At 66.1% G+C, this 56,066-nt stretch carries 56 protein-coding genes and 2 tRNA genes (2 of these 58 cut by a window edge); 23 read left to right on the top strand and 35 right to left on the bottom strand.

Annotated features, from left to right (window positions below; translation table 11 throughout):
• The 5 genes from FFS08_RS06400 to FFS08_RS06380 form a co-directional block, all read left to right on the top strand.
• A protein-coding gene (locus tag FFS08_RS06400; RefSeq protein WP_137864766.1) for an ArsR/SmtB family transcription factor crosses the window boundary here: on the top strand, positions 1-217 show its 3' portion. The gene continues 119 nt to the left of window position 1, outside the view; only the last 217 of its 336 coding nucleotides appear in the window; the start codon falls outside the window, past its left edge; its stop codon occupies positions 215-217.
• Entirely contained in the window at positions 210-665 is a 456-nt protein-coding gene (locus tag FFS08_RS06395; RefSeq protein WP_137864767.1) for an SRPBCC family protein, read from the top strand. The genes FFS08_RS06400 and FFS08_RS06395 overlap by 8 nt, the downstream gene beginning before the upstream one ends.
• A 105-nt stretch (positions 666-770) precedes the next feature.
• Positions 771-1,727 (top strand): hypothetical protein, encoded by a 957-nt coding sequence (locus FFS08_RS06390; RefSeq protein ID WP_137864768.1) that lies wholly within the window; start codon positions 771-773, stop codon positions 1,725-1,727.
• Between the two features lie 288 nt (positions 1,728-2,015).
• Positions 2,016-3,389 (top strand): class II 3-deoxy-7-phosphoheptulonate synthase, encoded by a 1,374-nt coding sequence (locus FFS08_RS06385; protein ID WP_137864796.1) that lies wholly within the window; start codon positions 2,016-2,018, stop codon positions 3,387-3,389.
• Between the two features lie 126 nt (positions 3,390-3,515).
• Complete coding sequence (locus FFS08_RS06380) at positions 3,516-6,260, top strand: PAS domain S-box protein (RefSeq protein ID WP_171015343.1); 2,745 nt, start codon at positions 3,516-3,518, stop codon at positions 6,258-6,260.
• 142 nt (positions 6,261-6,402) lie between these two features.
• Here the strand turns inward: FFS08_RS06380 and FFS08_RS06375 are convergent, their stop codons facing one another.
• From FFS08_RS06375 to FFS08_RS06365, 3 genes are read right to left on the bottom strand one after another with little or no spacing between them, the layout of a single operon-like run.
• On the bottom strand, positions 6,403-6,792 hold the full coding sequence (locus FFS08_RS06375; protein ID WP_137864770.1) for a VOC family protein: 390 nt from the start codon (positions 6,790-6,792) through the stop codon (positions 6,403-6,405).
• Positions 6,793-6,806: 14 nt separating this feature from the next.
• Positions 6,807-7,238: a DUF488 domain-containing protein gene (locus tag FFS08_RS06370; protein ID WP_137864771.1), complete on the bottom strand. Its 432-nt coding sequence runs from the start codon at positions 7,236-7,238 to the stop codon at positions 6,807-6,809.
• Positions 7,235-7,879 carry a lysoplasmalogenase family protein gene (locus tag FFS08_RS06365; RefSeq protein WP_171012497.1) on the bottom strand — a complete coding sequence of 215 codons (645 nt, stop codon included), beginning with the start codon at positions 7,877-7,879 and terminating at the stop codon, positions 7,235-7,237. Before FFS08_RS06365 ends, FFS08_RS06370 begins: the two co-directional genes overlap by 4 nt.
• Before the next feature lie 56 nt (positions 7,880-7,935).
• On the opposite strand from FFS08_RS06365, the gene trmFO reads away from it, so the two are divergent.
• On the top strand, positions 7,936-9,279 hold the full coding sequence (gene trmFO, locus FFS08_RS06360) for a methylenetetrahydrofolate--tRNA-(uracil(54)-C(5))-methyltransferase (FADH(2)-oxidizing) TrmFO (RefSeq protein WP_137864773.1): 1,344 nt from the start codon (positions 7,936-7,938) through the stop codon (positions 9,277-9,279).
• Here trmFO and FFS08_RS06355 read toward each other — a convergent pair.
• Both FFS08_RS06355 and FFS08_RS06350 read right to left on the bottom strand, forming a co-directional pair.
• On the bottom strand, positions 9,252-9,746 hold the full coding sequence (locus tag FFS08_RS06355) for an EF-hand domain-containing protein (protein ID WP_137864774.1): 495 nt from the start codon (positions 9,744-9,746) through the stop codon (positions 9,252-9,254). The genes trmFO and FFS08_RS06355 overlap by 28 nt on opposite strands.
• A gap of 45 nt (positions 9,747-9,791) precedes the next feature.
• The gene (locus tag FFS08_RS06350; RefSeq protein ID WP_137864775.1) at positions 9,792-10,454 is read right to left on the bottom strand and encodes a squalene/phytoene synthase family protein; all 663 of its coding nucleotides are present in this window, start codon (positions 10,452-10,454) and stop codon (positions 9,792-9,794) included.
• A 172-nt stretch (positions 10,455-10,626) separates the two neighbouring features.
• Between FFS08_RS06350 and FFS08_RS06345 the strand changes: the two genes are divergently transcribed.
• Genes FFS08_RS06345 through FFS08_RS06335 form a run of 3 tightly spaced genes read left to right on the top strand, consistent with a single transcriptional unit; the run spans position 10,627 to position 13,741 of the window.
• Positions 10,627-12,426, top strand: a complete 1,800-nt coding sequence (locus tag FFS08_RS06345; RefSeq protein ID WP_249341263.1) for a TadE/TadG family type IV pilus assembly protein — start codon at positions 10,627-10,629, stop codon at positions 12,424-12,426.
• A complete protein-coding gene (locus FFS08_RS06340; RefSeq protein ID WP_137864777.1) occupies positions 12,423-13,016 on the top strand; it encodes a TadE/TadG family type IV pilus assembly protein in 594 nt (197 codons plus the stop codon). Before FFS08_RS06345 ends, FFS08_RS06340 begins: the two co-directional genes overlap by 4 nt.
• Positions 13,007-13,741 carry a histidine kinase gene (locus tag FFS08_RS06335; protein WP_137864778.1) on the top strand — a complete coding sequence of 245 codons (735 nt, stop codon included), beginning with the start codon at positions 13,007-13,009 and terminating at the stop codon, positions 13,739-13,741. Before FFS08_RS06340 ends, FFS08_RS06335 begins: the two co-directional genes overlap by 10 nt.
• Positions 13,742-13,795: 54 nt before the next feature.
• Here the strand turns inward: FFS08_RS06335 and FFS08_RS06330 are convergent, their stop codons facing one another.
• The 5 genes from FFS08_RS06330 to FFS08_RS06310 all read right to left on the bottom strand — a co-directional run bounded on the left by FFS08_RS06330 (position 13,796) and on the right by FFS08_RS06310 (position 18,043).
• Positions 13,796-15,196: a pyruvate dehydrogenase complex E1 component subunit beta gene (locus tag FFS08_RS06330; RefSeq protein WP_137864779.1), complete on the bottom strand. Its 1,401-nt coding sequence runs from the start codon at positions 15,194-15,196 to the stop codon at positions 13,796-13,798.
• A gap of 1 nt (position 15,197) precedes the next feature.
• Positions 15,198-16,244, bottom strand: coding sequence for a pyruvate dehydrogenase (acetyl-transferring) E1 component subunit alpha (gene pdhA / locus FFS08_RS06325; RefSeq protein ID WP_137864780.1), 1,047 nt, complete (start codon positions 16,242-16,244; stop codon positions 15,198-15,200).
• A 166-nt stretch (positions 16,245-16,410) separates the two neighbouring features.
• On the bottom strand, positions 16,411-16,758 hold the full coding sequence (locus FFS08_RS06320; RefSeq protein WP_249341265.1) for an FtsB family cell division protein: 348 nt from the start codon (positions 16,756-16,758) through the stop codon (positions 16,411-16,413).
• Positions 16,759-16,862: 104 nt separating this feature from the next.
• A complete protein-coding gene (locus tag FFS08_RS06315; protein ID WP_137864781.1) occupies positions 16,863-17,603 on the bottom strand; it encodes a TorF family putative porin in 741 nt (246 codons plus the stop codon).
• A complete protein-coding gene (locus tag FFS08_RS06310) occupies positions 17,600-18,043 on the bottom strand; it encodes a hypothetical protein (protein ID WP_137864782.1) in 444 nt (147 codons plus the stop codon). Before FFS08_RS06310 ends, FFS08_RS06315 begins: the two co-directional genes overlap by 4 nt.
• Positions 18,044-18,262: 219 nt before the next feature.
• Here FFS08_RS06310 and greB point away from each other — a divergent pair, with 219 nt between their 5' ends.
• From greB to FFS08_RS06295, 3 genes are all read left to right on the top strand, one after another.
• Positions 18,263-18,739, top strand: a complete 477-nt coding sequence (gene greB, locus FFS08_RS06305) for a transcription elongation factor GreB (RefSeq protein ID WP_137864783.1) — start codon at positions 18,263-18,265, stop codon at positions 18,737-18,739.
• 107 nt (positions 18,740-18,846) lie between these two features.
• Positions 18,847-19,125, top strand: coding sequence for an acylphosphatase (locus FFS08_RS06300; RefSeq protein ID WP_137864784.1), 279 nt, complete (start codon positions 18,847-18,849; stop codon positions 19,123-19,125).
• A gap of 145 nt (positions 19,126-19,270) precedes the next feature.
• Positions 19,271-19,651 carry a DoxX family protein gene (locus FFS08_RS06295; protein ID WP_137864785.1) on the top strand — a complete coding sequence of 127 codons (381 nt, stop codon included), beginning with the start codon at positions 19,271-19,273 and terminating at the stop codon, positions 19,649-19,651.
• Between the two features lie 34 nt (positions 19,652-19,685).
• On the opposite strand, the gene FFS08_RS06290 is transcribed toward FFS08_RS06295, so the two are convergent.
• Together FFS08_RS06290 and FFS08_RS24205 are read right to left on the bottom strand one after the other, a co-directional pair.
• Positions 19,686-20,603 (bottom strand): DUF2268 domain-containing putative Zn-dependent protease, encoded by a 918-nt coding sequence (locus FFS08_RS06290; protein WP_137864786.1) that lies wholly within the window; start codon positions 20,601-20,603, stop codon positions 19,686-19,688.
• Between the two features lie 64 nt (positions 20,604-20,667).
• On the bottom strand, positions 20,668-21,672 hold the full coding sequence (locus tag FFS08_RS24205) for a M28 family peptidase (protein WP_212741965.1): 1,005 nt from the start codon (positions 21,670-21,672) through the stop codon (positions 20,668-20,670).
• 62 nt (positions 21,673-21,734) lie between these two features.
• Between FFS08_RS24205 and FFS08_RS06280 the strand changes: the two genes are divergently transcribed.
• Positions 21,735-22,535, top strand: a complete 801-nt coding sequence (locus FFS08_RS06280; protein WP_137864787.1) for a transporter — start codon at positions 21,735-21,737, stop codon at positions 22,533-22,535.
• A gap of 6 nt (positions 22,536-22,541) precedes the next feature.
• On the opposite strand, the gene FFS08_RS06275 is transcribed toward FFS08_RS06280, so the two are convergent.
• Positions 22,542-22,973 carry a ribose-phosphate pyrophosphokinase gene (locus FFS08_RS06275; RefSeq protein ID WP_137864788.1) on the bottom strand — a complete coding sequence of 144 codons (432 nt, stop codon included), beginning with the start codon at positions 22,971-22,973 and terminating at the stop codon, positions 22,542-22,544.
• Between the two features lie 201 nt (positions 22,974-23,174).
• A complete protein-coding gene (gene ettA, locus FFS08_RS06270; protein ID WP_137864789.1) occupies positions 23,175-24,854 on the bottom strand; it encodes an energy-dependent translational throttle protein EttA in 1,680 nt (559 codons plus the stop codon).
• A gap of 322 nt (positions 24,855-25,176) precedes the next feature.
• On the opposite strand from ettA, the gene FFS08_RS06265 reads away from it, so the two are divergent.
• From FFS08_RS06265 to FFS08_RS06255, 3 genes are all read left to right on the top strand, one after another.
• On the top strand, positions 25,177-26,559 hold the full coding sequence (locus FFS08_RS06265; RefSeq protein ID WP_137864790.1) for a M20/M25/M40 family metallo-hydrolase: 1,383 nt from the start codon (positions 25,177-25,179) through the stop codon (positions 26,557-26,559).
• 183 nt (positions 26,560-26,742) lie between these two features.
• Complete coding sequence (locus tag FFS08_RS06260) at positions 26,743-26,976, top strand: hypothetical protein (protein WP_137864791.1); 234 nt, start codon at positions 26,743-26,745, stop codon at positions 26,974-26,976.
• Positions 26,977-27,104: 128 nt separating this feature from the next.
• On the top strand, positions 27,105-28,439 hold the full coding sequence (locus FFS08_RS06255; protein WP_137864792.1) for a dicarboxylate/amino acid:cation symporter: 1,335 nt from the start codon (positions 27,105-27,107) through the stop codon (positions 28,437-28,439).
• 11 nt (positions 28,440-28,450) lie between these two features.
• Here FFS08_RS06255 and FFS08_RS06250 read toward each other — a convergent pair.
• From FFS08_RS06250 to FFS08_RS06235, 4 genes are all read right to left on the bottom strand, one after another.
• Positions 28,451-28,527: transfer RNA gene (locus FFS08_RS06250), tRNA-Pro, on the bottom strand.
• 50 nt (positions 28,528-28,577) lie between these two features.
• Positions 28,578-28,654 (bottom strand) — tRNA-Ile (locus FFS08_RS06245).
• 25 nt (positions 28,655-28,679) lie between these two features.
• Positions 28,680-29,696, bottom strand: a complete 1,017-nt coding sequence (locus FFS08_RS06240; RefSeq protein WP_331484167.1) for a polysaccharide deacetylase family protein — start codon at positions 29,694-29,696, stop codon at positions 28,680-28,682.
• A gap of 1 nt (position 29,697) precedes the next feature.
• Complete coding sequence (locus tag FFS08_RS06235) at positions 29,698-31,971, bottom strand: histidine kinase dimerization/phospho-acceptor domain-containing protein (protein WP_249341266.1); 2,274 nt, start codon at positions 31,969-31,971, stop codon at positions 29,698-29,700.
• A gap of 180 nt (positions 31,972-32,151) precedes the next feature.
• Here FFS08_RS06235 and FFS08_RS06230 point away from each other — a divergent pair, with 180 nt between their 5' ends.
• Positions 32,152-32,613, top strand: coding sequence for an Lrp/AsnC family transcriptional regulator (locus tag FFS08_RS06230; RefSeq protein ID WP_137864793.1), 462 nt, complete (start codon positions 32,152-32,154; stop codon positions 32,611-32,613).
• A gap of 55 nt (positions 32,614-32,668) precedes the next feature.
• Here FFS08_RS06230 and FFS08_RS06225 read toward each other — a convergent pair whose 3' ends face one another.
• Complete coding sequence (locus tag FFS08_RS06225) at positions 32,669-33,925, bottom strand: hypothetical protein (RefSeq protein WP_137864794.1); 1,257 nt, start codon at positions 33,923-33,925, stop codon at positions 32,669-32,671.
• A 294-nt stretch (positions 33,926-34,219) separates the two neighbouring features.
• On the opposite strand from FFS08_RS06225, the gene FFS08_RS06220 reads away from it, so the two are divergent.
• A complete protein-coding gene (locus FFS08_RS06220; RefSeq protein ID WP_137864795.1) occupies positions 34,220-34,729 on the top strand; it encodes a hypothetical protein in 510 nt (169 codons plus the stop codon).
• 74 nt (positions 34,730-34,803) lie between these two features.
• Here the strand turns inward: FFS08_RS06220 and FFS08_RS06215 are convergent, their stop codons facing one another.
• The 8 genes from FFS08_RS06215 to FFS08_RS06180 form a co-directional block, all read right to left on the bottom strand.
• Positions 34,804-35,091: a hypothetical protein gene (locus tag FFS08_RS06215; protein WP_137871822.1), complete on the bottom strand. Its 288-nt coding sequence runs from the start codon at positions 35,089-35,091 to the stop codon at positions 34,804-34,806.
• Positions 35,092-35,152: 61 nt separating this feature from the next.
• Positions 35,153-35,632, bottom strand: a complete 480-nt coding sequence (locus tag FFS08_RS06210; RefSeq protein ID WP_137863902.1) for a glutathione peroxidase — start codon at positions 35,630-35,632, stop codon at positions 35,153-35,155.
• Positions 35,629-36,225: a GNAT family N-acetyltransferase gene (locus FFS08_RS06205; protein WP_137863903.1), complete on the bottom strand. Its 597-nt coding sequence runs from the start codon at positions 36,223-36,225 to the stop codon at positions 35,629-35,631. The genes FFS08_RS06210 and FFS08_RS06205 overlap by 4 nt, the downstream gene beginning before the upstream one ends.
• Complete coding sequence (locus FFS08_RS06200) at positions 36,222-36,911, bottom strand: ABC transporter ATP-binding protein (RefSeq protein WP_137863904.1); 690 nt, start codon at positions 36,909-36,911, stop codon at positions 36,222-36,224. Before FFS08_RS06200 ends, FFS08_RS06205 begins: the two co-directional genes overlap by 4 nt.
• Positions 36,904-38,154, bottom strand: a complete 1,251-nt coding sequence (locus FFS08_RS06195) for a lipoprotein-releasing ABC transporter permease subunit (RefSeq protein ID WP_137863963.1) — start codon at positions 38,152-38,154, stop codon at positions 36,904-36,906. Before FFS08_RS06195 ends, FFS08_RS06200 begins: the two co-directional genes overlap by 8 nt.
• A 352-nt stretch (positions 38,155-38,506) precedes the next feature.
• Positions 38,507-38,833 (bottom strand): PilZ domain-containing protein, encoded by a 327-nt coding sequence (locus tag FFS08_RS06190; RefSeq protein WP_171012496.1) that lies wholly within the window; start codon positions 38,831-38,833, stop codon positions 38,507-38,509.
• Between the two features lie 62 nt (positions 38,834-38,895).
• Positions 38,896-40,542 (bottom strand): pilus assembly protein TadG-related protein, encoded by a 1,647-nt coding sequence (locus FFS08_RS06185; protein ID WP_171012495.1) that lies wholly within the window; start codon positions 40,540-40,542, stop codon positions 38,896-38,898.
• 8 nt (positions 40,543-40,550) lie between these two features.
• Complete coding sequence (locus tag FFS08_RS06180) at positions 40,551-40,994, bottom strand: TadE/TadG family type IV pilus assembly protein (RefSeq protein WP_249341196.1); 444 nt, start codon at positions 40,992-40,994, stop codon at positions 40,551-40,553.
• Positions 40,995-41,364: 370 nt separating this feature from the next.
• Here FFS08_RS06180 and FFS08_RS06175 point away from each other — a divergent pair, with 370 nt between their 5' ends.
• The gene (locus FFS08_RS06175; protein WP_249341197.1) at positions 41,365-42,189 is read left to right on the top strand and encodes a PAS domain-containing protein; all 825 of its coding nucleotides are present in this window, start codon (positions 41,365-41,367) and stop codon (positions 42,187-42,189) included.
• Here the strand turns inward: FFS08_RS06175 and FFS08_RS06170 are convergent.
• Positions 42,183-42,866, bottom strand: coding sequence for a hypothetical protein (locus FFS08_RS06170; protein ID WP_137863909.1), 684 nt, complete (start codon positions 42,864-42,866; stop codon positions 42,183-42,185). The two genes, FFS08_RS06175 and FFS08_RS06170, sit on opposite strands and share 7 nt — an antisense overlap.
• A 162-nt stretch (positions 42,867-43,028) precedes the next feature.
• Complete coding sequence (locus tag FFS08_RS06165) at positions 43,029-45,527, bottom strand: TonB-dependent receptor (protein WP_137863910.1); 2,499 nt, start codon at positions 45,525-45,527, stop codon at positions 43,029-43,031.
• Between the two features lie 250 nt (positions 45,528-45,777).
• On the opposite strand from FFS08_RS06165, the gene FFS08_RS06160 reads away from it, so the two are divergent.
• Positions 45,778-46,248 (top strand): Hsp20 family protein, encoded by a 471-nt coding sequence (locus FFS08_RS06160; protein WP_137863911.1) that lies wholly within the window; start codon positions 45,778-45,780, stop codon positions 46,246-46,248.
• A 441-nt stretch (positions 46,249-46,689) separates the two neighbouring features.
• On the opposite strand, the gene FFS08_RS06155 is transcribed toward FFS08_RS06160, so the two are convergent.
• The 5 genes from FFS08_RS06155 to secG form a co-directional block, all read right to left on the bottom strand.
• Positions 46,690-48,552: a methyl-accepting chemotaxis protein gene (locus tag FFS08_RS06155; RefSeq protein ID WP_171012494.1), complete on the bottom strand. Its 1,863-nt coding sequence runs from the start codon at positions 48,550-48,552 to the stop codon at positions 46,690-46,692.
• A 200-nt stretch (positions 48,553-48,752) separates the two neighbouring features.
• Complete coding sequence (locus FFS08_RS06150; protein ID WP_137863913.1) at positions 48,753-49,388, bottom strand: peptidylprolyl isomerase; 636 nt, start codon at positions 49,386-49,388, stop codon at positions 48,753-48,755.
• Between the two features lie 152 nt (positions 49,389-49,540).
• Complete coding sequence (locus FFS08_RS06145; RefSeq protein WP_137863914.1) at positions 49,541-51,355, bottom strand: hypothetical protein; 1,815 nt, start codon at positions 51,353-51,355, stop codon at positions 49,541-49,543.
• Positions 51,356-51,584: 229 nt separating this feature from the next.
• Complete coding sequence (gene pyrG / locus FFS08_RS06140) at positions 51,585-53,219, bottom strand: CTP synthase (RefSeq protein WP_137863915.1); 1,635 nt, start codon at positions 53,217-53,219, stop codon at positions 51,585-51,587.
• Positions 53,220-53,325: 106 nt separating this feature from the next.
• The gene (gene secG, locus FFS08_RS06135) at positions 53,326-53,718 is read right to left on the bottom strand and encodes a preprotein translocase subunit SecG (protein ID WP_137863916.1); all 393 of its coding nucleotides are present in this window, start codon (positions 53,716-53,718) and stop codon (positions 53,326-53,328) included.
• A 205-nt stretch (positions 53,719-53,923) separates the two neighbouring features.
• Between secG and FFS08_RS06130 the strand changes: the two genes are divergently transcribed.
• From FFS08_RS06130 to argC, 3 genes are all read left to right on the top strand, one after another.
• A complete protein-coding gene (locus tag FFS08_RS06130; protein ID WP_137863917.1) occupies positions 53,924-54,274 on the top strand; it encodes a MarR family transcriptional regulator in 351 nt (116 codons plus the stop codon).
• A 118-nt stretch (positions 54,275-54,392) separates the two neighbouring features.
• Positions 54,393-54,587: a hypothetical protein gene (locus FFS08_RS23985; RefSeq protein WP_249341198.1), complete on the top strand. Its 195-nt coding sequence runs from the start codon at positions 54,393-54,395 to the stop codon at positions 54,585-54,587.
• The gene (argC, locus tag FFS08_RS06120; protein WP_137863918.1) at positions 54,584-55,525 is read left to right on the top strand and encodes an N-acetyl-gamma-glutamyl-phosphate reductase; all 942 of its coding nucleotides are present in this window, start codon (positions 54,584-54,586) and stop codon (positions 55,523-55,525) included. The genes FFS08_RS23985 and argC overlap by 4 nt, the downstream gene beginning before the upstream one ends.
• Positions 55,526-55,627: 102 nt before the next feature.
• Here argC and FFS08_RS06115 read toward each other — a convergent pair whose 3' ends face one another.
• Positions 55,628-56,066: the end of a DNA polymerase III delta subunit-related protein gene (locus FFS08_RS06115; protein WP_137863919.1), read on the bottom strand. The gene runs 539 nt beyond the window's last position; the window shows 439 of its 978 coding nt (coding positions 540-978); the start codon falls outside the window, past its right edge; it ends in the stop codon at positions 55,628-55,630.

The following is a 56,066-nucleotide window of genomic DNA, read 5'->3' as shown; positions in this document are numbered from 1 at the left end:
GGCGATGCCGAGCTTCCTCCAGCATATCCGCCTGCTCGAGGGCGCCGGTCTCGTCCACACCGAGAAGGCGGGCCGGGTGCGCACCTGCACGCTGGAGCCGCTCGCCCTGGCAGCAGTGGAGCAATGGATCATCGAGCGCCGCCGCGCGACCGAGGCGCGCTACGACCGCCTCGCCCATTTCCTCGACGCCCAGGACAAGGAGAACGACCATGGCTGAAGCCGTCCACGACAAGTTCGTCATCGAGCGCCGCTTCAAGCAGGGCCCGGCCAGGGTGTTCGCAGCCTTCGCCAACGAGGAGGGCAAGGCGCGCTGGTTCTCGGGGCCCAACGAGAGCTGGGAAATGGTCGATCGCCATTTCGACTTCCGGGTCGGCGGCACCGAGCATCTGGAAGGCAAGTGGCAGAGCGGCACGGTCACCCGCTTCGACTGTTCCTATCACGACATCGTGCCGGACAGGCGCATCGTCTATGCCTATCGCATGAAGCTGAACGGCAAGCCGATCTCGGTGAATCTCTGCTCGATCGAGCTGCTGCCCGATGGCGACGGCACTCGCCTGCTCCATACCGAGCACGGCATCTATCTGGACGGCTATGCGGACAATGGATCCCGCTTCCACGGGATCGGCCTCCAGTACGACAAGCTGGGAGAGACGCTGCCCGATTGACGGCTTCGTTGCGTCACGGCGGGCATTCGTCGCGGAACGCTATTCCCGCCCCATTTCACGCGCGAGCACGGCGCCCGTCCCTTCCCAGGGTTCAGGAGGACCGACATGCCCGTGACCGCTCGCCCTGCCGCCTTCGCGCCCGCTCTGCTGCTCGCCGCGACTGCCTGTTTCGCCAGCGCGCCGGACAAGGCCGCCGCCAATGCATCCGAAGCGGCCGCCGAGGGTGTGCAGCAGCGCATTGCCATCACGGGCGATGTCCAGGTGCCGGCGGGTGTGGGGATGGAAGGCGGCAAGGTCGTCGCCTGCTCCTCTCCCTATCAGAGCTGCAAGACCAAGATCGAGGCGCCGTTGCGCCACGCCGGCGGCACGAGTTGGACCTATGCGCTCGCGCTGCCCGATCGCGGGCCGTGGCAGCTCATCGCCTGGAAGGACGTAGACGGAGACGACGAGGCGTCGCCAGGCGATTATCTGGGCATCGCCCGCGACGGTGCGGAGATCGCGGCCCCGGCCAGCGCGGTGCGTATCGCAGTGAAGCGAGTCGAAGGGGACCAGACTTCGGCCAAGGCATCGAACGGCGATATTCCGGGGCTGGCGGGCAGCTGGTCGCAGGCCTCGACCGGGACCGAGCTGGTGATCGGTTCCAAGATCAAGTTCCAGCCGAGCATGGCGACCGGCTATGGCACCAATCTGGGCGGCACCTTCGGCCCCGGATCGGCGACCAACACGACGATCGTGACCGAGTCGATGCCGGTCACCGTGCGGCGCCAGATGAGCCTCGTCATCCGCCAGGACGGCACCTTCACCTGGCGGATCACCAAGACCCAGCCGGAAGGCAAAAGCTGCACCAAGACGATCACCCAGGAGAAGCTGGGCCGCATTCAGACAGCGGGCGGCAAGATGATCTTCGCGATCCAGGGCGGGCAGGAAAGCTGGAGCGGCTGCGGCAAGGGCGGCTCGGGCACGATCTCGCCGCGCAGCGAGACGTACAGCTACAGCAATGCCGGCGGCGCACTCAGGATCACCGGACCGGGGGGCGTGAACTGGGCGTTCCGCCGCGGCTGAGCAATTTACCCAGGCAGGGAAATTTTACGCTTGCGCAGTTTTACCCAGTAAGGGTAAGCGGTCTGCATCATGACGACTCTGGCAGGCACCAAGATCCGCCGCTTCCGCGAGGAACGCTCCCTCACCCGCGCTGCGTTCGGCGCGTGGTTCGACATTCCGGGCTCCACCGTGCAGGGCTGGGAGAAGGACGGCAAGCGCGCGAACGCCAAGGTCATGAACCTGATCGCCGCACATGGCATTGCGGGTGCCGCCGATTGGAACGTCACCGTGCGCGATGCGGAGAACGACATGCATGCGAGCTGGAGCCCGTCGAGCTGGAAGGCGGCCGAGGCGCGCCAGCTGCCCAATTACCCCGATCAGGGCGCGCTCGAAGCGGCGACCACGCAGCTCACTTCCTTCCCGCCCCTCGTATTCGCCGGCGAGGCGCGCGAGCTGACCAGCGAGCTGGCCAAGGTCTCGCGCGGCGAGGCGTTCCTGCTCCAGGGCGGCGATTGCGCCGAGAGCTTCGCCGAGTTCCATCCGAACAACATCCGCGACACGTTCCGCGTCATCCTCCAGATGGCGGTCGTGCTCACCTTCGCGTCGAAGCTGCCGACGGTGAAGCTCGGGCGCATGGCCGGCCAGTTCGCCAAGCCGCGCTCGGCCGATACCGAGACGATCAACGGCGTCGAGCTGCCGAGCTATCGCGGCGACAATGTCAACGACATCGCCTTCACTCCCGAGGCGCGCATCCCCGATCCGCAGCGCATGGTGCAGGGCTATTCGCAATCGGCCGCGACGCTCAACCTGCTGCGCGCCTTCGCGCAGGGCGGCTATGCCAATCTGCACCAGGTTCACAGATGGACCCACGATTTCATGGGCCGCAGCCCCTGGGCGAAGAAATATGCCGATCTGGCCGACCGGATCGGCGAGGCGCTCGACTTCATGGCCGCCTGCGGCATCGATGCGGACAGCGTGCCGCAGCTCAAGGCCACCAATTTCTACACCAGCCACGAGGCGCTGCTCCTTCCCTATGAAGAGGCGCTGACTCGCCAGGATTCGCTGACCGGCGACTGGTATGACACCAGCGCCCATTTCCTCTGGATCGGCGACCGCACGCGCTTCGAGGGTTCGGCGCATGTCGAGTTCCTGCGCGGCATCGGCAATCCGATCGGCATGAAGTGCGGCCCCAGCCTCGAGCCCGACGCATTGCTGCGCCTGCTCGACACACTCAACCCGAGCCGCACGCCCGGGCGGATGACGCTGATCACGCGCTATGGCCATGACAAGATCGAGGCCGGCCTGCCCAAGCTCGTCCGCGCGGTGAAGCGCGAGGGGCATCCGGTGGTGTGGAGCTGCGATCCGATGCACGGCAACGTGATCAAGGCGGCGAACGGCTATAAGACGCGGCCGTTCGAGCGGATCCTGGCCGAAGTGCGCGGCTTCTTCGCGGTTCATCGCGCGGAGGGCACGTTCGCCGGCGGGATCCATGCCGAGATGACGGGACAGAACGTCACCGAGTGCACGGGCGGCGCGATCGACATCACCGAACAGGGCCTGGCCGATCGCTACCATACCCATTGCGACCCACGTCTCAATGCGGGGCAAAGTCTGGAACTTGCCTTTCTGCTGGCCGAAATGCTCAATGAGGAAATGGCAGAGCGCCGTAAGGCCGCCGCTTGATAGATTATTGCGGAACAGATCCGTAATTTAGCGGATTTACATCGCTGCCGGCATCTTGGATGGACTGCGCTTTACGCGGAGTTTTAGTTGGCAACGGTGAGGGAGCGTCTGCCAGAGAACTGGGCTGTGCCGGTACGTCCGGCGCTAATGCTGTTTGCCGGTGCCTTGATCGGTTGCGTCAGCTGGGCCCTGTGGCATCGCTTCACCGGCCGAAACCCTCCGATCGGCATCGCCATCGGCGTATCGGTGAGCGGCCTGATATTGAGCAGCACGCGGCTCTGGCCGCTGCTCGCGATCGCCGTGCTCGCCACCTATGAGATATTCGAACCCCAATATCCGCTGGTGGCCAAGCTCGCCGCTGCGATGGGCCTGGCACTCGGCGCGCTGGTCACCGCGACGATCATCCGGCGGCGCGGCGTGCGGCCCACCGAATTGCTCGATCCGCGCTCGATCCTGTGGGTGTTCGTCGCGGCGCTGGCAGGATCGCTCCTGGCAGCGGGGATCGTCGCGCTCGGCACGATCGCGGCGGGACGGCCGACCAGCTTCGTCGAGAAGTTCGCGCAGCAGGGCCTGGGCATGATCCTGGCGGCCCCGCTCGTGCTCGTCTGGGCAAGGCCGCTGCACGAGCGCTGGTCGTTCTTCCGATGGACGGGCTTCGTCGCGACCATGCTGCTTTGCGCGGTCGTGACGACGATCGTCTTCCTGCTGCCGCGCGAAGATCCCGTCGCCTGGGCGATATTCCCGCCGCTCGTGCTCGCGGCATTGGGCTGGCACCTGCGCGGCGCTACCGTCGCCATGGCCATCTGCGCAGTGATCGTGCTGTGGAGCACCGAGATCGCCACCGGGCCCTTCGCGCTCGCCGCACCCGACAATCGCGTGCTGCTGGCCCAGATGTTCGTCGCGGTCACTTGCGCGACCATCGTTCTGCTCGCCGCCCATGCGGACGAGCGCCATGCCGAGGACAAGCTCCGCATCGCCGCCAAGCGGCTCGAGGTCTCGCGGCGCAACCTCACCAACATGGCGCGCGACGCCGCCACCGCAGTGGCGATCCTCGATCTGGACATGCGCTATGTCGCCGCCTCGCAACGCTATGTCGCCGATCATCGCCTGCCCGAGGACATGGCGCTCGAGGGGCACAGCCATTTCGAGGTCTTCCCCGATTGCCCCGCCGAGCGCCGGGCCATGTTCGCGCGCGTGCTGGACGGCGAGCAGCTCTCGGGCGACGGCGATCCGCTGCGGCATTCCGACGGCAGCGTCGACTATGTCCGCTGGAGCCACCGCCCCTGGTACGACGAGGACGATCGCATCGCGGGCATCGTGCTGGCCAGCGAGATCGTCACTGCCGAGATGGAGGCGCGCCGCAAGCTGGAAGAGGCCGAGCGCCGCTATCGCGCCGTGTTCGAGCAGGCCGGGGTCGGCGTGGGCCGGCTCTCGCTCGAAGGCGTGTTCCTGGAAGTCAACGATCGGATCTGCGAGCTCACCGGCCATCCCCGCGAAGCGCTGATCGGCGAGAGCTGCCGCAAGACCAGCACCGCCGAGGAATGGCCGGCCACTATCGAGGGAATCCAGGCGCTCGCGCGGGGCGAGGTCCCCTATTATTCGGACGACCGCATGGTGGTGACGCATGACGGCGAGCTGCGTCCCGTGCATTGCACCGCCAATCTCGTCCGCTCGGGCGACGCCACCGAGGACTATATCGCCGTGGTGCTCCAGGATATCACGCCGCGTATCGCCGCCCAGCGCGCGCTGGCGGAGAGCGAGAAGTTGCTCCGCCTTGCCCAGGAGGCCGCCGGCGTGGGCGTGTGGGAGATCGACCTGGTGCGCGGCGGATCGCGCCACTCCCCACAGAGCGCACGGCTGTTCGGCCTCGAATGGCACGAGAGCGAGTATCGCATGGCCGATGTCGCCGATCGGCTCGGCACGGAACAGGTCGCCGAGCTGCGCAAGGCGATCGTCAGCGCCAGGCGGATCAAGGGCCCGCTCGACATGACATTGCGGCTGACGATGCCCGATGGCGAGGCGCGCTGGGTGACGCTGCAGGGCCGCTACGACCCGCATGACGGGGAACCGCGATTGCTCGGCCTGGTGATCGACATCACGCACGACGTGGAAGCCGATGCCCAGCTGCGCGAAGTGCACGAGAAGCTGCTCCGCCTCGCCCGGTTGAACGCAATGGGGGCGATGGCCTCCACGCTGGCGCACGAGCTCAACCAGCCGCTCGCGGCGATCACCAACTATCTCGAAGCCTGCCGCTACCTCACGCGCTCACGCGGCGATCCGGACCACGACATCCTCGACGCGCTCGACCGCGCCCGGGCGCAGGCGCTCCGGGCCGGCGACATCATCCGCAAGATCCGCTCCTTTACGGTGAGCGGCGAGATCGTCCAGGCAAGCCTGGACCTGAACGCGGTGATCTATTCGGCCTGTGCCGCGGTGCGGCAGCTCAAGATTGCGCGAGACGCGAGGATCGACTGCGATCTCGATCCGGCACCCGCCAATCTGATCGGCGACGCACTCCAGATCGAGCAGGTGCTGAGCAATCTGATCCGCAATGGCGTGGAAGCGACGGCGGCCCGCGCCCGGCGCGAAATGAGTGTGACGACGCGCGTCGGGCGCGAGGAAGTGCTCGTCCAGATCGCCGATAGCGGACCGGGCCTCAGCGAAGCGATGCTCGACAATCTGTTCGAGCCGTTCCGCACCACCAAGGAAAGCGGCACCGGGCTGGGCCTGCCGATCTGCCGCACGATCGTGGAAGCGCATGGCGGCCGGCTCTGGGCCGAGAACGGCCCGGGCGGCGGCGCGATCTTCAGCTTCGCGCTGCCGATCGCGGAGGCAGACGAAACCATCCAGCCCCATGACGAAATATACTGAAACACCGCTGCAAGACCCAGGCTCCAGGAGCGATCTCAGCCGGCGCCTTGCCCCTCTGTGCCGCCGGCTTCCCCCAACCTACGGGGCGGCCGGACTGCAATTTCCGGCCGCCCTGGCCTTTCTCGGTCCAGCCAGGCCCTTCTCAGCCTGGAGCATGGCAGACCGCCTCGATGTTGAGCCCGTCGGGATCGAGCACGAAGGCGGCATAATAATTCGGGTGATAATGGGGTCTCAGCCCCGGCGCGCCATGGTCGCGCCCGCCCGCCGCCAGCGCCGCCGCGTGAAAGGCATCGACTTCGGCCCGTGTGCCGGCACGAAAGGCAATGTGCGTCCCCTCGCCCACGCGCTCATTGTCGCCGATCCAGAAGAAGGGATCATCGCCCATGCCGAAGCCATGGGCGTTGCCGCCCGAGCCATTCTCCCGGGCCGGCACGGTCATCAGCAGCGTGATGCCGAGCGGAGCCAGGGCAGCCGCATAGAAATGTCTCGAAGCCTCGGCGTCCGAGACCGCGAAGCCGACATGATCGAGCACCAGCCTTCTCCTTGTCAGGGATAGAGATCGACGACCTCCGCGCCCTCGCCTTCCGCGGCGAGCAGCAATGTGCGGTGGCAATGTTCGGGATTGCGCTCGAAACAGAGCAAGGCGCTCGGCCTTTCCGCCGCCAGCGCACGCATCATCGCCGCTTCCGCCTGCGCCTCGGGCAGATGGAGCTGCCCGGCATAGACCTGGCGCAGCGTCTTCACATCGCCCTTCTTCGCGGCATCGCGGCCGGGCTTGGGCGTACCCAGGTTCTTCAGCAGCACATAATCGATCCCCGCCGCCTTGAGGCTCGCCGCCAGGATGTTCTTCGAGAAGCCCGGCCGGCGCGAGAGCGGCACCGCGCGCACGTCGATCACGCGCTCAACCCCGGCTGCGCGCAACGCGGCGATGAACGCGTCCATCGTCGTCGCCTCATAGCCGATGGTGAAGACCCTCATGCGATCGCCTTCTCTCCCCGGAGCGCATGGACCGCACCCCAGGCGATCAACACCTGGCCGGCGAAATAGGTCGGCCAGACCAGCAGCTGCGGGATCGGCGAGCCGGAGAGCGGCCCCATGCGCAGGAAGATCAGCCAGTCGGAAGCGAAGAACAGGAGTGCGCCCATCGCCACCAGCGTGCCGAGCCGGCTGAGCATCGCCGACGCGGTCATCAGCGCGAGACCGAACACATAGACACCGAGCAGCTCCGGATTGGGCAGTGTCCCGAACAGATACCAGGCCAGCACCGCGACTGCAGCGGCAACCGGCGGAGCGATCCAGTTGGCGGCGGCGATGCGGCGGTGGCGGAGATAGAGATAGCTTGCCAGCAGATGGCCGGCCATGAACGCCACTCCGCCGATGGTGAAGCCGTGCAGCTCGAGCAGCACGTCGCCCAGCGCGCCGAGCGCCAGCACCGCACCGATCATCCGTCCGTCCTGGTTCACGGCCTTCCCGCGCGCCCAGAAGGCGAGCAGGCCGACACCGGCACCCTTCCAGACAATGGCGGCGATGCCGCCGGTCTCCAGCCAGTAATTGGCGTAATAGCTGACGCCGGCGACGATCGCGGCGGCGAAGAGCGGTTCGATGCGATTTCGGTCCATGCCCCCTTGATGCCGCGTGACTGGCGCTCTGCCAAGCATGGCTCTATCGGAGGCCGATGCACGACATCCACATCATCGGCGGCGGCCTTGCCGGCTCGGAAGCCGCCTGGCAGCTCGCAAGCAAGGGTTTCAAGGTCCGCCTCTCCGAAATGCGCGGCAGCGGCACCATGACGCCGGCGCACCAGACCCACGGGCTCGCCGAGCTGGTATGCTCCAACAGCTTCCGTTCGGACGATGCGCAGAACAACGCGGTCGGCCTGCTTCATCAGGAAATGCGCGATCTGGGCTCGCTGATCATGGCCGAGGGCGACAAGCACAAGGTGCCCGCCGGCTCGGCGCTGGCTGTGGATCGCGACGGCTTCTCCGCGGGCGTGACCGCGGCGCTCGCGGCCCATCCGAACATCGAGATCGTCCGCGAGCGGGTGGACAGGCTGCCCGAGACCGGGCCGACGATCGTCGCCACCGGCCCCCTCACCGCCCCGGGCCTGGCCGAGAGCATCGGCGCCGCCACCGGCAAGGACCAGCTCGCATTCTTCGATGCGATCGCGCCGATCGTGCACCGCGAGAGCATCGACACGGAGATCGCCTGGTTCCAGTCGCGCTGGGACAAGGTCGGCCCCGGGGGCACGGGCAAGGACTATATCAACTGCCCGATGACCAAGGACCAGTATCTTGCCTTCCATGCGGCATTGCTCGCCGGCGAGAAGACCGAGTTCCGCGAATGGGAGAACGTCCCCTATTTCGAAGGCTGCATGCCGATCGAAGTGATGGCCGAGCGCGGCGTCGAGACGCTGCGCTTCGGCCCGATGAAGGGCGTGGGGCTCGACGATCCCAGGACCGGGCGCTGGCCCTATGCGGTGGTTCAGCTGCGGCAGGACAATGCCTCGGGCACGCTGTGGAACATGGTCGGCTTCCAGACGAAGCTGAAATATGCAGAGCAGGTTGCGCTGTTCAGGACGATCCCCGGCCTCGAGAATGCGGAATTCGCGCGACTTGGCGGTCTCCACCGCAACACGTTCATCAAGTCACCCGAGTTGCTCGACGGCGAGCTGCGCCTGCGGAGTGCGCCGCATATCCGCTTCGCCGGGCAGATCACCGGCTGCGAGGGCTATGTCGAGAGCTCGGCGATCGGCCTGCTCGCCGGTCGCTTCGCGGCCGCCGAACTGGCGGGCGAGACGCTGAGCGCGCCGCCGCGCGAGATGGCGCTGGGCGCCCTGCTCTCGCACATCACCGGCGAGGCGGAGGCCGAGACCTATCAGCCGATGAACGTCAATTTCGGGCTTTTCCCGCCGATCCCGGGCAAGACCAGGAAAGCCGATCGCAAGCAGATGTACACCGGCCGGGCGCGCGAAGCGATGCAGGGCTGGATGGCTCAGCCTTCATTGTCGTCCGCTTCCTGACGCGGAGCCGCCGGCGTCTGCGCCTTGGCCGGAGCGCAGACGCAGCGCGGCTTGGCGGCGCGCTTGACCGCGGTGGTGGCGAACTCGGCGCGGGTGAGCGTGCCCGACTTGTCCTTGTCCGCGCCGGCGAAACGCTCAACGGCCTTTATCGACCATTCCTCGAAGCTCAGCTTGCCGTCGCGATCGGTATCGAGCTTGGCGAAGAGCTTGCGGCGCAGGGCGAAGAACTCGTCCCTGGCGATGCTGTCGTTCTTGTCCTTGTCGAGCCGGTCGAAGCGCTTCTGCTCGCGCGTCTTCGCGGCGGCGCTGGGCGGCTCGGCGGGAAGATCCTGCTCCGCTTCGGATGCAATTGCCCCCTTGGGTACCGGAGGAAGCCTGGCCTCGGTGCTCGCACTGCCCCGAAACAGGAACAAACCAGCAACGACCAGCAGCAGCGTACCGCCCGCACCCGCCAAATAGCGCCACATCGTCTCTCTCCCCCTAGAGAATTCGAAGCTAACCCGCCGGCAGGGTCAGCGTCCAGTGAGGCGATGCCAGAGCAGCCGCCCGACTCGCGAGGGCGCGCCGGCCGGTTTGGGCGCTTCGGCCAGGTCGAGCCTTGCCCGATGCGCGAGAGCGCCCAGCGCCCGCCCCGCTCGGCTCCAGCGGACACCGGTGGCGGCATCGAGCAACGGCCGGGCGAGATCCCGGGCCACGGCGCTTTCCCTGTCCGCCTGAAGATTGCCGGCCAGGTCGGCGAGCGCCCATCCCTGCCCCGCCGCGGCCAGCGGATCGCGCCTGCTGCCGAGCAGGTCCCCGGCCGCGATGAACAACTGCCCCCGTCCCTCGCCGAACCGGCGCATCGCATCGGCGTGGAGGGCCTCCTCCTCGATCAGCACTTCCCAGCCATGGACGATCGGCACCAGCGATACCCCGGTGACGCCGTGCGGCAGCACCTCGGTTTCCAGCGCCTTGAGCACGGGCTCGGCCGGGGCCGGCGCATGGTCCAGCTTCTCCAGCGCCTCGCGCCACCAGGCGAGCCGCATCTGGCCCAGCGCCGGCTCGCGGGTGGTGCGCAGCAGCCGCGCCAGCGCATCGTCGAGCGCAAGCAGCGCCTGCAATCCCGACTGGGCCGCGCGCGGGGCGTAGGTAAGGATCAGGTCACGTTCCGGATCGACGGCTTGGTTCGGTTCCACGAGCCTCCTCTAGGGCCTGCCACCCGCGCACGGAAGAGCGCGGCGCGGTTTAGAGATGCATTAACCGGCATCATGCGATCAGGCATCGAACTACAATTTCCGGGTCTAGGCTGGACATCAGAATATGCGGGAAACGGGGCGCCAAACCGCTGACATCGCACGTCGCCGAAGCTTGCTGGTTCGCCTGCGCAACGATCGCGCGGGGAACACGCTGGCCATGATGGCGATCGCGCTGATTCCTCTGCTGGGTTTCGTAGGCTCTGCCGTCGATACCGCCCGGCTATACCTGATCAAGGTGCGCATGCAGCAGGCATGCGACGCCGGCGCACTGGCGGGCCGCAAGTTCATGGCATCGAGCGCCAGCACCACGCTCGACCAGGCCGCCACCGATCAGGCAAACGCCTTTTTCCGCAACAATTTCAAGACCGGCACCTATGGGGTGAACGTCGTCAACTTCACTCCGACCAAGACCGCCGACAACCAGGTGTCGGGCAGCGCCACGGCCACCGTGCCGATGACGCTGACGTCGATGCTGGGCTTCAACAACACCCAGATCACGGTCACTTGCGAAGCGCGCTACGACGTCGCTGATCTCGATGTGATGTTCGTGCTCGATACCACCGGTTCGATGGCCTACACCGCCAGCGACACCAACATGTCCGGCCAGTCGATCAATTCCTATACGCGCAGCGACGGCACCACCGGCTATTACACCCAGGAAAAGAGCAACGCGCGCATCAAGGCGCTGCGCGCCGCCGTGCTCAACTTCTACGATACGCTGACATCCTCGGCCGATCCGACGACGAACATCCGCTACGGGTTCGTACCTTATTCCTCGACGGTGAATGTCGGGAAAATCATCCCGAGCAACTATCTCGTCAGCGGCACCTACACCTATTCCACTCGCGTGCCCTATGAGCAGAACAGCGGCTCTCCGAGCGCCACGACCTACAACAACACCAACCAGGCCACCTGCAACGGCTATGCCGGCAAGACCGGCTACAGCTCGTCCGGCCAGGCCACGGTGAAGACGGTCTCGTGGAGTTCGAGCAACAACAAATGCACCGTCACCAGCCAGACGGTGCAGCTCTATTACAAGTTCGGCTATCTGCCGGTCGATATATCGCAATATGTCCTGGGCGGCTGGGTGAACGATCCGACCAAGGTCAATGGCTCGCAGTCCAAGTGGCAGGGCTGCGTCGAGGAGCGCGACACCCAGGCGCTGACCGCTTTCACTCAGACCGCGCTGCCCTATGACCTGGACCCGGACCTGGCCGCGACCAGCGACAGCACGAAATGGCGGCCGATGTGGCCGGACGTGGTGTATGAGCGCTACAATTACTACGGCCCCACGAACACGACCAACGTGATCAGCTCCAGCGCCGACGGGAGCAGCCGCTATGAGAATTATGGTGACAGCGCGAAGCTCAGCAGCGGCTATGTGAGCTGCGGCAAGCAGGCGCAGCGCCTCGCGACGATGACGCGCCAGCAAGTGTCGGACTTCCTCAACGATCCGGATTTTCGCCCGTTGGGCGGCACCTATCACGATACCGGCATGATCTGGGGCACGCGCCTGATCAATCCGAACGGCCCGTTCAAGGCGGATACCGCCGCCTGGCCGGGTCGCAACCCGCCGATCCGCCACATCGTGTTCATGACCGACGGCCAGATGGCGCCCAACATCGACATCTACGGCATGTACGGCCTCGAGCATTACGACTGGCGGGTGACCGGGAACGACTATAATTCGATTACCGATCGCCATAATGCTCGCTTCCTGGCGGAGTGCGAGGCGGCGAAGCGGCGCGGCATCACCGTATGGGTGATCGCCTTTGGCGACGCGATGACCGCCGAGGAACAGCAATGTGCGTCGTCGTCGGGCAACGCCTTCTCGGCGAGCAGCGATACGCAGCTCAACAGCGCCTTTCAGACGATCGCCTCGCGCGTCGCCATGCTGCGGATCTCGAAATGACGGCGGGCGCCCGGGCGATGCTTCGGCGCCTGTGCCGGGACGACCGCGGCATCGCCGCGGTCGAGTTCGCCATCCTGGCGCCCGTTCTGCTCGTGCTGATCATGGGACTGATGGACATCGCCTACAATGCCTATGCGCAAGCGGCACTTGAGGGCGCGATGCAGAAGGCCGGCCGCGACAGCGGCATCGAGGCGGCAAACACCTCGACCATCGACGAAAACCTCAAGGCGAAGGTCAGGGTCGTCATCCCGAACGCAACCTTCCTGATCACGCGCAAGAGCTATTCGAGCTTCGGCACCGCCGCACCCGAGCGCTTCGATGACGCCAACAACAATGGTCAGTACGACTCGGGTGAATGCTTCTACGACGTCAACGGCAACAGGGTGTGGGACCGGGATCCAGGGATTACCGGCCAGGGCGGTGCGAGCGACGTGACACTCTACACCGTCACCGTCAGCTACAACCGGCTATTCCCACTCGCCAAGCTGCTCGGCTGGCCGCAGACCCAGACGACAACTGCCACGACGCTGCTCAAGAACCAGCCCTATCAGACCCAGGCTGTGCCGACGGTGACCAAGATATGCAGTTGAGAATCATCCTCAACCGACGCCGCCGTCGCGCGCTGCGCAGCCTGGCCGGCGACAGGTCCGGCACCTCGCTGATCGAGTTCGCGCTCGGGCTCCCGCTACTTCTGCTGGCGGGCCTGTGGGGCATCGAACTCACCCATTTCGCCATCATGAACCAGCGCGTGAGCCAGCTCACACTGGAGCTTGCCGACAATGCCTCACGTGTCGGCCTGTTCAGCGGGCAGACGACGATCCAGCTGCGCGAGGCGGACATCAACGACGTGCTCCAGCAAACGCGGCTTCATGGCAGCGCGATCGACCTCACCACCAAGGGCCGGGTGACGCTATCGAGCCTCGAGAACGTCAAGCAAAGCTACGACACCGCTGCAACGCAGCGCATCCACTGGCAGCGTTGCATCGGTACGTTGAGCGGCACCAGCTATGATTCCAGCTATGGCACCACCAGCGTCACTGCCGGCACTACCGCCACACAGGCCGATGCCGGCACCGCGGCCCCGAACGGCATGGGCGATGCAGGCTCGCAGGTCAGCGCTCCGCCCAATTCGGGAGTGATGTTCGTAGAGGTCAACTATCTCTACACACCGCTGGTCGGGGCGGGCTGGTTCACCAGCCAGCAGCGGCTGCACTATATCGCGTCGTTCATCGTTCGCGACAATCGCGACTTCTCCAAGCTCTACAATCCGGCACCCGCCGCGACCAAAGCGACCTGCGACCTGCATTCGAGCTGAGATGTGCGGGCGATCGCGGCGGCGAAGCCCGCAGGCCCCGCCACCGCGACCGGTTCAGCCCCTGTAGGTAACCTTCTTCACCGCCGCGACTACCTTGTCCGCAGTGATCAATGCCAGCTTCTCGAGATTCGCGGCATAGGGCAGCGGCACGTCCTCGTTGGTGACGCGCAGCACCGGCGCGTCGAGATCGTCGAAGCCCTGCTCCATCGCCACCGCGACGATCTCCGACGAGATCGAGCAGACCGGCCAGCCTTCCTCGACCACCACCATGCGGTTGGTCTTCTTCAGGCTTTCGAGCACCGTCGCGGTGTCGAGCGGGCGCAGCGTGCGCAGGTCGATCACTTCCGCATCCACGCCCTCGGCCGCCAGCTTCTCGGCAGCTTCCAGCGCCACGCCCACGCCGATCGAATAGCTCACGATCGTCACGTCCTTGCCGGTGCGGACGATGCGCGCCTTGCCGATCGGCAGCACGTAATCGTCGAGCTTCGGCACTTCGAAGGTGCGGCCGTACATCAGCTCGTTCTCGAGGAACACGACCGGGTCTTCCGACCGGATCGCCGCCTTGAGCAGGCCCTTGGCGTCCTGCGCGTCATAGGGGGCGATCACGATCAGGCCGGGGACGCTGGCGTACCACGGGCCATAGTTTTGCGAGTGCTGCGCCGCAACGCGCGAGGCGGCGCCGTTGGGCCCGCGGAACACGATCGGGCAACGCATCTGGCCGCCGGACATGTAGTTGGTCTTGGCCGCCGAGTTCACGATGTGGTCGATCGCCTGCATCGCGAAGTTGAAGGTCATGAACTCGACGATCGGCTTGAGGCCGCCCATCGCCGCCCCCGAACCCAGGCCGGCAAAGCCATATTCGGTGATCGGCGTGTCGATCACGCGCTTGGCACCGAACTCCTCGAGCAGGCCCTGCGTGACCTTGTAGGCGCCCTGATACTCGGCGACTTCCTCGCCCATCACGAAGACGCGCGGATCCTTGCGCATCTCCTCGGCCATCGCGTCGCGCAGCGCCTCGCGAACAGTCGTCTTGACCATCTCGGTGCCCTCGGGGATCGCCGGATCCTTGACGGTGGCGGCCTTCTCGCTGGCAAGCTGCTTGGTGCCGCTGTCGGCCTTTTTCGGGCCGCCGTCCTCGCCGGCGGCGGGCTCCTCGGCCTTGGGCGCCTCGGCGGCGGGGGCCGGCGCGGGCGCAGGTGCCGAAGCATCCTCGCCCTCACCCGCGATCGTCGCGATCACGGTGCCGACCTTCACATTGTCGGTGCCTTCGGCGACCAGGATCTTCGCGATCGTGCCCTCGTCGACGGCCTCGAACTCCATCGTCGCCTTGTCGGTCTCGATCTCGGCGAGGATGTCGCCCGACTTCACCGTGTCGCCTTCCTTGACGAGCCACTTGGCGAGCGTGCCTTCTTCCATGGTGGGCGACAGCGCCGGCATCTTCAGTTCGATCGCCATCTCAGTAGGACTCCACCAGCACGTCGGTATATAGTTCGGAAGGATCGGGCTCGGGCGTCTGCTCGGAGAAGTCCGCCGCCTCATTCACGATCTTGCGGATCTCCGCCTCGATCGCCTTCAGCTCCGCCTCGGTGACCTTAAGCTCCTCGAGCTCCTTCTTGACGTGCTCGATCGGATCCGACTTGTCGCGGACCGACTGGACTTCCTCGCGGCTGCGATACTTGGCCGGATCGGACATCGAGTGGCCGCGGTAGCGATAGGTCTTCATCTCGAGGATGATCGGGCCCTTGCCGGAGCGGACCCACTCCAGCGCTTCCTCGGCGGCACCGCGGCAGGCGAGCACGTCCATGCCGTCCACCTGGATGCCGGGAATGCGGAAGCTTTCGCCGCGCTTGTAGAGCTGGTCCTCGGCCGAGGACCGGTTGACCGAGGTGCCCATGGCGTACTGGTTGTTCTCGATCACATAGATGATCGGAAGCTTCCACAGCTCGGCCATGTTGAACGATTCATAGACCTGGCCCTGGTTGGCCGCGCCGTCGCCGAAATAGGCCATGGCGACGCCGCCATCCTCGTTATACTTATGCGCGAACGCCAGGCCGGTGCCGAGCGCGACCTGCGCGCCGACGATGCCGTGCCCGCCGTAGAATTTCTTCTCGGTCGAGAACATGTGCATCGAACCGCCCTTGCCCTTCGAGATGCCGGCGGCGCGGCCCGTGAGCTCGGCCATGATGACCTTGGGATCGATGCCATAGGCAAGCATGTGGCCGTGATCGCGATAGCCCGTGATCACCGAGTCCTTCTCGCCGTCGAGCGCCGACTGCAGGCCGACCGCAACCGCTTCCTGGCCGATATAGAGGTGGCAGAAACCGCCGATGAAACCGAGACCATAAAGCTGGCCGGCCTTCTCCTCGAAGCGGCGGATCAGCAGCATCTGCTTGTAGAATTCGAGCAGCTGCTCCTTGGAAGCTTCGAACCGCTTCGGCTCGTCGGGCCGTTCGCGGTTGGTCTTGGCTGGTTCAGTCGTTTTGCGTGCCGGTGCTTTGGCCACAGGAAATCCTCGTCCGGGGAGGGGGAAGGCGGGTGCCTATAAGCGCGTTTTCGCCCGCCGCGCAACTAATGCGGGAATGCGCGTGCCGTTCACTTGACGCCACGGCAATTGCAGTTTGCGCAACTATAGATGCAGATTGCGTATGTTGCAACGCAGCGTCGAGAGATCAGCGCCCTGCGGGGGCCGGCGCGTGCTTCTGGAGCGGGATCACCACCTCATCGGGGCGCACGACATTGAGCTGCTTGCGCGCCAGTTCATCGGCCAGATCGGGATCGACGCCGCGCCTCTGATCAAGCAGGTCGACGCGATTCTTGAGCGCGGCGCGCTGTTTCTCGAGCGCGGCATATTCGGCCTTCTTCTGCTCATACTCCGCCTTGGTCTGCTTGGTCTGCATGATACCGGTCGGCCCGAGCACGGCGTTGTAGCCGAAGAAGCCGATGGCGATCAGCGTCAGGGCGGGCAGGCCCGCGCGGCGAAGCAGAGTCTGGATCAAGGAGGGCTTGCGAGACCGCATATGGTGTTCTTCGCTTAACCACGCGCGGCGCGCAAGGCCCGTATTGGTGCGGAGGAACAGGCCCCTTCCCTTTCGCTGCGAGAGCGCCTGCGGCGGACGCACCCTCAGAATGCGAGGCGAACGCGCGCGACTACGCGGTCTCCGCTGTTGCCGGGATCGGCGAATGGCGAAATGCTCGCATGCCGGGCGAAGCGGGTGCCCACATAGTCGAGGCCGATCGTGAAGGGGAACTGGTTATACTCCATCCCCAGCCGCCAATCGGTATAGTCGCCCAGGGGCCGGAGCCGGGCGGCGCGCACCGGATCGTCGGTGCTTCCCGTGCTGTGCCCCAGCGTCGCGGATGCGGAGAGCGGCGTCGCGGGGATGCCGGCATTGGCGGAGGCGAACAGATAGAGATTGTCGCCGCCGATGGCGCTCTGGCTCGGCGCATAGACGGCCCCGGCGCCGAGCTGTAGCGGCCCCAGCGAATAGCTGCCCCGCGCGCCCAGTTCGACATAGTCCATCCGCTCGCGTGCGCCCGTGAAGAGATGGGCGGCCACATGTCCGCGCAGCCGGAACGGCCCCGCGTCCGTCGCAATCCCCAGTTCGAGATCGGCTACGGCATCGGCCCCGGCGTGCCTGGGCGAATTGCGCATGCTCACGATCCGGACGGATGCGTCGGCTGCCCCGATCGTCATGAGCCCATCGGCGGAGGCCACGGCCCGCCCGCCGCTCCAGCTCAGGCCACGGCGGCTCTCGTCGGTCGCCAGTTCCACGCCGCCGGAGATATTCTGCGCATGTGCCGCTCCGCCCAAGAGCATGGCGAACGTCGCTGCCGGCAGCATAATTGCGCGCGTGACCTTCATTTCCCCCGGCTCCTTCCCTTCGGTTCGATTTCCGCCTTCAACACCGCTTGATCCTCATTCGCGACGGCCAGCAGGTGCGAGTGGATCTCCGCGCCGCGCCGCGCGACTTCCTCCGCTACCGCATTCTCGCTCGCGCCGCACCAGCCGGGGCGGCTCCCCTCCAGGACCGCCTTTCGCTCGATGCTGCGGCTCGAGCGCAGCGCCCGACCGGATCGCGCCTCCCGCTCGATGTGCAGGTGCGCCCGCCAGCTACAACGCAGCGTGGACGGCACGCCCGGCTTGGCGACCGCGCCGACCTGTCGTCGAACCAGAACGACGCGCCCGCGGTAATGCGCGTCGATCCGCTCGCCCGCATGGTGGAGGCTGGTGCGGTGCTCCAGGGTGGAATGGACCGGTTCTGCGGCTGCAAGCGCCAGCCCGATCGCGAGAACAATGCTCATGGATCATCTCCGTGCGGTGCGCCTGCTCCTGTCGACCGGCGTCCCCCGGCGGATGGACAAGCGGATATGCCGCCGCAACAGCCGGGGCCTGACGGAAACAATTTTTCACAATGCGCGCAGGGGTTGGCCGGCGATAGCCGCATGGGCCACACCCCTCAAATCGTCATCCCCGCGATCCCCGCCTTCGCGGGGATGACGCTTTGGGCTACGAGATGCGGAATGGACCGCCCAAACTACATCACGCCCGCCGGCTATGCGGCGCTCCGGGCCGAATATGACGCGCTCTTCGCCACCGAGCGCCCCGCGCTGGTCGAGACCATCGCCTGGGCCGCCGGCAATGGCGATCGCTCGGAGAATGGCGACTATATCTATGGCCGCAAGCGCCTGCGCGAGATCGATCGGCGCCTGGGCTGGCTGTCGAAGCGGATGAAGGCGGCCAAGGTGGTCGACCCTGCCCAGCAGGCGGACCGGAGCCGCGCCTATTTCGGCGCCACCGTCACCATCGCGGACGAAGACGACAATCACCGTACCCTGACCCTGGTCGGCGACGACGAGGCCGACGCCGGCAAGGGCCTGGTCGGCTGGAACGCTCCCCTCGCGCGTGCATTGCGCGGCGCCGGGATCGGCGACCTCCGGCGCGTGACGCTGCCCGGCGGCGAGCGCGAATATGAAGTGATTGCGATCACTTACCCCTAGCGCGCGACGAGTCGCGCCCCACCCCGATTCCCTCGCATCTTCAAATTGATAGAGTCGCACCCGGGCCGAAGGGATGCGGCCGGGTAAAAAAGTGAGCGTGGGGACATATGACGGCACAGCGTATCTATGTGTCGGGGCGCGTGCAGCGCGTCGGCTATCGCGACTGGGCAGTGCGCCTTGCCAAGCAGCTCGGCGTCAGGGGCTGGGTTCGCAACCTGAACGACGGACGGGTGGAATTGCTCGCGGAAGGGGATGACGAGGCACTGACCTCGCTCACCGAGGCGCTGCGGGAAGGGCCGCCCATGGCGGTGGTCGACCATGTCGAGGCCTTCCAGACCGCGGGCGACAAGCACGCCAAGGGCTTCACCAAGCGCTTCACCGCTTGAGCGCCCGGTCGCGGCGGCGGCACGGACGGCGTTCCTGCGGAAACGATTGGTTTCCTGGGCGTCCGGTTGACCGGACGGGCATGAGGTGAAACATTTCAGCCTCGAAACGGCGCGCAGGCGCGTGTCCGGCGAGGAGAAAGAATCCATGCCCATTCCCGCAAGCTGGTCCGCCCGGCTGCTGAGCGTCCTGCGCATCGTCGCGGGTCTCGGCTTCCTGCAGCACGGCGTCTCCAAATTCTTCGGCCTGCCGCCCTTTCCCTATCCGCTCAACCCGATGCTCTATGCCGCGGGCACGATCGAGCTGGTCGGCGGCGCGCTGCTGGTGATCGGCCTGTTCACGCGTCCGGTGGCGTTCATCGCCTCGGGCATGTGTGCCGTCGGCTATTTCATCGCGCATTTCCCGAACGGCTTCTTCCCCGCCGCGAACGGCGGCGAGGCGATCATGCTCTACTGCTTCGTCTTCCTGCACCTCGCGGCCGCCGGCGGCGGCGCGTGGAGCGCCGACGCGGCAACGAAGAAGGCCTGAGACTGCATGCTGACCGTGCCGGCTCCCGGCACGGTCAGCAGCGATAGGCGGCGAGCGCGGCCTCCAGCTTCGCCTTCACCTGTTCGGGCGGCAGCTTGGCCAGCGCGTCGAGCGTCATCGCATCGCCGAGCTGCTTCGCCAGCACATAGCCCAGATAATAGCCGAAGCGCGGCGGCCAGCCGCCCTGCGCCTTCCCACCCCGGCCGAAGAAGAAGGTCGCATAATCCTCCTGATCCGTCGAACCGAGCCTGGCGCGCACGAAGCACATCGCGGCGGCAAGCTTCGGCTCCACCTCGGGCCGGATCGGGCGCGGGAAGGTGAGCAGCAACGTCCGGTCGTCCGCGCCCGGATTCATCCGCGCCGCGACATAAACGGCCAGCCCCTCCTGCCAGAGCGAGCACCATAGCGCCGGGCAATCCGGAAAGTATCGCGCGTGGTGGAAATGGAATAGCTCATGGTCGAGGAACGGCCCGATCGTGCCGCCGTCATGGATCTTCGCGATCATGTCCGCCCCGAAGATCGCCACCGTCCTACCCCGCAGCTCGCGGGTGCCGCCGTCCATCTCGCCCAGCGAATGGATCAGGTAGATCGGCATGGCCGGCGCATAGTCGGGAAAGACGCCGCGAAACACGGCATTGGCCGTCGCATAGGCCCCGGCGAAATCGCGCGCTGTGGCAAGGATCTTGCCGCGCGCCGCCGGATAGCCCTCCAGCGCCTTCTGGACGCGGGCGTCATATTGCGCCTCGGTGGCGCCGAAGCGCGGCTCGTAGAAACCCGGGAGCAGCGCATCGAACCTGGCGCGAAACGCCTGCACCCGTTCAGCGGCGGGCATGGCCGTGCTCGCCGTCGCGAAATCGTCGAATGCGTCGACCTGGGACTGAAAGGCCGGGGCCTGCGCCGCGGCCGGTGCTGCCGCGAACAGCGCGGCCGCCAGGAGGATCGATCTCGTCACGGGGCCCCGCTTCCCATCTGCATCACCGGCGCAATGCACCATGTCGCGTTCGGAGAAGCAAGCTTCAGCGCCAGCCGCGCAGCATCCGCGCCAACCCCGCGGTAACGCGGGCCAGCCGCTCGCAATCAATCTTGTCGGGCGTATCCTCGGGCGTGTGATAATACGGATAGCGGAACGGCGCGGTGTCGGTGATCATCAGGGCCGGCACGCCGATCTCCCCGAACGCCCAGTGATCCGACCAGTCGATGCCCTGCACGAAGCCCGGGGCAGTGCCCCCGACGCTCGGAAACTGCGCGACGGCCCGGAACGCCCCCGTCGCCCGCCGCACCAGCGGCCGCGCCGAGACCGTGCCGACAAAGGCGATGAAATCGCCCGTGTCCGGATAGAGTTGCGCGAGCGGGAACGGATAATGCTGGCTGCCATGCCCGTCGCGGTAGAAGCCCATCGTCTCCAGCGAGAACATCGCATCGGGCTTCTCGCCTCTCGCGGCCAGCGCGCGGGCATAGACGAGGCTGCCCATGCGGTCGGTCTTGAAGAAAGGCGGTTCCTCATTGGCGAAGAACACCAGCCGGATGCGGACATTCGCCCGGCCGCGAAGATCGGCCAGCAGCCGCCCCAGCTCGAGCAGCGCCGCGGTGCCGCTGCCATTGTCGTTGGCGCCGGGAGCCGTGAAGGCACTGTCGTAATGCGCGCCGACCACCAGCGTCGCCGCCGCGGCGGAAGCCGGTTCGATCACCGCTTCGAGATTGACCGCATGCCCGTCATCAAAGGGCTGGCGCAAAACGGCATGGCCCTGCCCCGCCAGCGTCCGCTCGATATAGGCGGCAGCTTCGGCATAGGCTTCGGGATGCCCGATATTGTGCGGCCTGCCGCCGATCGCGGCGACGTGTCGGCGCAGCCGGTCGGCAAGGTCGCGCTCTTCCGGACGCAATGGCGGCAGCCGGCCCTGCCACGAGGTGCCGGGCACCGCCGTCATCCACAACAATGCCGCAACCGGCGAGGCGAAGAGCATCCCCACGATCGCCAGCGCAACCAGTCGCCCGGCGTTCCTCCGGATCCACGCGCGCATCGCTTCCTCCCCATTCGCGGCGAACGCTACCGCCCTGTTCGGCGGCCGTCTATGTATGCGTCATGAGACGCTCGTTCCTTCTGGCCGCCGCGACGATCGCCGGGATCGGCAGTGCCCAGGCGCAGGACCTGCGCCCGCTCTGCCCCGATCGCCCCGGGCTCGACACTCCCGCCTGCACCGTGGACCAGGGGCATTTCATAGTCGAGAGCGGCCTGGTCGACTGGTCGCTCGACCGCAGCTCGGCCCAGCGCATCGACAGCTGGACCTTCGGCGACCTGCTCATCCGCTACGGCGCGACGCCGGACATGGAAGTGCAGCTCGGCTGGACAGCACTCGGCGCGGTGCGCACGCGCGACCGGGCAAGCGGCGCAATGACCCACGCCAGCGGCACCGGCGACCTCACCCTGGCAATGCGCCGCAACTTCTCCCACCCCGACGGTTCGGGCCTGGCGGTGGCGGTGATGCCCTATGCCACACTGCCGGTCGGCGGCGCGACGATCGGAGCCGGCGACTGGGGCGCCGGCCTGATCGTGCCGCTCAGCTACAGCCTCAGCGACAGACTCGGCCTGTCGCTGACTCCCGAAGTCGACGCGGCGGTGGACGGCGACCGGCGCGGACGCCACCTTGCCTATGGCAGCGCGGTGGGCCTGAGCGCGGCGCTGACTTCCGCGTTGAGCAGCGCGTTCGAGCTTCAGGCAGTGCGCGACCAGGATCCCGCCGGGCACGCCACCCAGGCGCTTGCCAGCCTGTCCTTCGCATGGCAGCCGCGGCGCAACCTCCAGCTCGACCTCGGCGCCGTCGCCGGGCTCAATTCCGATAGCCCGGATGTGGAACTCTATATGGGGATCGCGCAGCGTTTCTGAGCGCAATCAGCGCTTCGCCCAATATTCGAACGCCTCGTCCTGAAGCCGCGCGACCAGCCGCGCGGCCTCAGGCCCGGTCCAGTCGCCGCGACAGCCATGGGCATCGGCCGCGCCGGTCCACCAGCCCTGGCCGGGCAGCCGGTCGCTCTCGCGGACAACCAGCACGGCCAGCCCGGGTTCGCCCGCAACTGCCGCTTCGTCGATCCGGTCGAGCGTGCGGCAAAAGGCCCGCATCCTGGGTCGGCTGAAGCGCAGTCCGAGCCCGGCCAGTGCTTCCGAATAGCTGAGTGCGCGCCGCTCGCGGGCGGCGGCGATCAGCATCGCCCGCACCCGGCGGACATCCGCGAGCGCGTCGGCGCCGCCGTCCGCAGGCACCAGCCCTTCGGCAACCAACCATTGATCGAGCGTTTCCCCGAAACCGGGCGAGCGCCTGCTCATCGCCATGCTCCTCCGCCCTCGGCCGGACAGCAGCATGCTCCACACGGTTCCCGGCAAGTGAGTTCGGCGAGGAACGCGATGCGCAGCGGAGCACCCCGCCCGACCGATCCCGCGATAATGCCCCGCACCGGAGCAATCCCGGCCCCGACCATGATCGGCATGGCGATCAGGGTCGGGGCCGGGCCGTCCATCATATCCGGATCAGCGCGTCAGCTTCTTGTAGGCCAGCGCGGTCGGACGATCGGCCGCATCGCCCAGACGGCGGCGCTTGTCTTCCTCATAGGCTTCGAAATTGCCTTCGAACCATTCGACATGGCTGTTGCCTTCGAAGGCGAGGATGTGCGTGGCGAGACGATCGAGGAAGAAGCGATCGTGGCTGATCACCACGGCGCAGCCCGCGAAATTCTCGATCGCTTCCTCGAGCGCGCCCAGCGTCTCGACGTCGAGATCGTTGGTCGGCTCGTCGAGCAGCAGCACGTTGCCGCCGCGCTTCAGCATCTTGGCGATGTTCACACGGTTGCGCTCGCCGCCCGAGAGCTTGCCGACATTCTTCTGCTGGTCGGCGCCCTTGAAGTTGAAGGCGCCCACATAGGCGCGGGTCGACTGGTCGTGCCCGTTGATCTTCATGTAATCGAGCCCGTCCGAGATTTCCTCCCAGACATTCTTCTTGTCGTCCAGGTGATCGCGGCTCTGGTCGACATAGCCGAGGCGGACGGTGGTGCCCATCTCGATCGTGCCTTCGTCCGGAGTCTCCTGGCCGGTGATCAGCTTGAACAGAGTCGACTTGCCGGCGCCGTTCGGGCCGATCACGCCGACGATGCCGCCGGCCGGCAGCGTGAACGAGAGGTTCTCGAACAGCAGCTTGTCGCCGTAAGCCTTGGAGATGTTCTCCACTTCGATCACCTTGCCGCCCAGGCGCTCGGGCACCTGGATGACGATCTGGGCGCCGCTCGGCTTGCGGTTCTCCTGGCTCGCGACGAGCTGGTCGAACTTGGCGATACGCGCCTTCGACTTGGTCTGGCGGCCCTTCGGACCCTGGCGGATCCATTCGAGCTCGTCCTTGATCGCCTTCTGGCGGCCGGATTCCTCGCGGTCCTCCTGCTCCAGGCGCTTGGCCTTCTTCTCGAGATAGGTCGAGTAATTGCCCTCGTACGGGAAATACTTGCCGCGATCGATCTCGAGGATCCAGCCGACGACATTGTCGAGGAAATAGCGGTCGTGGGTGATCATCAGCACCGCGCCGGCATATTCCTTGAGGTGGTTCTCCAGCCACTCGACGCTCTCCGCGTCGAGGTGGTTGGTCGGTTCGTCGAGCAGCAGGATGTCGGGCTTCTGGATCAGCAGCCGGGTGAGCGCGATGCGGCGCTTCTCACCACCGGACAGATTGGCGACTTCCCAGTCCGACGGCGGGCAGCGCAGCGCTTCCATCGCGATCTCGAGCTGGTTGTCGAGCGTCCAGCCGTCGACCGCGTCGATCTTGGTCTGGAGATCGCCCATCTCCTCCATCAGCGCGTCGAAATCGGTGTCGTCCTTCGGATCGCCCATCTCGGCCGAGATCGCGTTGAAGCGATCGACCATGTCGGCCACCTCGCGCGCGCCGTCCTTGACGTTCTCCAGCACGTTCTTGGTCGGATCGAGCTGCGGCTCCTGCGGCAGATAGCCGACAGTGATGTGCTCGCCCGGCCAGGCCTCGCCCGAGAAGTCCTTGTCGATGCCCGCCATGATCTTCATCAGCGTCGACTTGCCGGCGCCGTTCGGGCCGACGATGCCGATCTTGGCACCTTGGTAGAATTGCAGGTTGATGTTGTTGAGCACCGGCTTGGGAGCGCCGGGGAAGGTCTTGGTCATGTCCTTCATGACGAAGGCGTATTGGGCGGCCACGTGGCGGTCTCCGTTCGCAGGTCTGGATATGCAGGAAGTTCGGGCGCGATGTAGCGACGGGACGGGGAAATGGCAACGCGGCGGTCATGCGCTTGCAATGTCGGATTCCCCTGCTGCCGTCCCCATGGGGCGGTACGGCGCAGCCGGAGCGGGCATGGTTCGACCGATCGACCGTGCTTCGCCCCGCACATGAGAGCGCGTCAACGGAGTCAATGAATTGCACAACCAATCGGTTGGATATCGGTTCGAGGCCGAAGCGGAAACCTCGCGGAAACCCGCGCCGCATTGCCGAATGTTTCGGCTGCGACTAGCTTCGCCGGCCATGACCAAGCACATCCTGTTCGCGGCGGTGGCCGCCCTCGCCCTTCCCTTGCCCGCCCTGGCCCAGGGTGCCGCGCACGATCCCGCGGCGCTGCGTGATGCCGCGCTGAAGGACGATCTCGCCTGGGACATCACCGAGGGCCTCACCACCGAGATCGGCCAGCGCCTGGCCGCGACCGAGGCGGAGGCGCGCGCCCGGGCCTGGGCAGTCAAGAAGCTCACTGCGCTCGGCTTCCAGAATGTACGCATCGAAACCTTCCGCATGCCGCTCTGGGTGCGCGGCGCAGAGACCGCCGAAGTGGTCGGTCCCTCGGCGCAGAAGCTAACCCTCGCCGCGCTCGGCAATTCGGGTTCGACCGGGCCCAAGGGTGTCGAGGCGGACATCGCCTTCTTCCCCACCCTCGCGGATCTCCAGGCCGCCCCGGCCGAGGCCGTGAAGGGCCGGATCGTCTATATCGGCAATACCATGACGCCCACGCAGGACGGCTCGCAATATGGCTATTTCGGCGGCGCCCGCCGGGCCGGGCCGAACCTTGCCGCCAGCAAAGGCGCGGTCGCCGTGCTGATCCGCTCGATCGGCACCGACCATCATCGCAACCCGCATACTGGCGTCACCAATTGGGCCAAGGACGTGAAGCCGATTGCCGCGGCGGCGCTTTCGCTGCCCGATGCCGATCAGCTCGAGCGGCTGCTCAAGCGCGGGCCGGTACGGCTCAAGCTCCTGGTCACGCCCGAATTCAGGGGCGAGGCGGAATCGGGCAACGTCATCGCCGATGTCCCGGGCAGCGACCCTTCCGCGGGCATCATCCTGGTCGGCGGCCATCTCGACAGCTGGGATCTCGGTACCGGCGCGATCGACGATGCCACGGGCGTGGCGATCACCACCGCCGCCGCCAAGCGGATCATGGACGCGGGCCGGCCGAAGCGCACGATCCGCGTCGTCTGGTTCGGCGCGGAGGAAGTCGGCGGCTTCGGCGGCGCGGCCTATGCCAAGGCGCATGCGGGCGAACGCCACGTGCTCGCCCAGGAATCGGATTTCGGCGCCGATCGCGTCTGGAAGTTCGAAGTGAACCTGCCCGAGGGCGCCAGGCCGATCGCCGATCGCCTCGCCACCGTGCTGGCGCCGCTCGGCATCTCGCGCGGCCGCGGCACCGCGCATGGCGGCACCGATGTCGGGCCGATCATCAACACCGGCGTGGGCGTCATCGATCTCAGCCAGTCGGGCCTGCGCTACTTCGATTATCACCACACGCCCGACGACACGCTTGACAAGGTCGACCCCGAGCAGCTCCGCCAGAATGTGGCAGCCTGGACGGCGATGCTGGCAGTGACGGCGAACGCACCCGAGGACATCGGGCCGATCGCCAAGGGTGGCGGGGAGTGAGGAACCCCGTGACGGCCCGTTCATTAATGGCGACGGACGGGCAAGATTTGGGCGAAAAAATGTCCTAAATTTTGCCATGGGGTGAATTTGCGATTGACGCATACGCAACGACCGCTATGCCAGCGGTTCGCGACGGCTAATCGGGCCGGATGCGAAACGTTTGAGTTCCTTTAGGAGCACCACATGAAGAAGATCCTCATTGTTGCTGCGACCGCCGGCCTGATGTCGCTCGCGGCTTGCAACGGCGGCACCACCAACACCACCGCCGAGAACGTTGCCGACTCGCACGAGGCGAATGCCGCTGCGTACGAGGCCGCTGCCGACAACACCACCAACGCCGCTGCCGAGGCGACCCTCGAGAACGCCGCGAACGTGGAAGAGAACAAGGCCGACGCCGCCGCGGCGAACGCGCACTGATCTCCGTTCGGCGCCGGCCGCATGGCCGGACCGAGGAATAGGAAGGGCGCTCCCGCAAGGGGGCGCCCTTTCCTGTTGGGGCCCATCGCGCGCTCCGCTATGCCGGGGCGGATCAGGGGGGAGAGGAAATGGGCGCAGTCGCAATGAGCCATGCCGAAGGGCCCCGGCGCCAGCGCTGGTGGCAGATGCTCTATGTGCAGGTGCTGATCGCCATAGCGGCAGGCGTGCTGGTCGGCGCGCTCTGGCCGGCCTGGGGAGCGTCGCTCGAATGGCTGGGCACCGCCTTCATCAAGCTGGTGAAGATGATCATTGCCCCGGTGATCTTCCTGACGCTGGTCACCGGCATCGCCGGCGCCCGGGAATTGGGCTCGCTCGGCCGAGTGGTGGTCAAGGCCTTTGCCTATTTCCTGTTCTTCTCGTCGCTGGCGCTGGTGATCGGCCTCATCGTCGCCCATGTCGTCCAGCCCGGTGCCGGCTTCAACATCGATCCGCGCACGCTCAACGAAGCCGCCGTCCAGGGGTTCGAGAAGCAGGCGCACGAGACGACGGTGCAGGGATTCCTGCTCGCCGTCATCCCTACCACCTTGATCTCGGCGCTTACCGACGGGTCGATCCTGCAGGTGCTGTTCGTCTCGATCCTGATCGGCGTGACGCTGGCCGGCCTGGGCGAACGCGTGCGGCCGGTGGTGGACCTGCTCGAACAGCTGGGCCTCGTCGTCTTCCGCCTGGTCGCCCTGCTGATGCGCGCCGCACCGCTCGGCGCCTTCGGTGCGATGGCCTTCACCATCGGCAGATACGGCCTGGGATCGCTGCGCGACCTCGTCTGGCTCGTCGGAACCTTCTATTTCACCTCGGCGCTGTTCGTGCTTGGCGTGCTCGGCGTGGTGGGCTGGCTGGCCGGCTTCTCGATCTTCAAGCTGCTGCGCTACATCAAGGCCGAGCTGCTGCTCGTTCTCGGCGCCTCCTCCTCCGAAGCCGCCCTGCCCGCACTGATCGACAAGCTGGAGCGCGCCGGCTGCGACAAGGAAGTGGTCGGCGTCGTCGTCCCGGCCGGCTATTCGTTCAATCTGGACGGCACCAACATCTACATGACGCTCGCCGCGCTGTTCATCGCCCAGGCGACCGGCGTGCATTTGTCGCTCGGCGAGCAGTTCGTCCTGCTCGGCACGGCGATGCTCACGTCGAAGGGCGCGGCGGGCGTGACCGGTGCGGGCTTCGCGACGCTGGCGGCGACGCTGATGGTGGTTCCCTCGATTCCGGTGGCGGGCATGGCCCTGATCCTGGGCGTCGACCGCTTCATGAGCGAGTGCCGCAGCCTCACCAATTTCATCGGCAATGCAGTGGCAACGATCGTCGTGGCCCGCTGGGAAGGCCGGCTCGACCGCGAAGCCTTGCAACGCGCGCTCGACGGCAAGGCCGATCCCGGCCCGGCCCGCACCGCCATGGAAACCGACAGGGCCTGAAAATTGGGAAATGGTCGGGGAGACAGGATTCGAACCTGCGACATCCTGCTCCCAAAGCAGGCGCGCTACCAGACTGCGCCACTCCCCGACGCGGATTGCGGCCCTAGGCGCAAGACGCACCGGACACAAGACCGCCGCTGGTGGGCCCGGCAGGACTTGAACCCGCAACCTAGCCGTTATGAGCGGCCAGCTCTAACCAATTGAGCTACAGGCCCCCAGCAAACCGGCCCTAGCGGAACCTCAGGCCGGGCCGCAAGTCGCTGCGACAATCTGATCCACGGATGCAGGGCGCACGCCCAGCCGGTCGAGCAGGGCGAGCACCTCGTCCCACCAGCGCAGGAACGCTGCGAGATCGGCCTCGTCGCGCACATAGGGCGTGTGGCCGGGCTCCACCGAAGGCGAATGAAAGGCGAAGTTGAGCAGCCCCAGCCCTTCGCCCACGGCAACGCGAATCGCTTCCTTGGCCTCACCAAGCGGCATGTCCTCGGGCGTGAGCGATACGCGCGAGAGCAGGCCCAGGCGCGAGGCGATCCCGATCCCGTGCGGGAGGCGGCCCAGCCTGCGGTGCAGCCCGGCCCCGCCCCGCCGCATGCGGCCGGTGAACACGGTGGTGAAGGGCAATTCGATCACCTCGCCCAGGCGGAAAGCGTGATTGGGCACCGCGAGAAAATCGGGTCCGCCCTCCGCGGAATAATCATAGGCGGAACGCATCGAGCTATCGATCCGGTAGCCGAGATCGGCGAGCAGCGCCGGCGTCTCGGGTCCGATCCCATAGCGGCCGGCCCGATAGACGAGCGGACGACGCCCGAAGGCACGCTCCACCGCATCGGTGAGAGCGGTCAGCTTGGCGCGCTGCAGATCGATCGGGAGATTGCCGGTGAAGCTGTTGAAACCGTTCACGTCCTCCAGGTGCGGGGGATTGACCCAGGGATGGAGCTGCGTGCCGATCGCCGAACGGCCATCCTTCAGGACCTCGCGGAGCACGTCGACGGCAAGCGGCGAAGTCGCGATCGGATAGTCGACCAGATAGGTGAGCGGCACGCCGGCGGCGGCGAACCGGGCATGGACCGGCGGCAGCGCGGCCATGTGACGAGTCCCGTCCGCTTCCGAACTGAGCGGCGCGCCCCAGTCGAACTCTTCCTCTGTGTCCACGAAGATCGTGAAACGGGTGCCGAAATCGTCCGGCCAGTGCAGGCGCGCGCGCGGATCGGGCGCGGGTACGCGATAACCGCCGCGATCTGGAGCGCCGCTCCCCACTTCAGCTTAGATGTGCCTGGCCCACTTGTTCGTTTACGGCCGCCGGAAGCCGCAAAGTCAAGCTTTCCGGACCGATGACGAGCGCGCCACCCAGTTCGCGCGCGAGATTGCGCGCGAGCCGCAGCGCGAATCCCGTGCCGAGCAACGTCATATCTTCGCGCTCGTCATCGATATCGAGCACCGAATCGCCCGGATAATCGGCAAGCGCCTGGGGACGATCAATCGTGATCGACACCGTCTCGGCAGCCTCCAGCGCCATGTGCACGCCGATCCGTTCGCCCTGCCCGCTGGCAGACACGAGCGTGGCAAGGAGGCGCGCCAGCAGCCGCTCGACCGCGCGGCGATCACCGATGACGGAAAGATCGGCGACCGGCAGCGCGATCACCGAGCCGCGCAACTCGGCAAGCGGCGCGAGATCGTCGACAATCGTCGCGAGCACCGGCCGAAGCGCGATCTGGCCGGGGACGAGCGAAAGCGCGGCGCTGTCGATCCGCGCTGCAAGATCGAGATCGTCGATCGCACCGAGCAAGTCGCGCGCCTGGGAACGGATCACCTGGGCACGATCGCGATAGGCATCGCCCACCGGGCCGAGCATCTGCGCCTCGATCATCTCGGCGAAGCCGGCGATCGCGTTGGTGGGCGTGCGCAGCTCATGGACGAGCTGCCGAAGCGAATCCGCCGGCATCGCCGGCGCCGTGGCGGCACGCACCGGCTCGGCACGCTCATCGACGCGCGGGCGGCGCGCGGTGCCGCGATAGCCGGTGAAACGGCCATTGCCAGGATCGAAGACCGGAATGGCAGAAATCAACCAATCTCCCGCCGCATCCGATTCGCCTTCCACGGAGAGACGGGCATTGGAGAAGCCGGCACGGCGCCGGAAGGCGCCCGCGGCAACGCCATCCACACGCGACGCCTCCGACACGCCGGGCGCAGCCTGGCTGTCCAGCGACACGCCGATCAACGGCGCACGGCTCACGCCATCGACCCAGCGGATCATGCCCTTGGCATCGGTTTCGAAGCGGAAATCGTCAGCCGGACGCGGCGCGGGCCGATCCTGCGGGCCCACTTCCTCGCGATGGCGCCAGAACGCGTCGATGCGCGCAACTACGTCGGCGATTTCAAAGGTGCCGTCGTCGTCGCCCGCGGCTTCTGCCGCAATCTGCCGCACTTCTGCGGCCAGGCCATCACTATATTCCATGGCCGAATCCTGCGCCCCGGATTCCGGCGGTGCAATCGCTTCGGCAGAATCGACTGACTCGTCTGTCCCGGATTGGACCGGGCGGATCGGATTTTGGAGCTCCTCAAGCACTTGCGTTGCCTGAGCGGTCATGGACGGCGCAAGACCGGCAAGCGCGACGAAGGAAAGGTCTTCCGCCTCCGCCGAAACGGCCATGGCTTCAGGCAAAGCGGCCGGCGCTTCGGGCTCGGGTACGGGTTCGGGCGCCGGGACAAGCTCGACAGGAGCCTGGGGCACTTCGGCGGACATATCGTCCGGCTCACGGGCATCGGACGACGGGTCATTCGCCGTTCCGACGGCCGGGCTCGCCACGGGCAGCCGGGCCAGCAACGCGTTGAGCGGCGCGTCCTGCGCCGGCAGGCGCTGCGGGGTGGTGGAACTCCAATAGACGAGCGGCTTGCCCTCGGTTTCCGATACCGCTTCCACGGGCTCGGGGAGGTCATCGGCGATATCCTCGGCGGGTTCGGGCCGGGGCGCCTCCGCCACGATCTCGATCGGCGCCGGCTCGGCCGGGCGCGCGGCGACGACTTCGACCCAGTCGATCGCCACTTGCTCGACCACCGCTTCCGGTTCGGGTGCGGCGGATTCGACCGGCACTTCCTTCACGGTCTCGTCGGGCAGCACGAAGTCGATCGGGCCGAAGCTCTCGAGCGCGCGGCGCACCACGGGACTGAGGTCGCGCCGGTTGCGCAGCACCGCGCGTGCAGCCGGCGCGAGCTCGGGCAGCAACTGGATCCATTCGGCCGAGTTCATCCGCGCACTGCGCAAGACCGGCAGCGCGACCTGGAGTTCGTCCAGCGCGAACAGACGAACGAGCGGCGGCGGCGGATCGGCATGTTCCAGCGCACGGGCACTGGCCGCGCGAACCGGCACCGGCACGGATTCGCGAATCGTGCGGAGCACGCCCATCGCACGATTGCCCGCGACGGCACGACGGCGACCGATCAGGTCGACGAGCTGGCGCCAAGCGGACTGGACGCCATAAGGCGAGCCCAGATCCGAGGCGAGCACCGTCTCCAATGTATCGTCGAAGCGCAACGCGTGCCCACCCTTACCCGGCGCCGAAACGCGCGCCGTAACGAATCCTTAACTCGGCAAACGTCCGTTCGGAACCGTCGATTTCGGCACGTCGCATTGTGGGACAATTGCGTTGCGGCGTAATAATATTATGTCTAAACGCAACACACGGAAACGAATCAAAAGATAGAAGGAACATAAATGCGATTCGACGACATCGACGTACGGATCCTCGGCCTGTTGCAAGATAATGGCCGCATGACCAATGTCGAGCTTGCCGAACGCGTTGGGCTGACGGCGCCGCCCTGCCTCCGCCGTGTGCGGGCCCTGGAGCAGCAAGGGGCGATAACCGGCTATCACGCCGCGCTCGATCCGGCCGCGCTGGGCTATAATCTCACCGTGTTCGCAATGGTGAGCCTGAAGAGCCAGGCGGAAGCGGATCTGCGCGCGTTCGAGCAGATGGTGGCCGATATTCCCGAAGTCCGCGAATGCCACATGCTCAACGGCGAGATCGATTTCATCCTGAAGATCGTCGCACCCGATCTGCAGAGCTTCCAGCACATATTGACGACGCGGCTCACCCCCGCACCGAACGTCGAGCATGTGAAGACATCGCTCACCATCCGGACGTCCAAGGCGCTGCCGGGCGTGCCGGTCACCTGATATGAAAAGGGGCGGCATCGCTGCCGCCCCTTCCCTGTTAGGCGCGAAGCCGCGCTCAGCTGAGCGGCGGCGTGTCGAGCGAGACCTGCCAGAGCAGCGCGACGTTGACATAGGGGCCGGTCTTCACCGCCTGGAATGCCGTCTTCGCTTCCTCCTTGCGGCCCAGCCGCTGGAGCGCGATGCCGCGGTGCAGGTTGATCTCGTTGGCATCCGCGCCGCCCTTGGCGAGCGCCGCGTCGTAGAGTTCGAGCGCACGGGCATTGTCGCCGGCGGCGAGCAGCGCATCGGCGTTGCCGACGCCGCCCTGCTTGGCCAGCGTGTCGAGCGACGGGCTGCTCTTAACGCCTGCCTGTGCCGCCGTGTAGGTCCGGTTGCCGTCTGCATCGGTCGTCGGCAGCTTGCCGTTCTTGCGGCCTTCCTCGATCACCGAGATTGCTTCCCAGGGCAGGCCGGAGGACTGCGCCGCATAGGCATAATCGGCATAATCGCCGCGATCGGCCAGCGAGTTCGTGATGCGGCGGAGGCGATAGAGATCGATGCGCTCGGTCTTGGCGGCGCGATCCGTGCCCTTTGCGCCCTGGCCGAGCACTTCGATCGCCCAACGCCAGTTCTTAACTGCCGGATAGTCCTTCAGATAATAAGCGAGCCAGTCATAGGTCGCCTCGCGATTGCCGGTGGCGGTCACCTTCGGAATGGCGAACTGATACCAGGCCTCCGGGGCCTTCTGTCCGGTCGACTTGGCAAATTCGATGGCGTTGCGCGCCTCGGCGGCAGCCTCGACATTCTTGCCGGTGGCGGCATAGGAATTCGCCAGCATCAGCGCGATGTCGACGTTCTTCTCGCCGAACTGGCGGGCCTTGGTCATGTAGTTGATGACATCGGCGTGCTTCTTCTGCGACGCGGCGGCCTTGCCGAGCAGGAAGTTCAGACGGGCATTATAGGGGCCGACTGCATCCGGCGCGGTGCGCGGGCTGGCCACCAGCACCTGGAGCGGCGCGACCTGCGCCGCCTCGTTGCCGCGTCCCAGTTCGAGCCGCAGGCGCATCGAGGCCGCGAAAAATTTCTCGTCGTCACTCTTTGCCGCGGCTTCGGCGGCGACAATCTGCGGCTCGGCGGCGGCCCAGTCCTTGGCATTCACCGCGGCTTCGGCAGCAGCGGCAGGCTTGCGGAACTCGTCGCTCACTTGAAGCTGGTTCGCGGCCGGCGCGTTCTTGTCGTCCTTCTTCTTCTGCGCGGCGGCGGGGGTCACCGTCAGCGCAGTGGCGCCCAGCGACAGCACGGCGGCCAGCGCGAGCTTGGAAGCGAAGTTCATGCGAAACTCTCCTAAACGGGGAAAGGGCGGGGGCTTTCGGGGCACCTCTAGTTGCCCCACACGCGCCGTTCAAGCCGATCCCAATCGCCGATGCCCGTTCTGCGATGAACGCCATTTTAACAGCCGCCTCTTCCCGGAGGCGCCGGAAGCGCCTACGCACCCGTCCCGCCTCGGGAATCCAACGGCCCACCCCACAATTTGAACGCCTCGTCCGCAAATTTTGGTTGATGTGCGTTAACCCTGTGGATAAGCCTGTGGACGGTACGAGTAACTCGTTGCGTTGGAAGGGGTAAAATGAGTTCCCTGTATCTCGGGTGCACGCTTTGCGAAGTCGATGCAGAGGGCAATGTCCTGCTGACGGACAGCATGGCCCGGGCGCTGGGTCTCCCCGCGCCCGAAGAGCCGTTGTTTCTGTCCACGCATGAGCGCGACCAGTGCCTGGTCGGCTATGCCAGATCGCATCTCCAGGAAATCCGCACGCGCACCGAGCGTTGGCGTATCGCCGACGAAGATGCCGGCCGCGACGGGCAGCAGCATCACGAGCGGATGCGGCGCTTGTTCGGTATCGTCGAAGTCGCTCCGCGCAGCGAACATGGGCTGACGCTGCCGGCGGTGATGCGCCACCTCGGCCGGATCGAGAGCGTGGCGCTGATCGTGGGCGCGGGCGACCGCTTCGAGATCTGGAACCCGCAACTCGCGGTGACGCATACCGAAGGCCGGTTCCGCGAACTCGCCAACTGGCAGGTCGCGCACCGCCATTCACCCCGCGCCGGCTCGCGCCGCACGCGCCCGGTCCGCCGCTGATGGGCGCGCTGCGCTGCCGGTTGCTCGGCCATGCCGCGATGACGACGCATCATCGCAGCGGAGAGAGCGAATTCTCATTGTGCATCCGTTGCGGCGACGACCTGCTCCGCGCGATCGGGGCCGAGGAATGGGAAGAAGTCCCCGCCGGGCACAAAGTGGTCTGGCATCGCCGCGACCAGAGCGGCAGCGCCGCGGCAGTGGCCGAGCGCATGATCCAGCCCCCCGCCCCGCGCCGCCATCGACCGCGAAACCAGGCGCCGGTCGAGACGCGCGGTCAGCGCCGCCCCCGCCCGCACCGAACCGGCGTGACGATGCTGCTGGGACTCACCGGCCGTTTCGTGATGGCCAGCCTTTTCGATCACCTGCGCCGCCCGGCCCGGCCCGTGCCGCCGCCGATGCGCCTGCTTCCGGCGCCGGGGCGGATTACAGCAGTTTCTCGATCGCGGGGCCGATCGCGTCGGGGCTGGTAGTCGGCGCGAACCGCTCCACCTTCATGCCCGCCCGGTCGACGAGGAACTTGGTGAAGTTCCACTTGATCCGTTTCGAGCCGATCACGCCCGGCGCGGCGCGCTTCAGCGCATCGAACAGCGGCGCGGCATTGGGGCCATTGACGTCGATCTTGGCATAGATCGGGAAAGTCACATCATAGGTGAGCGCGCAGAAATTGGCGATCTCCTCCGCATCGCCCGGTTCCTGTGCGCCGAACTGATTGCAGGGAAAGGCAAGCACCGAGAAGCCGCGGTCCGCATACTGGCGGTGCAGCGCCTCGAGCCCGGCATATTGCGGGGTGAAGCCGCATTTGGAGGCGGTGTTGACGATGAGCAGAACCTGGCCGGCATGATCGGCCAGCGTGGTCTCCTCGCCGCCAGGCTTGCGGACGGGAATGTCAGTGATGACGGTCATGCTGCCTCTCCTTCGTAGCGGGCCATCAGCAGTTCGATGTTGCGGCGGACGCCGGGCCATTCATGCGCGAGGATCGAATAGACCACACTATCGCGCATATGCCCCTTCAGGATCAGATGGCCGCGCAGCACGCCGTCCATCCTAGCCCCCAGCCGCTCGATCGCCCGACGCGAAGCCTGATTGAGGAAATCGGTGCGGATCTGCACGCAATTCACCCCCAGCACGTCGAAGGCATGCCGAAACAACAGATATTTGGCCTCGGTATTGAGGCCCGTGCGCTGGACGCGCGGCGCATAGAGCGTGCCGCCGATCTCCACGCGGCGATGCCCCTCGCTCATCCGCAGGAAGCGCGTGGCGCCCGAAATCCGGCCCTCGGCATCGAGCACGGTGAACGGCAATCCCCGCCCTGCCGCCATCTCATTCTCGATCCGGCTCATCCAGGCATCGATGCTGGCCGCGTCGGGCACCGTGGTGTGGAACAGGTGGCCGAGGTCGGCGAATGCATCGAGCAGCCCGGCACGATCCGCGCGCATCATCGGACGCAGCGTGACGTGCCGCCCCGCAAGAGTCGGCACTTCACGCCAGGGGTTCATTCCAGATGCCCCTCGTGCAGCCGCACCACCCGATCCATCCGCGCGGCGAGGCGTTCATTGTGCGTGGCGATCAGCGCGGCCGAGCCCTGGGTGCGGACGAGGCCGAGAAACTCGGCGAGCACCTTGTCCGAAGTCGCCTCGTCCAGATTGCCGGTGGGTTCGTCGGCAAGCACCAGCGCCGGCTTGTTGGCGAGCGCGCGGGCAACCGCGACCCGCTGCTGCTCGCCGCCCGAAAGCTGGCTCGGCCGGTGCGTCAGCCGGTGCCCGAGCCCGAGGGCGGTGAGCAGTGCCTCGGCACGCTTGTCGGCATCGGCCCGCAACGCCCCATGGATCATCTGCGGCAGCACGACATTCTCGAGCGCGTTGAAGTCCGGCAACAGGTGATGGAACTGGTAGACGAAGCCCAGATGGTCGCGCCGCACCGCGGTACGGCCCGGACTGTCGAGCTGCGCAGCCTCGCTGCCGGCAATACGTATCGATCCCTGGAACCCGCCTTCGAGCAGCCCGACGGCCTGGAGCAGAGTCGATTTGCCCGAACCCGAGGGACCGAGCAGCGCGACGATCTCGCCCGGCTGCACCGTGAGGTCGATGCCGCGCAGGACTTCGATCGTCTCGCCGCCCTGGCTGAAGCTGCGCTTGAGGCCGTGCGTCTGGAGCACCGGCCCCGAACCTCCAGGACTATTCATAGCGCAGCACCTGCACCGGATCGGTGCTCGCGGCCTTCCACGCCGGATAGAGAGTCGCAAGGAAACAGAAGATCAGCGCCATCACGCAGATGCCTATGGTCTGGAACGGATCGGTCTTGGCCGGCAACTCGGTGAGGAAGCGCATCTGCGGATCCCAGATATTCTGGCCGGTCACCAGCCCGATGAACTTCACCACGGCTTCGCGGAAGGTGATGAAGAGGAAGCCCAGCACCCCGCCCGCGGCCACGCCGAGCGCACCGATCGTGGTGCCCACGGTCACGAAGATGCGCATCAGCCCGCCGCGCGTGGCGCCCATCGTGCGCAACACCGCGATGTCCCGCGTCTTGGCGCGCACCAGCATGATCAGCGACGAGACGATGTTGAAGGCGGCGACCACCAGGATGATCGAGAGGATGGTGAAGGACACGGTGCGGTCCACCGCCAGCGCCTCGAACAGCTCGGAGTTCATCATCCGCCAATCGGTGATCTGGCCGACGCCGCTCACCTTGTCGTTCAAGGGCTGGAGGATCTGCCCTACCCGGTCGGGGTCGACCGTCTCCAGCTCGATCATCGAAACGCCGTCGCCGAGCAGCAGCAGGGTCTGCGCATCCTCGATCGGCATGACGGCGAAGACCTTGTCATAATCATAGACCCCCACCTCGAAGATCGCGGCGACCTTGTACTTCACGATGCGCGGCATGGTGCCGAAGGGCGTCGCCGCGCCGGCGGGGTTGAGGATCGATATCTCGCTGCCCACCGTGGCGCCGAGCGATTCCGCCAGGCGCGAGCCGATCGCCACCTGCTCTCCCCCCGGCTTCAGGCTCTTGAGCGATCCGACGACTTCCTTGCCCTTGAGCGTGGGGTTGCTGAGGATGTCCTCCATCCGCATGCCCCGCAGCTGGATGAACTCGGCGCGGCCATTATAGGTGGCGAAGAGCGGCTGCTCGATCAGCGGCGTGGCGCTGGTTACTCCCGGCGTCTTCCTCGCCTCCTCGAGCACCGTGCGCCAGTTGCGCAGCTGACCGCCATAGCCCTGGACCACGGCATGACCGTTCAATCCGGTGATCTTGTCGAACAATTCGGCGCGGAAGCCGTTCATCACGCTCATCACCACGATCAGCGCGGCAACGCCCAGCATGACGGCGACGAGGCTGAACCCGGCGACGACGGCGATAAACGCCTCGCTCCGCCCGGGCAGCAGATAACGGCGGGCGATCATCCGCTCATAGCGTGAAATCAACAACATGCGGGTCTTGTAACTCGCCGGGAAAACAGGTCTTCCGCCGGTCTAGGGCAGATGGCGGCGAATTCCTACTGCGAACCGCTATGTTGCCGATTCAACACAGGGTGGCACCAAACTGCGCCTACCCCTTGTAATGCCAGTGACAAAGCGGGTGCGGGCGCCTAGCAAAACTCCTGTCGAAGCGCAGGCGAAAGGCCGTGGTTCGGGGAGGCTCCAAGCCCCGCTCGTAGGCAAGTACGAGTGTGCGGGCTGGGCCTGACAAAGGGGGCTGACGAGCATTCGTCACGCAGGCGCCCGGATCGGAAACGGTCCGGGCGTTTGCCGTTTCCGGCCCCCTCGAAGGTTCAGCTCTTCAGCTCGGCGCCGAAAGCGGGCGATAATTCGCCTGCTGCTCGGGCGTGGGCAAGCTCATGATGTGCGTGACCACGCCGGGATGCAGCGGCACGATGAACTGCAGGCCGGCTGCGGCCCGGTTGCTCCAGACCACCCTGGCCGGCAGCGGCTTGAAACCGGGCAACCGCAATACGGTCTCCATCCCGAGTTCGAGCAGGAAGCCGGTTTCGAGCCGGCAACCCAGGCGCGAAATCTCCACCAGGCGCACGTCCTGGAAGCAGAAGCGCGATTCCTTCACCGCCACGGCAATCGAGACCGGCCAGCGCATCGCCTCGCGCCGGTCCACACCTTGCGTAATCTTCGGTCCTCTTCGGTCACCACGCATTCCCCGACCCCAAATTTGATCCCCTACCCAACCAAAATCGGCTTGCCGCAGCGCAGTCCGTTCACGCGAACATCGGCCTGCCCGACACTCACCCCCAGGAGCCCGGTCAGATCGCCGAGCAGCGAATCGAGCGGCGCCGCCGCCCCCTGGAGCACCGTCCCCACCGTTGCGGTCAGGAGCGAAAGATTGATCCCGATCCCCAGGGCATTGACTTGCAGATCCATGTCCCGGACCAGCGAAGCCGCCACGCCGGCGGCGATATCATTGGTCGACACGGTATGCGTCTTGCCGGCGGCGATTTCCTGGGCAGTGAACATGACCTGCTGCGCGCCGGCACCGCCCAGATTGACATTGGACTGGCCGGTCACCTCGGCGAGGAGCAGCACTTTCACGAGCGATGTCCGCCGGGGCGTGATCGCGGTGTTGAAATTGCCCAGCGCCGCGGTGTCGACATCGCCGATCGCCACTTGTCCGGCCGATGTGGTGACGTCGAGCCCGACCGTCGCGGTCGACGGCGTGGGACACGAAATACTTCGCAACGAAGCCTCGGCCTTGGCCAGTTCGACGAAGAGCGGCAGATGAATCGAGGCCGCGCCCAGGAGCCCCGAGCCGCCGACCTTGGTATCGACATAGAGGCGCGTCTGGGCGGTACGCACCTTGACGCTGCGATCCTTGGCCACTGCGAGCCAGGGCGATTGCGCCGGCCGCTCGCCGATCGCCAGCGAGACCTTGGTGGAGAGCAGCCCGGGAACGGCCGCGGCCAGGTCGAGATCGACCTGACGCTTGCCGGTAGCGGTCTGGAGCATCTCGCGGACGAGCGCATAGCTATCGGCCTTGATCGGGCGCGAGGGATCGGTCTTGGTCTCGCCGGACAGCGGGCCGAGATCGATGAGCTTCGAGAGCTGCACCGTGACCGGCGGCACGCGCGCGGAGATGCCCCGCAGCGCCGATTGCGCGCTCGAACTCCCTGTCGCCGCCGCCAGCGCGCTAAGCGCCTTGGGCAGGCTGACATCGGTCGCCAGCGTCTCGCCGAAAGTCAGCCCCTGGAGATTGGCCTGGGTGCGCAGCGCATCGATGAACGCGAGGAGATCGACATCCGCGCTCACCAGCCCCTGCGCGTCCATCACATTGAGGTTGAGATCGGTCCCGGCCAGGCCCGAGAGCAATTGACCGGGCAAGCCGCCGCTCACCGACGCAAGGCGCGAGCCGATCGAGAAGGAAGCGAGGTCCACCCGCGCCGCCGTCGCCGTCACCGAGACGCGCGCCGTCGGCCGCCCGGTGAGGAACTTGCCGAAGAACAGCGGCACGTCGCGGCCCATGGTGAGACGGATAGCGTTGCCGTCGCTGCCGGAAGCAGTGAACCGCGCGGACGGCGCCACCGTGCTGTCAGCGGAATAGGTACCGCGCTCCAGCCTCTCGATGCTCGCATCGCCGGCCTGGTTCGCCGCCATCGTCTGGCGCGCGGCGGCATCCGCCGCCTGGCTGTTCGCCGCGCTAAGCGCCGCCGCATCCGCCACGCCCTGCAACCGCCGCTTCTCCAGATAGAGCGAGCCGGTATCGACAGCGAACGCCGCCGATCCCGCCAGCATCACGAAGCCGCCGGCGAAGATCATGGTGACGTTGCCGCGGCGATCGATCCCGCAGCGGCGGAGGAAGGACAGTAGGGTCATGGCGCGCCTCATGGGGCTGCGAGCGTCACCGTCGAGCTGCGCTCGATCACCTTGCTGGGCAGCGGCACCAGCTTGATCGAAAGCAGCGGATCGTTCGACGCGTCATAGGAGAGATGGACCGTCAGCGTATGCCCGTCATCGTCGACGAGCGTATCCATGCGCTCGGGCCGGAGCGCCCCGGTCTTGCGCAGATTGGCGTCCAGCGCGGTGCGGACCAGTGCGGCGCGCTCATTGGGATCAAGGCCGCCGATCGCGGCGCGCGCCGCTTCGTTCGCCGCCTGTTGCACACTGTTGGCGCAAAGGAACCAGCCGCCATAAGTGACGATCCCGCAGATCAGCAGCAGAAGGACCGGCAGCGAAAGCGCCATCTCGATCGCGGCGGCCCCGCGCCGCTCGCGCCAAAGCCGGGGCCCCGCGCGGAGCGGCTTCTCGACCGAAAAAGGCGAACGCAAACACATGCGCGATACTTCGCACATGAGAACTTCCAAATCGCTCGCGTCGCCGCCAGGCGGATATCCGGATTTTCAGTAAACCCTGGCCGCCAAGGCGCATGTCCGAGGCCGCCCGGATCGAGGCGATCCTCTTGATTTTTCACACCATTTTCGACCTAGGCGGTCTTGATTCACATTAACTTTGTTGTATTCTACATGTCGAACTGAAATTGAGCAAATTACGCAATTCTCGAATCTACTGCGGTCGCAACGTAAAAACTGCCGTCGTCCCGAAAACGTTCGAGAGCATACAACTATGCAACGCTCATCCGTGCAGACTGTTTCATCAGCTGAACTTACCCGCAATTTCGCATATTGGCAGGACCGCGCCATGCACGGCCCGGTCACGATCACCTATCACGGGCGCCCGCGCTACGTGCTGCTGGCGGCCGAGAGCTGGGATGCCGAGCATGTGATCGGCGAACGGGACAGCACGCATCGGGAACTCGAATATCAGTTCCTCGTCGAGCATATCGACGGCGGCTTGCTGGTGATCGATCCCGAGTTGAAGATCACCGATGCGTCGAGTGCCGCTGCATTGATCCTGGGGCGCACGCCCGCCGCGCTGATCGGCTCGCCGATCACCGAGACGCTGCCCGCTTCCACGCACGCCACGATACTCTCCAGCTTGCGCCATGTGCTGCGCAGCGGCGAGCAGGCCCAGTTCGATCTCGCGCTTGACGAGGAAAGCGGCACGCGGCTGCGCGTCCGCGCCTTTCCATGGGTGGAAGGCGTCGCGCTGCTGGTGCGAGTCAGCTACGAGGGCGACGAGGAAGCCCGGCTCGCCGAGCAGACCGCGCTGGAGAAGGCCCGCGCCGCGCACGGCCGGATCGAAGTGATCCGCCTGACGGTGCGCGGCACCGTGACAATGGTCGAGGCCGAGTTCGCCCGGATGGTCGGGCTTGCCCGCGAGCGCATCCTGGGGCTGCGCTTCGTCGACCTGCTCGCGGTGCGCGACCGGACCGTTGCGCGCGATGCGATCGAACGTGTGCTGAGCGGCCGTTCCGAAGCGGAAGCGTTCGACGCGCGGCTGCTATGCGGCGGCGCCGAGGAGATCGGCGCGCGGGTCTCGATCGCACCGCTGGCCAGCGGCTATGCGGTCGGCGGGGCGATCGTGATCGTCACGCTCGATCCGAACACGGAAACCGTTCAATAGCAGGAGGGCCGCTGCAGCGCCGCGGTTCGCGAGATCGAGCGCTTGAACGTTCCGACCACTTGGCCGGTGAGGCCGTCGGGGCGATTCCCCGCCGCACTCATCCGGCCGCAGGAAAGCGTGACTCCCGCCCAGGTGACTGCCCAGCCGATGCGCGGGCTGCCGATGTTGCCGCCATCGAGCGTGACGTTGCCGTGGATCTCCGCCGGCGCACCGCCATCGATCTGCACGCGCGCGGCATCGTTGAGGCGAGCCGCCCAGCCTCCGTCCCCACCCTCGCCAGGCCGGAGGTCGATCCGCGCGGCGGCCGCGACATGCCGTTTCGCCGGGCCGACGACCTGATCCTCGGGCATCGCGACACCGCCCGGATGGGATCCCACCGCGGCGGAGACGATATTGCTCACCTGCTTCACGCCGGTGATGTCGCCCCGAATCGCCACGCCGAGCAGCACCGTGATCACGCCAAGTACCAGCGACACCCGGACGCCATTGGGGATGGTGAGCCGCGACAGCACCAGTACCGAGATGCAGAGCGACGCGATCAGCGCGACATTGGCATAGCCCGACGGCGCGAAGACCGGGGAATTCACCCATATCAGCCCGCCGAGGATCTGACAGGCAGAGACCAGCGTGGCGAGCAGGCCCGCATTGCTGAAACTCGGCAAGGATCTTGTCGCCACGCGCATGATCTTCCCAATATAGGAGATCATGATAGTCGATGTTGGTTAAGCTCGACTCAAATTGTGCGGATCTAATTGCCAAGAAAAGAAGGGAGGCGGTGCGGGCGCCGCCTCCCTTCCCCAACCTCCCCCGGCCATGGCAGGAGGTCAGTCTCGCGAAGTTCAGAAGCTCTTGCTCAACGTCAGGCCATAGGTCCTCGGATCGCCGGGCTGGCCCACGATCAGGCCGGTGCTGCCCGATTGGGTGGAGAGCAGCTCGAAATATTGCTTGTCGAAGACGTTGCGGACCCAGCCATAGATGTTGAGGTCCGCGCGCCGCCAGCCGAGACGCACGTTCGAGAGCGAATAGGCATCGATCCAAGTATAGGCCGAAGGCGACGGGTTGGACGAGAATTTCGAACGCCAGCTGCCGTCATAGCCGAAATAGACATCGCCATCGCCCACCGGCTGACGGACCTCGCCGCCCCAGCTCAGCGCCCATTTGGAGATGCCCGGCAGCACCTGGCCCGAAATGTCGCAATAAGCGGGGCTGCGGCCGCCCGGCGTGCCCGCGGGATCGGTGATGCCGCCCGGAGCGGTCGCGGTGCCGCCGGAGAGTTCGGGCGGGCACGGCGCATTCTTGAAGTCGATATATTTCGCGTCCGTATAGGCGCCGTTGAAATAGACGCTCGCCCGGCGGCTGGGGCGGAACGAGGCGTCCCACTCGAAGCCGCGCGAGCGGACCTTGCCGGCATTGGCGAGATAGCCGCGGATCACGTTGATCGCATTGTTGTTCACCGTCGCCTGATAATCGTTCACCTCGGTCCAGAAGCCGGCGGCGTTGATCGTCAGGCGGCGATCGAGGAACTGAGTCTTCAGGCCGATCTCGAAGTGATTGACCTTTTCCGGCTTCACCGTCTGGGTGCTGAGATCCACGCCGGTGCTGGTCGAATTGAGCGGCAGGCCCGACAAGTTGATTCCGCCCGATTTGAAGCTGCGGGCATAAGTCGCATAGGCGTGGATATCGGGCGCGACGTCGTAAGAGATCGTGATGTCGCCCGAGACGTTCCAATCGCTGAAACGCGGGCTGTAGCGTTGCGGGGCCAGCGTGTTCAGCTGGTCCGCGGTGGCCGTGCCGTTCGCGAGCAGGGCGGCGACATTGTCCGCCGTGGCGACATAATTGTAGCGCGCGTTGCGAATGCTGACGACGGCTTCGTAGAAGCCCGATTTCTTGTCGTAGTTCAGGCGCAGGCCCGGCTGGACGTGGAAGCCGTCCACCGGCTGCCAGTTGAGCTTGCCGAACAGGGCGAAGCTGGTGTTGTCGAAGTTGATCGTGTTGGTGCTGGTCAGCCCGTTCAGCACCAGGGGATTGCACGCGGCCGCCGTCGCGGTGGCGCAGCCGGTGGCGCCGACGGGAATATTGCCCGGATTGAGCAGCCAGCGGCTCGCGGCCGAACCCTGGACCTGCGAGCCCTGGGTGTCGATCGTCTGGTGGAAGAAGAACGCGCCGATGGTATAGTCGAGCCGGCCGCCGCCGTTCGATGCAAGGCGCAGCTCCTGGCTGACCTGCCGCTGCTGCGACGGGTTCTGCGAGACCGTGGTGATCGGCAGCCCGGTGAAATCGCGATCGTTCTTCGGCTGCCAGTCCCAATAGCGCCATGCGGTGACCGAGGTCAGCGTCGCCGGGCCGAGGTTCCAGTTCGCGACCAGCGAGGCACCGCCGATCTCCTGGCGCGAGTTGATCTGGGCATCGAGATCGGTCTTGCGGTCGAACGGATCGGTGCTCGGCGGCGTATAGCCGAACGCCGCCGCGAGCGCCGCATATTGGCGGGAGAGCGGACGCTGGGTGGCCCCGACCCGGGCATAATATTGCACGCAGCACAGCGGATTCTGGAGGTTCCAGTCGCCGGCGAAAGTCAGGTCGACATCATCGTTGACCTTCCAGAGAAGCTGGCCGCGAAAGCTGCTGGTGCGCTGCTTGTGGAGATCCTCGCCGGTGCGGACATTGTCGATCGTCCCGCCCCGGCTGGTCACCGCGCTCGAGATGCGGATCGCCAGCCTGTCGTCGACCAGCGGCCCCGACACCGACGCCTTGGCCGAGATCAGGTCGTAATTGCCGAGGCTCAGCTCCACCTTGGCCTCGGGCGTGAAGCTCGGCGCCCGGGTGGTGATGTTGATCGCGCCGGCAGTCGTGTTCTTGCCGTAGAGCGTACCCTGCGGCCCGCGCAGCACTTCGACGCGCTCGACATCGACAAAGTCGAAGGTCGAGGCACCGATGCGGCCGATATAGACCTGGTCGAGATAGAAGCCGACACCCTGCTCGATGCCGTCATTGGTGAGGCCGAAGGGCGCGCCCAGGCCGCGGATGTTGATCGCCGAGTTGCGCGGGTTGCTCGAATAGAATTGCACCGCGGGCAGCGAGGTCTGCAACCGGTTGAGGTTGGTTGCGCCGGTCTGCTCGATCGCCGAGCCGCCGATCACCGACATCGCGATCGGCACGTCCTGCGCCCGTTCCTCGCGGCGGCGCGCGGTGACGACGATCTCGCCGCTGCCACTCTCCTGCGCCGGCTTTGCCTGCTGATCGTCATTGGCGGTCGCCGCGACCGGATCGTCGCGCAGGGCTCCGGCAGGTGCCGGAGCGCTACTCGCCAGGAGCAGCAGCGAAAGCGAAGCAAGGCTCATCATCATCCCCTTTGGCCGTATCGCGCTTAATCTCCACTCAATTGATAGATATTAGCGAACAAGGAGATGTTTAGCGATCCCTAGCCTGAGTTGGCCGGCGTCCGCGGGCGTCGTTCCGGCGCACCTTGAAAGCGGTTCGATCCAACACAATCTCAGCGCCAAGCGGTGCCCGATGGGGCCGCCGGCCCGGCGTCGCGGGTCACCGGACGCCAGGCACATCGATCAATTCGCTTCGCATGGAGGTCTTGATATGCGTCAGTTCGATTTCACTCCCTTCCGCCGATCGACCATCGGGTTCGATCGGCTGTTCGACCTGCTCGAGGCCAGCGCCCGCCAGCAGGCTTCCGAAAATTATCCGCCGTTCAACCTCGAGCGCGTCGCCGAGGACCGCTACCGGATCACGATCGCCGTCGCCGGCTTCAAGGCCAACGAGATCGACATCACCGCGCAGCAGAACCTGCTGCTGGTGGCGGGCAAGCGGCGCGAGGAGAACGAGAACAACCAGGGCGCCTATCTGCACCTGGGCATCGCCACCCGCAGCTTCGAGCGCCGCTTCGAGCTGGCCGACTTCGTCCGCGTCGAGAACGCCGACCTTGCCGACGGCCTGCTGGTGATCGAACTGGTGCGCGAAGTGCCCGAAGCAATGAAGCCAAAGAAGATCGCAGTGAACGCCGGCAGCCGGTCGAGCTCGATCGATCACCGCGAAGCCGACGCGGCCTGACGGACCGGCCATAGCTCGCGACGTCTTCCTCCCTTTGGACGTCGCAGCGGGGGGCGCTCGGACCATGGTTCGGGCGCCCTTTGTCATATGCGGGGTCATATGCGGGAAACGGCCCCTTCATGCGCCGATGTTCGCCCGCATCGCGCGATCACGGCCCGGCGAAGCTTCGGCGAACGCCTTCGCGAAGAGCGGAACGCTGGCCCGGCGGACGCCCATGGCCACGGAAGTTTGCGTCGATGCCTCACCCGTTCAAGGAGCGACCCTTGCGGGACGCAGAAACATTATCGGAACATCGACTTGTAGAACTGGCTCGCTCTGCCAGGGCGACAAGGCAAAAAAGAAGGGAGGGCTCGCGCCCTCCCTTCTCCAATGCTCGCCCTTATACTATAGCGCGCTGCACTTATATTTTCAAATTTAAAATCTGTTTTCTTATACAAATTCTCAGAAAGATGCCCAGTCATCGGCACGGGTGAGCGCGGAAACGGCGGCGGCCGGCAGCGGCTTGACCGGCGACACATAGCCCGGCGCGACCTTCTCGCGGATGTCGACCGCCGGAGCGGGACGCCGCGCCGGCGCCAGGTTCGCACCGGTGTTGCCGGTGTTGAACGCCGAAGCCTGTTCCGAGAGGAGCTGGACCTCGGAGCTCAGGTTGCGCGAGGCGGCCGAGGTTTCCTCGACCATCGCGGCGTTCTGCTGGGTCGCCTGGTCCATCGTGCCAATCGCCACGGCGATCTGAGTCACCGCCGAGGATTGCGCCTCGTTGTCGGCTGCGATGTTGGCGAGCAGATCATGCACTTCGTCCACGTCCCCCGAAATGGCGACCAGCGCGCCGTCCACCTTCTGCACCATCGCCACGGCATCGACGATATCCGCCTGGGTGGCGGTCAGCTGGTCGCGGGCGCGGCCGGCCTCTTCCTCGGCGCGCATCGCCAGCGCGCTGACGAGATCGGCGACCACCGCAAACCCGCGCCCCGCCTCACCGGCACGCCCGGCTTCCACCGCGGCGTTCATCGCGAGCACCCGCGTCTGGAAGGCGATCTTGTCGAGGCCTTCGATCACCGAGTCGATGCCCTTGGCGCTTTCCGACACGCGCGTCATTGCCTGGACGGCATCGTCGGCGACCGAACGGCCGTCGCCCACCGTCGCGATCGCCTGATTGGCGCGCGCGAGCGTGCTGCCCGCCGACTTGGCGGTCGCCTTGAGCCGATCGTCCATCTGGCTGATCGCAGCCGAGGTCTCCTCGAGCGACGCGGCGTTGCTTTCGGTGCGACGCGCCAGATCCTCGGAGGCCTGGGCGATTTCGCCCGAACCCGTGCGGATGCTCGCCGCCCCCTCGACCACCGAACCGATCAGGGTACGCAGCGCACCCAGCGCGGAGTTGAAATTGGTCTTGAGCGCGCGATAGTCGGGCGCGAACTCGCTCGATATCTCCGCGGTGAGGTCGCCCTTCGCCAGGCCCTCCAGACCATTGGTAAGCTCGGCGACGACATGCTTCTGCTCGGCATCGGCGACCAGCTTCGCCGCATCGGCCTTTTCCTTGGCGACCGCGGCATCGCGGAAGACGAGCACTGCCTTGGCCATGCCGCCCACTTCGTCCCCGCGCTCGGTGCCCGGCACTTCGATCGCGTTCTCGCCCCCGGCCAGACGGCCCATCAGCGACGTCATCCCCTTGATCGGCCGCGCGATCATCCGCGTGAGCAGCCAGCCGAGCAGCACCGCCATGGCAATGCCGAACGCACCGCCGATCGAAAGCGCGGCGACCGCCCCGGCACGGGCATCGGCCTCCACCTTCCGAGTCGAGGCCACGCGCTCTTCCTGGACCCGGCTGATCTCGCTCATCACCTCGCGGATCGTGCCGAGCTGCTTGACGCCCGCCAGCTGCTGCGCTTCGGCCTGGGTCGCCGGATTGCGGGCAAGCGCAACCATGTGATCGAGCTTGCCGTCGAGTTCCCGGACGGCGTTCATCAGCTTGTCGAGGCGCGCCCGCTGCTCGGGGAGCGTGGTGTTGCTCCGAAAGGCCTCGGCGGCCTGGTCGATCTTCTTGCGGGCATCCTGATAGGTGGCCAGGAAGTCCGGATTCCGGAGAATGACATAGGCGCGAACCGCGCTCTGCTCCTCGAGGATCTGCGTCATGATCTGGTCGGCGCTGGCAGTGACGTCGAACGCGCGCTCCTTGTCTTCCGAAGCGGTTCCGACCGTTTGCAGGCTCGAGAAGAGCAGCCAGCCGATACCGGCGAAGATGCAGACGAGCGTGACGAAGGCGACCGCAAGCTTCCGCGGTATCGGCATATCCTGAATAATCATCAATTCTCCCTCCCCGCCGGCCCCGGGGACCGGCATCCGAAACTGTCTTCGGGCGAGACGCGAGAAGCCTGCGAGCGGAGGGCGTTTCGATCTATCCCAATCCTCGTCATAGGAGAGGGCAGGACCGATCGAACCAAATCGGGGGGAAATATTTTTTCGGTTTGTGTCCAAGGAAGTCCGGGTTTCCCCGGGCCGGGAAACTACCGCGATGCGGGCCCGAGCAGCCAGGGTTTCGCATAGCCCGTCGGCCGGGCGACACCGTCCAGCCGCTCAACGCGAAGGATCCTGACCGGCTGGAGGATCATCTGGTCCTTCATCGCATCGCGGCCGCCGCCGGTCGGGAGGGCGAGGATCCGCTTCACCACATCCATGCCCGAGATCACCTTCCCGAATGCCGCGAAGCCGCGATAGGCCCCGCGCGCGTCGAGGCCGGGATTGGGCCCGACCATGATCGAGAAGTTGCAGTTGGCGCCATCGGGATTGGGACCGTGCGCCATCGAGACAGTGGCGTCGAGATGGCGAATGCCGGTCTGGCTGGTCGGTTCGAGCGGGACCGAGGGCAGCATGCGGCGTGCATCGGTGCCGATACCGCCCTGGACGAAGCCTTGGGCCGGGGCGCCCTTGCGCCGGGCCGAACGATAGAATTGGGTGCCGTCGAGCCGGCCATCGTCGACATAGGCCATGAAGTTGGCGACGGTCTTCGGCGCATGCTTCGCATCGAGCGCGAGCGTGATGTTGCCCGCCGAAGTGACGATGCGGACGCGGATCGCGCCGGGATCCTGCGGCGGCGCGGCGGCGGTGAGGAACAGGGCGAGGGCGGCGAACAGGATACGCATGGGCCGCTCGCTAGTCGATACTGTCCAGGATTTGGAGAGGATTCCGGCACGGGGTGCGAGTTTCGGGGAGCGTTCGTGATCGCACCACGTCCGACCGCCAGAGCGGGTCCCGCAGCCACAGGGCCCGGACCTCGCTCCAGCAATATTGGAAATCAGGTGAGCTTCAGATCGCAAAGCTCAACCCAGGCGCCATTTTCACAATATATCTCGATCTTCATGTCCTCGCAGTCTGCAGGCACGGGAAATGTGAGCAGCAGCGGTTGCCAGGAGGAGCCGAACTGGCTTTCCGTGCCCAGGAAGATGTCGCTCGTGGCCATGGGCACAGCCGCGCCGAACCGAGAGAAATATGCTCGAATCCAGATATTCGCGCTGCTCGTGCCGGTGCGGATGAAGCCGCGAAGCAACTCCAGACCGTCACGCTTGGGATGAAGGGTCGGCGTTTGCGCCGATATAGTACCGCCACCGGCCACGCTCTCCAATCGAAGCGCACAGGCAACCGGGATCCCCGCGATGTTGGGTAACCCGGCCGTGACGAAGCCATAGCCGCAGGGGCCCGCGACGGTGAAGGTCCAGCCGCCGATGGTAGCCGAGGTGCGTGACATCGCGAACGCGCCCGTCGATGCGCCGTTTCGATCGACCGCGCCCTTCAGTCGATCCTCGCCATCGTGCAACCGGTATCGGTACAGGATATTTGCCTCGGGAAAGGAGCGGGACAGCAGCTCGCAATCGCGAAATATCGAACGCAATCCCTTCACGAGGGGCCGATATCCACCGCTGAAACTGACCGGCGCGCCGTCGAGGGAGATCTTGTCGAACTTGCAGACGAAGTTCAGATTGACAGCCGTTTCTCCCGCGAGGCCGGACACCGCCCGAAATCCCGGACCATCCGCGCCCACGCGGCCATAGGGCCAAAGGATTGGGCTGCTCGATATCTCGAACGTGCCGGTGGCACCCGAATGCACCTCAAGATACCCTCGAGTGGTCGCATTCAGCCCGTTATTCTGGACATGGGCGAGACGAAGCACGCCAGATCCCGCCACATAATGCGGCACGGTGGTCTCAAGCGCCGCATTGTTCACGTGCAGTGTCCCGTCGAGAACCTTGAGGCAAGCCCCGTTCTCCCCGCCCTGCACATGTTCGATGCTCCCGCCGATCAGTGAAAGCTCCGATCCCTCGTCGGCAATTTCCACGGCATAGGTCTGGCTGGTGTCATACCCTGCCCATTTCCCGCTTTCACTGTGAATGCGGCCGCCGATGATCGTGACCTTTCCGTTGGGCTGCTCCATGCGAAGCCCCTTCGGACAGAACACTATCTTCGGATTGGTATAGGTCAGTTCGGACAAGGGCGCGTCGATCGCCACATCGTCCGGCGCATGGACGTTCTGACCGGGGACCTGCTTCGGAATTACCCCGCCCTGGCTCGGCAATGCGCCAATCGCCCAGCCGAGTTCGAAACCCTCCACATAGGCGTCATGAACATCGAGATAGCCGGGGTTATACAACGCCAGATCGTTCGTGTAGTGATGCACACCGCATTCGTACGCAGTCGTGGAGAAGGGCCCCGCAACCTTGAGGCCATAGTGCCAGGACTGCCCCGCCCGCAGATCCACGGCACTCTTCTTCGGGGAATCCGCAGCTCCTATCAGAACGGCTTGGTCGAAGTCGTGCCTGGCTCCGTCCATGTCGAACCGCAGCTGGTCGATACGGTAGCCGCCATAGGGGAAATGGGTTCGATAGAAGCCGATGGAACCAGGGCCGCCCATTGCCGCGAGCATCTTGTTTATCGCAGCCGTATCGTTCGCCACACCGTTGCCAACGGCACCGAAGTCCCGAGCGCTGACGGTCTCGCGCAGCTTGCCTTCTACCGTTGTCGGGACCGCACCCGCCTTCGCCTGCACAAAGCCGACCATGGCAGCGCCCTGGCCGGTGCCAGTGCCAGCCAAATCCGCGGAATCCACATATGCCATCCAAAGTCTCCTCGCTTGCTAGGAACAAACAAGGAACATTCAAAATCCTACATTACAAGCGCGAGCCCAGGGGGACCAAGGCGCGGATGTCATCGACGCACTCCAATCTGGCATGCAGCTCGGCATTGGGCGGCCCATAGTGCGAGAGCGATGCGAAGAAAGAGGCCGGGCGCCGGGCCCGGCCTTTGCAAGTGATCGTGATCCCGACTCATGCGGGATGACGATCAGGTCAGACCAGCCGGCTCTGCCGTACCGCCGCCTCGATGAAGCTGGCGAACAGCGGGTGCGGATCGAAGGGCTTGGATTTGAGCTCGGGGTGGAACTGCACGCCGACGAACCAGGGATGGTCCGGCCGCTCGACGATCTCGGGCAGCGAACCGTCCGGCGACATGCCCGAGAAGACCAGCCCGCCCTGCTCGAGCACCGGCTTATAGGCGGTGTTGACTTCGTAGCGGTGGCGGTGGCGCTCGCTGATCTCCTCCGCTCCGTAGATCGAGGCGACCACCGAATTGCCGCCTAGCTTCGCGGGATAGGCGCCCAGGCGCATCGTGCCGCCCAGATCGCCGCCTTCCTCGCGCTTCTGCAGGCCTTCCGTCGTCATCCACTCGGTGATCATCCCGACCACGGGCTGCTCGGTCGGGCCGAATTCGGTGGTCGAGGCGTCGGGCACGCCACCGGCGCGGGCCCCTTCGATGCAGGCCATCTGCATGCCCAGGCAAATCCCGAAGAACGGCACGCTGCGCTCGCGGGCGAAGCGGACGCCGGCGATCTTCCCCTCGCTGCCGCGCTCGCCGAACCCGCCGGGGACGAGGATGCCGTGCAGCGGCTCGAGCGCCGCGGTGATCTCTTCCTCATTGTCGTGCTCGAACAATTCGGCATCGAGCCAACGGATGTTGACCTTTACCCGGTTGGCGATGCCGCCATGGGTCAGCGCCTCGGTGAGCGACTTATAGGCGTCGGGCACGCCCATATATTTGCCGACCACGCCGATCGTGACTTCGCCCTCGGGATTGAGCACCCGGTCGACGATCTCTTCCCAGCGGCTGAGGTCCGGCGAACCGGCCACGTCGATGCCGAAGGCCTTGAGCACTTCGACGTCCAGCCCCTCGGCATGATATTGGAGCGGCACGCCGTAGATCGTCTTCGCGTCGAGCGCGGGGATGACCGACGAGGCGGGCACGTTGCAGAACAGCGCGATCTTGGCGCGGTCGCTCGCCGGCAGCGGCTTCTCGCTGCGACAGACGATGACGTCGGCATGAACGCCGAGCGAAGCCAGCTCGCGCACGCTGTGCTGAGTCGGCTTGGTCTTCAGCTCGCCGGCGGCGGCAATGTACGGCACCAGCGTCAAATGGACGCTGACCGACTGGTTGCGGCCGAGATCGTTGCGCAGCTGGCGAATGGCTTCGACGAAGGGCAGCGATTCGATGTCGCCCACCGTGCCGCCGATCTCGCACAGGACGAAATCGAGATCCTCGGTGTCTTCCTGGGCAAAGGCCTTGATCGCGTCGGTGACGTGCGGGATCACCTGAACGGTGGCACCGAGATAGTCTCCGCGGCGCTCGCGCTCGATGATCGTCTTGTAGATCCGGCCCGAAGTGATGTTGTCCGACTGGCGCGAGGCGACGCCGGTGAAGCGCTCGTAATGGCCGAGATCCAGATCCGTCTCGGCGCCGTCGTCGGTCACATAGACCTCACCATGCTGGTGCGGCGACATCGTGCCGGGATCGACGTTGAGATAGGGATCGAACTTGCGGATGCGGACCCGATAGCCACGAGCCTGGAGCAAAGCCGCGAGGCTCGCCGCCATGAGGCCCTTGCCAAGCGAGGAGACCACGCCGCCGGTGATGAAGATATACCGCGCCATGGGAGAAAACGCCTAACGTGATTGGATGCGCACCGGCAAGCGTGCGAATCACACCCCGGCGCACAAATTTTGTGGACAGCCCCGGATCAGGCCGGGGCCGACGAATTTACTGGGCGAGCGGAACCGCGCTGTTGCCCTGCGCGCCCGCCGCGGCCGGGGCCGCGCTGTTGCCTGGCGCGAAGGGCACGGCGCCACCCGGAGGCGCGGTGGTCGGCAGCGCCTGCGGCGCGGTGACCGGCGCCGCCCGCTGGAGCGAGGCGTCGATGGTCGCGCCGTGGCGATTCGCCGCCAGGAAGGCGAGCAGGATCGACATGGCGATGAACACGGTGGCCAGGATCGCGGTGGTGCGCGTCAGGAAATCCGCTGCGCTGCGCGCCGACATCAGGCCCGACGGGCTGCCGCTCGAGGTAAGGCCGCCGCCCTCCGACTTCTGCAGGAGAATCACGCCGACGAGACCCGCGGCGATGAAGGCCTGGACGATGAGCAGGAAGGTGAACATGAAATGCGCGGACCTCTTGAAGAAAGGCGGCACATAGGGGAGCTGCCCGCTCCGATCAACCTTCGGAAACCCGCTATCGGCCGCTCCGGTTCAACAAAGTCGTAACATTTCGCATCCGGACTGAAACCGGATCGCCTCGTGCGCGTTGTGTGGATCAGCCCTGGTGTGTCGCGGGCGTAACAACAGAGTATATGCCGTGAACGCAATGACCGACAGCTCGCTTTCTTCCTGGAAGAACACGCTCGTCGACTATGTGCGATCGGGCGAACCGGACCTGACCAATCGGCAGATGGCGCTGCTGATGCTCGTCTATCTGGATCCCGGCCCCCATACCGTGCGCGGACTGGCCCGGGCTTTGAACGTCTCGAAGCCCGTCGTAACGCGTGCCTTGAATCGTCTGGGCACGCTCGGCTATCTGCGCCGTCAACGCGACGATACCGACAAGCGGAACATCTTCGTCGCCAAGACCGCGGAAGGGGCAGAGTTTCTTGCAGAATTCGGGCATTTCCTCACTGGCCAGCACGTCGAGCCAGTCGCCCGCAGGGCCAGCGCGTAAGCGTTTCTCGCTGAAGGGCCGTTCGGTTCCCATCGATCCCAGGGTCGATGCCGTTCGTCGCGACCTGGCAGACGTGCGTCTGGCGGATCGGGTGTTCGCACCCCATTATGCGGCGCCTATGCCTCGCATCATCGCTTCGCCCATATCGCTCCACGCCGGCCCCAGGCCCGATTCGGAGACGCTCGCCCAGCTTTCGCCGGGGGACTTGTTCGAAGTGCTCGAATTCGCGGGCGACCATGCCTGGGGAGTAGCACCCGGGCACGCGCTGGTCGGCTATGTTCCGGCCGCGATGCTGGAGCGCCCGGCGGCATGACGATCCGCGTCTTCATCGACGGTGCCGTGGGCACCACGGGCCTGGAAATCCGCGAACGGCTCGACGGCCGCGCGGGGATCGAGCAGATCATCCTGAGCGACAAGGACCGCAAGGACGCCGCGAAGCGCGAGGACGCGCTCAATTCGGCAGACTTCGTGATCCTCTGCCTGCCCGACGACGCCGCGCGCGAGGCAGTGGAGATGATCAAGGCGGCCAAGGTCCGCGTGATCGACGCCTCGAGCGCACACCGCGTCGCCGATGGCTGGTCCTATGGCTTTCCCGAACTGGAGCCCGGCCAGGCGGCCCAGATCGCCGAAGCGGCGCGTGTCTCCAATCCCGGCTGCTACCCCACCGGTTTCCTGGCGCTGGTCCGCCCGCTGATTCGCGCCGGGCTGGTGCCGCACGACCATCCGCTGACCGTCAACGCGGTCTCGGGCTATTCGGGCGGCGGCAAATCGATGATCGCCGAGTTCGAGGATGCGGGCGCGGCGGGCCATACCGACACTGCTTTCCGCAACTACGGCCTCAACCTCGGGCACAAGCACGTGCCCGAGATGACCAAGCACGCCCGCATCGTGCACCCGCCGATCTTCCAGCCCGCAGTGGCGCGGACTTATCGCGGCATGCTGGTCGAAGTGCCCCTGCCCCTCCACGCCTTCACGCGCCGCCCGTCGCTGGACGCCATCGAGAACGCGCTGCGCGAGGCGTACAAGGATTCGCCGATCGTGCGCGTGTTGCCCGGCGACGCGGCAACGGTGCGCATCGAGGAAGATGCGGGGACCGACCGGCTTTCGCTGCGGGTCTTCGGCAATCCCGAAACCGGCCAGGCCCGGCTGGTGGCGACGCTCGACAATCTGGGCAAGGGCGCGGCCGGCGCCGCAGTGCAGAACCTCAACATCATGGCCGGGTTCGACCAGACCGCCGGGCTGGTGCTATAGGATCCGGCATCCTCGCGAATGCCGGGATCCAGGGCCGGGAGCGGATCGCTTCGTAGACTCTGGTTCCCGCGCCTTCGGCGGAGCGACGGAGCAGGCGCTTCGTCAGGCGCGCCCCAGCCGCGCGAGAATACCGCCCATTTCGAACACGGTGGCGGAAGCATCGAGCGACAGCCCGGTCGCGGCGCCGCCCAGTTCGCGTGCCGCGGCATAGGCGTCGAGCGCGGTGCGCAGGGCATCCCCGGAGCGCGACTTCGCCCGCTCGGCGATGAAACTCGGCGCACGCTCGAGGAACACTTCGTAGCGCGGCTGCGCGGCCTTGGTCCCGAGCAGCTTGGCCAGGCGCGCGCGGATCAGGTTGGAAGGGTCTCCGGTATCGGCGAGCGCGGCCATCTCGTTCTCGATCGCGGCGATATCCAGCCCCGCAAAGCCCAGCGCCCGGCCGGGCGACCCCTCGCCCGCCTTGACCAGCGCCGCGATCTCGCCCGCATTCGCGTCGGGCAGCTGGTCGCGCAGGATCGCCGCGACGTCCGCATCGGGCAGC

Source organism: Sphingomonas sp. 1F27F7B, assembly GCF_005503355.1.
GTDB lineage: Bacteria > Pseudomonadota > Alphaproteobacteria > Sphingomonadales > Sphingomonadaceae > Sphingomonas.
The sequence above is the reverse complement of the archived record's forward strand: the minus strand, read 5'-3'. Positions and strand labels throughout refer to the sequence as shown.

Bases quoted from the DNA above. Each gene is read 5' to 3' on its own strand.
- FFS08_RS06395 (WP_137864767.1), top strand. From the start codon at position 210: ATGGCTGAAGCCGTCCACGACAAGTTCGTCATCGAGCGCCGCTTCAAG.
- FFS08_RS06390 (WP_137864768.1), top strand. From the start codon at position 771: ATGCCCGTGACCGCTCGCCCTGCCGCCTTCGCGCCCGCTCTGCTGCTC.
- FFS08_RS06385 (WP_137864796.1), top strand. From the start codon at position 2,016: ATGCATGCGAGCTGGAGCCCGTCGAGCTGGAAGGCGGCCGAGGCGCGC.
- FFS08_RS06370 (WP_137864771.1), bottom strand. From the start codon at position 7,238: ATGAGGGTCTTCACCATCGGCTATGAGGCGACGACGATGGACGCGTTC.
- FFS08_RS06365 (WP_171012497.1), bottom strand. From the start codon at position 7,879: ATGGACCGAAATCGCATCGAACCGCTCTTCGCCGCCGCGATCGTCGCC.
- trmFO (WP_137864773.1), top strand. From the start codon at position 7,936: ATGCACGACATCCACATCATCGGCGGCGGCCTTGCCGGCTCGGAAGCC.
- FFS08_RS06355 (WP_137864774.1), bottom strand. From the start codon at position 9,746: ATGTGGCGCTATTTGGCGGGTGCGGGCGGTACGCTGCTGCTGGTCGTT.
- FFS08_RS06340 (WP_137864777.1), top strand. From the start codon at position 12,423: ATGACGGCGGGCGCCCGGGCGATGCTTCGGCGCCTGTGCCGGGACGAC.
- FFS08_RS06335 (WP_137864778.1), top strand. From the start codon at position 13,007: ATGCAGTTGAGAATCATCCTCAACCGACGCCGCCGTCGCGCGCTGCGC.
- FFS08_RS06330 (WP_137864779.1), bottom strand. From the start codon at position 15,196: ATGGCGATCGAACTGAAGATGCCGGCGCTGTCGCCCACCATGGAAGAA.
- FFS08_RS06320 (WP_249341265.1), bottom strand. From the start codon at position 16,758: ATGCGGTCTCGCAAGCCCTCCTTGATCCAGACTCTGCTTCGCCGCGCG.
- FFS08_RS06315 (WP_137864781.1), bottom strand. From the start codon at position 17,603: ATGAAGGTCACGCGCGCAATTATGCTGCCGGCAGCGACGTTCGCCATG.
- FFS08_RS06310 (WP_137864782.1), bottom strand. From the start codon at position 18,043: ATGAGCATTGTTCTCGCGATCGGGCTGGCGCTTGCAGCCGCAGAACCG.
- greB (WP_137864783.1), top strand. From the start codon at position 18,263: ATGGACCGCCCAAACTACATCACGCCCGCCGGCTATGCGGCGCTCCGG.
- FFS08_RS06300 (WP_137864784.1), top strand. From the start codon at position 18,847: ATGACGGCACAGCGTATCTATGTGTCGGGGCGCGTGCAGCGCGTCGGC.
- FFS08_RS06295 (WP_137864785.1), top strand. From the start codon at position 19,271: ATGCCCATTCCCGCAAGCTGGTCCGCCCGGCTGCTGAGCGTCCTGCGC.
- FFS08_RS24205 (WP_212741965.1), bottom strand. From the start codon at position 21,672: ATGCGCGCGTGGATCCGGAGGAACGCCGGGCGACTGGTTGCGCTGGCG.
- FFS08_RS06280 (WP_137864787.1), top strand. From the start codon at position 21,735: ATGAGACGCTCGTTCCTTCTGGCCGCCGCGACGATCGCCGGGATCGGC.
- FFS08_RS06275 (WP_137864788.1), bottom strand. From the start codon at position 22,973: ATGAGCAGGCGCTCGCCCGGTTTCGGGGAAACGCTCGATCAATGGTTG.
- FFS08_RS06265 (WP_137864790.1), top strand. From the start codon at position 25,177: ATGACCAAGCACATCCTGTTCGCGGCGGTGGCCGCCCTCGCCCTTCCC.
- FFS08_RS06260 (WP_137864791.1), top strand. From the start codon at position 26,743: ATGAAGAAGATCCTCATTGTTGCTGCGACCGCCGGCCTGATGTCGCTC.
- FFS08_RS06255 (WP_137864792.1), top strand. From the start codon at position 27,105: ATGGGCGCAGTCGCAATGAGCCATGCCGAAGGGCCCCGGCGCCAGCGC.
- FFS08_RS06230 (WP_137864793.1), top strand. From the start codon at position 32,152: ATGCGATTCGACGACATCGACGTACGGATCCTCGGCCTGTTGCAAGAT.
- FFS08_RS06225 (WP_137864794.1), bottom strand. From the start codon at position 33,925: ATGAACTTCGCTTCCAAGCTCGCGCTGGCCGCCGTGCTGTCGCTGGGC.
- FFS08_RS06220 (WP_137864795.1), top strand. From the start codon at position 34,220: ATGAGTTCCCTGTATCTCGGGTGCACGCTTTGCGAAGTCGATGCAGAG.
- FFS08_RS06210 (WP_137863902.1), bottom strand. From the start codon at position 35,632: ATGACCGTCATCACTGACATTCCCGTCCGCAAGCCTGGCGGCGAGGAG.
- FFS08_RS06205 (WP_137863903.1), bottom strand. From the start codon at position 36,225: ATGAACCCCTGGCGTGAAGTGCCGACTCTTGCGGGGCGGCACGTCACG.
- FFS08_RS06200 (WP_137863904.1), bottom strand. From the start codon at position 36,911: ATGAATAGTCCTGGAGGTTCGGGGCCGGTGCTCCAGACGCACGGCCTC.
- FFS08_RS06185 (WP_171012495.1), bottom strand. From the start codon at position 40,542: ATGACCCTACTGTCCTTCCTCCGCCGCTGCGGGATCGATCGCCGCGGC.
- FFS08_RS06175 (WP_249341197.1), top strand. From the start codon at position 41,365: ATGCACGGCCCGGTCACGATCACCTATCACGGGCGCCCGCGCTACGTG.
- FFS08_RS06165 (WP_137863910.1), bottom strand. From the start codon at position 45,527: ATGAGCCTTGCTTCGCTTTCGCTGCTGCTCCTGGCGAGTAGCGCTCCG.
- FFS08_RS06160 (WP_137863911.1), top strand. From the start codon at position 45,778: ATGCGTCAGTTCGATTTCACTCCCTTCCGCCGATCGACCATCGGGTTC.
- FFS08_RS06155 (WP_171012494.1), bottom strand. From the start codon at position 48,552: ATGATTATTCAGGATATGCCGATACCGCGGAAGCTTGCGGTCGCCTTC.
- FFS08_RS06150 (WP_137863913.1), bottom strand. From the start codon at position 49,388: ATGCGTATCCTGTTCGCCGCCCTCGCCCTGTTCCTCACCGCCGCCGCG.
- FFS08_RS06145 (WP_137863914.1), bottom strand. From the start codon at position 51,355: ATGGCATATGTGGATTCCGCGGATTTGGCTGGCACTGGCACCGGCCAG.
- pyrG (WP_137863915.1), bottom strand. From the start codon at position 53,219: ATGGCGCGGTATATCTTCATCACCGGCGGCGTGGTCTCCTCGCTTGGC.
- secG (WP_137863916.1), bottom strand. From the start codon at position 53,718: ATGTTCACCTTCCTGCTCATCGTCCAGGCCTTCATCGCCGCGGGTCTC.
- FFS08_RS06130 (WP_137863917.1), top strand. From the start codon at position 53,924: ATGACCGACAGCTCGCTTTCTTCCTGGAAGAACACGCTCGTCGACTAT.
- FFS08_RS23985 (WP_249341198.1), top strand. From the start codon at position 54,393: ATGCCTCGCATCATCGCTTCGCCCATATCGCTCCACGCCGGCCCCAGG.
- argC (WP_137863918.1), top strand. From the start codon at position 54,584: ATGACGATCCGCGTCTTCATCGACGGTGCCGTGGGCACCACGGGCCTG.